The 55812-nt window shown below is 73.6% G+C and carries 52 protein-coding genes and 1 pseudogene (1 of these 53 only partly in view); 21 read left to right on the forward strand and 32 right to left on the reverse strand.

What is annotated here, in order from left to right; genetic code table 11:
- From ABZ719_RS27340 to ABZ719_RS27350, 3 genes and pseudogenes are all read right to left on the reverse strand, one after another.
- Positions 1-116: pseudogene (locus ABZ719_RS27340) on the reverse strand (MarR family transcriptional regulator); the annotation flags it as partial.
- 573 nt (positions 117-689) lie between these two features.
- Positions 690-1067, reverse strand: coding sequence for a hypothetical protein (locus ABZ719_RS27345; RefSeq protein WP_366727820.1), 378 nt, complete (start codon positions 1065-1067; stop codon positions 690-692).
- Positions 1068-1100: 33 nt separating this feature from the next.
- The gene (locus ABZ719_RS27350; RefSeq protein WP_366727821.1) at positions 1101-1994 is read right to left on the reverse strand and encodes an NAD(P)-binding domain-containing protein; all 894 of its coding nucleotides are present in this window, start codon (positions 1992-1994) and stop codon (positions 1101-1103) included.
- A 96-nt stretch (positions 1995-2090) separates the two neighbouring features.
- Between ABZ719_RS27350 and ABZ719_RS27355 the strand changes: the two genes are divergently transcribed.
- A complete protein-coding gene (locus tag ABZ719_RS27355; protein ID WP_366727822.1) occupies positions 2091-2498 on the forward strand; it encodes a helix-turn-helix domain-containing protein in 408 nt (135 codons plus the stop codon).
- On the opposite strand, the gene ABZ719_RS27360 is transcribed toward ABZ719_RS27355, so the two are convergent.
- Positions 2473-2883 carry an SRPBCC family protein gene (locus ABZ719_RS27360; protein WP_366727823.1) on the reverse strand — a complete coding sequence of 137 codons (411 nt, stop codon included), beginning with the start codon at positions 2881-2883 and terminating at the stop codon, positions 2473-2475. The two genes, ABZ719_RS27355 and ABZ719_RS27360, sit on opposite strands and share 26 nt — an antisense overlap.
- Before the next feature lie 468 nt (positions 2884-3351).
- Between ABZ719_RS27360 and ABZ719_RS27365 the strand changes: the two genes are divergently transcribed.
- The 4 genes from ABZ719_RS27365 to ABZ719_RS27380 all read left to right on the forward strand — a co-directional run bounded on the left by ABZ719_RS27365 (position 3352) and on the right by ABZ719_RS27380 (position 8100).
- The gene (locus tag ABZ719_RS27365) at positions 3352-4050 is read left to right on the forward strand and encodes a tectonin domain-containing protein (RefSeq protein WP_366727824.1); all 699 of its coding nucleotides are present in this window, start codon (positions 3352-3354) and stop codon (positions 4048-4050) included.
- A 440-nt stretch (positions 4051-4490) separates the two neighbouring features.
- Complete coding sequence (locus ABZ719_RS27370; protein WP_366727825.1) at positions 4491-5957, forward strand: alpha/beta hydrolase; 1467 nt, start codon at positions 4491-4493, stop codon at positions 5955-5957.
- A gap of 185 nt (positions 5958-6142) precedes the next feature.
- Complete coding sequence (locus tag ABZ719_RS27375) at positions 6143-7042, forward strand: patatin-like phospholipase family protein (RefSeq protein ID WP_366727826.1); 900 nt, start codon at positions 6143-6145, stop codon at positions 7040-7042.
- Complete coding sequence (locus ABZ719_RS27380) at positions 7039-8100, forward strand: 1-acyl-sn-glycerol-3-phosphate acyltransferase (protein ID WP_366727827.1); 1062 nt, start codon at positions 7039-7041, stop codon at positions 8098-8100. Before ABZ719_RS27375 ends, ABZ719_RS27380 begins: the two co-directional genes overlap by 4 nt.
- Before the next feature lie 251 nt (positions 8101-8351).
- Here ABZ719_RS27380 and ABZ719_RS27385 read toward each other — a convergent pair whose 3' ends face one another.
- On the reverse strand, positions 8352-9344 hold the full coding sequence (locus tag ABZ719_RS27385) for a L,D-transpeptidase (RefSeq protein ID WP_366727828.1): 993 nt from the start codon (positions 9342-9344) through the stop codon (positions 8352-8354).
- Positions 9345-9702: 358 nt separating this feature from the next.
- On the opposite strand from ABZ719_RS27385, the gene ABZ719_RS27390 reads away from it, so the two are divergent.
- On the forward strand, positions 9703-11382 hold the full coding sequence (locus tag ABZ719_RS27390; protein ID WP_366727829.1) for a beta-1,3-glucanase family protein: 1680 nt from the start codon (positions 9703-9705) through the stop codon (positions 11380-11382).
- A gap of 87 nt (positions 11383-11469) precedes the next feature.
- Here ABZ719_RS27390 and ABZ719_RS27395 read toward each other — a convergent pair whose 3' ends face one another.
- Positions 11470-11859, reverse strand: coding sequence for a helix-turn-helix domain-containing protein (locus ABZ719_RS27395; RefSeq protein ID WP_366727830.1), 390 nt, complete (start codon positions 11857-11859; stop codon positions 11470-11472).
- 156 nt (positions 11860-12015) lie between these two features.
- Here ABZ719_RS27395 and ABZ719_RS27400 point away from each other — a divergent pair, with 156 nt between their 5' ends.
- The 3 genes from ABZ719_RS27400 (at position 12016) to ABZ719_RS27410 (ending at position 17096) form a co-directional block, all read left to right on the forward strand.
- Entirely contained in the window at positions 12016-12744 is a 729-nt protein-coding gene (locus ABZ719_RS27400) for an alpha/beta fold hydrolase (protein WP_366727831.1), read from the forward strand.
- A gap of 365 nt (positions 12745-13109) precedes the next feature.
- The gene (locus ABZ719_RS27405; RefSeq protein ID WP_366727832.1) at positions 13110-16394 is read left to right on the forward strand and encodes a tetratricopeptide repeat protein; all 3285 of its coding nucleotides are present in this window, start codon (positions 13110-13112) and stop codon (positions 16392-16394) included.
- Between the two features lie 165 nt (positions 16395-16559).
- Complete coding sequence (locus tag ABZ719_RS27410; protein ID WP_366727833.1) at positions 16560-17096, forward strand: hypothetical protein; 537 nt, start codon at positions 16560-16562, stop codon at positions 17094-17096.
- Here the strand turns inward: ABZ719_RS27410 and ABZ719_RS27415 are convergent.
- Together ABZ719_RS27415 and ABZ719_RS27420 are read right to left on the reverse strand one after the other, a co-directional pair.
- Complete coding sequence (locus ABZ719_RS27415) at positions 17053-17940, reverse strand: NAD(P)H-binding protein (RefSeq protein WP_366727834.1); 888 nt, start codon at positions 17938-17940, stop codon at positions 17053-17055. The genes ABZ719_RS27410 and ABZ719_RS27415 overlap by 44 nt on opposite strands.
- A complete protein-coding gene (locus ABZ719_RS27420) occupies positions 17937-18362 on the reverse strand; it encodes a nuclear transport factor 2 family protein (RefSeq protein ID WP_366727835.1) in 426 nt (141 codons plus the stop codon). The genes ABZ719_RS27415 and ABZ719_RS27420 overlap by 4 nt, the downstream gene beginning before the upstream one ends.
- A gap of 95 nt (positions 18363-18457) precedes the next feature.
- Here ABZ719_RS27420 and ABZ719_RS27425 point away from each other — a divergent pair, with 95 nt between their 5' ends.
- Together ABZ719_RS27425 and ABZ719_RS27430 are read left to right on the forward strand one after the other, a co-directional pair.
- Positions 18458-19048, forward strand: a complete 591-nt coding sequence (locus ABZ719_RS27425; RefSeq protein WP_366727836.1) for a TetR/AcrR family transcriptional regulator — start codon at positions 18458-18460, stop codon at positions 19046-19048.
- A gap of 209 nt (positions 19049-19257) precedes the next feature.
- Positions 19258-20175 carry a LysR family transcriptional regulator gene (locus ABZ719_RS27430; RefSeq protein WP_366727837.1) on the forward strand — a complete coding sequence of 306 codons (918 nt, stop codon included), beginning with the start codon at positions 19258-19260 and terminating at the stop codon, positions 20173-20175.
- Between the two features lie 190 nt (positions 20176-20365).
- Here the strand turns inward: ABZ719_RS27430 and ABZ719_RS27435 are convergent, their stop codons facing one another.
- The 10 genes from ABZ719_RS27435 to ABZ719_RS27480 form a co-directional block, all read right to left on the reverse strand.
- Positions 20366-20959 carry a TIGR03086 family metal-binding protein gene (locus ABZ719_RS27435; protein ID WP_366727838.1) on the reverse strand — a complete coding sequence of 198 codons (594 nt, stop codon included), beginning with the start codon at positions 20957-20959 and terminating at the stop codon, positions 20366-20368.
- A gap of 5 nt (positions 20960-20964) precedes the next feature.
- Entirely contained in the window at positions 20965-21351 is a 387-nt protein-coding gene (gene paaI / locus ABZ719_RS27440) for a hydroxyphenylacetyl-CoA thioesterase PaaI (RefSeq protein ID WP_366727887.1), read from the reverse strand.
- A 64-nt stretch (positions 21352-21415) separates the two neighbouring features.
- The gene (locus ABZ719_RS27445) at positions 21416-22741 is read right to left on the reverse strand and encodes an FAD-dependent oxidoreductase (protein ID WP_366727839.1); all 1326 of its coding nucleotides are present in this window, start codon (positions 22739-22741) and stop codon (positions 21416-21418) included.
- The gene (locus ABZ719_RS27450) at positions 22738-22977 is read right to left on the reverse strand and encodes an acyl carrier protein (protein WP_366727840.1); all 240 of its coding nucleotides are present in this window, start codon (positions 22975-22977) and stop codon (positions 22738-22740) included. The genes ABZ719_RS27445 and ABZ719_RS27450 overlap by 4 nt, the downstream gene beginning before the upstream one ends.
- Before the next feature lie 25 nt (positions 22978-23002).
- Positions 23003-24484: an amino acid adenylation domain-containing protein gene (locus ABZ719_RS27455; protein WP_366727841.1), complete on the reverse strand. Its 1482-nt coding sequence runs from the start codon at positions 24482-24484 to the stop codon at positions 23003-23005.
- 15 nt (positions 24485-24499) lie between these two features.
- On the reverse strand, positions 24500-25777 hold the full coding sequence (locus ABZ719_RS27460) for an MFS transporter (RefSeq protein ID WP_366727842.1): 1278 nt from the start codon (positions 25775-25777) through the stop codon (positions 24500-24502).
- A gap of 254 nt (positions 25778-26031) precedes the next feature.
- Positions 26032-27744: a class I adenylate-forming enzyme family protein gene (locus ABZ719_RS27465; protein ID WP_366727843.1), complete on the reverse strand. Its 1713-nt coding sequence runs from the start codon at positions 27742-27744 to the stop codon at positions 26032-26034.
- Entirely contained in the window at positions 27741-29144 is a 1404-nt protein-coding gene (locus ABZ719_RS27470) for a lysine 2,3-aminomutase (RefSeq protein WP_366727844.1), read from the reverse strand. The genes ABZ719_RS27465 and ABZ719_RS27470 overlap by 4 nt, the downstream gene beginning before the upstream one ends.
- Positions 29145-29554: 410 nt before the next feature.
- On the reverse strand, positions 29555-30265 hold the full coding sequence (locus tag ABZ719_RS27475; protein WP_366727845.1) for a response regulator: 711 nt from the start codon (positions 30263-30265) through the stop codon (positions 29555-29557).
- Entirely contained in the window at positions 30262-31911 is a 1650-nt protein-coding gene (locus tag ABZ719_RS27480; protein WP_366727846.1) for an ATP-binding protein, read from the reverse strand. The genes ABZ719_RS27475 and ABZ719_RS27480 overlap by 4 nt, the downstream gene beginning before the upstream one ends.
- A gap of 97 nt (positions 31912-32008) precedes the next feature.
- Between ABZ719_RS27480 and ABZ719_RS27485 the strand changes: the two genes are divergently transcribed.
- The 4 genes from ABZ719_RS27485 (at position 32009) to ABZ719_RS27500 (ending at position 37045) form a co-directional block, all read left to right on the forward strand.
- The gene (locus ABZ719_RS27485) at positions 32009-33001 is read left to right on the forward strand and encodes a tripartite tricarboxylate transporter substrate binding protein (RefSeq protein ID WP_366727847.1); all 993 of its coding nucleotides are present in this window, start codon (positions 32009-32011) and stop codon (positions 32999-33001) included.
- A gap of 349 nt (positions 33002-33350) precedes the next feature.
- Positions 33351-34793 carry an SLC13 family permease gene (locus ABZ719_RS27490; RefSeq protein ID WP_366727848.1) on the forward strand — a complete coding sequence of 481 codons (1443 nt, stop codon included), beginning with the start codon at positions 33351-33353 and terminating at the stop codon, positions 34791-34793.
- Positions 34794-35160: 367 nt separating this feature from the next.
- Positions 35161-36024, forward strand: coding sequence for a helix-turn-helix transcriptional regulator (locus ABZ719_RS27495; protein ID WP_366727849.1), 864 nt, complete (start codon positions 35161-35163; stop codon positions 36022-36024).
- Positions 36025-36244: 220 nt separating this feature from the next.
- Entirely contained in the window at positions 36245-37045 is an 801-nt protein-coding gene (locus ABZ719_RS27500; RefSeq protein ID WP_366727850.1) for an alpha/beta hydrolase, read from the forward strand.
- A gap of 403 nt (positions 37046-37448) precedes the next feature.
- Here ABZ719_RS27500 and ABZ719_RS27505 read toward each other — a convergent pair whose 3' ends face one another.
- The gene (locus ABZ719_RS27505; protein WP_366727851.1) at positions 37449-37907 is read right to left on the reverse strand and encodes a PPOX class F420-dependent oxidoreductase; all 459 of its coding nucleotides are present in this window, start codon (positions 37905-37907) and stop codon (positions 37449-37451) included.
- 207 nt (positions 37908-38114) lie between these two features.
- Here ABZ719_RS27505 and ABZ719_RS27510 point away from each other — a divergent pair, with 207 nt between their 5' ends.
- On the forward strand, positions 38115-38783 hold the full coding sequence (locus ABZ719_RS27510) for a class I SAM-dependent methyltransferase (RefSeq protein ID WP_366727852.1): 669 nt from the start codon (positions 38115-38117) through the stop codon (positions 38781-38783).
- A 28-nt stretch (positions 38784-38811) separates the two neighbouring features.
- Positions 38812-39150 carry a hypothetical protein gene (locus ABZ719_RS27515; protein WP_366727853.1) on the forward strand — a complete coding sequence of 113 codons (339 nt, stop codon included), beginning with the start codon at positions 38812-38814 and terminating at the stop codon, positions 39148-39150.
- A 70-nt stretch (positions 39151-39220) separates the two neighbouring features.
- On the opposite strand, the gene ABZ719_RS27520 is transcribed toward ABZ719_RS27515, so the two are convergent.
- Entirely contained in the window at positions 39221-40300 is a 1080-nt protein-coding gene (locus ABZ719_RS27520) for an alkene reductase (protein WP_366727854.1), read from the reverse strand.
- Between the two features lie 384 nt (positions 40301-40684).
- On the opposite strand from ABZ719_RS27520, the gene ABZ719_RS27525 reads away from it, so the two are divergent.
- Both ABZ719_RS27525 and ABZ719_RS27530 read left to right on the forward strand, forming a co-directional pair.
- Positions 40685-42130 carry an MFS transporter gene (locus ABZ719_RS27525; protein ID WP_366727855.1) on the forward strand — a complete coding sequence of 482 codons (1446 nt, stop codon included), beginning with the start codon at positions 40685-40687 and terminating at the stop codon, positions 42128-42130.
- A gap of 115 nt (positions 42131-42245) precedes the next feature.
- Positions 42246-43106, forward strand: coding sequence for a helix-turn-helix transcriptional regulator (locus ABZ719_RS27530; protein ID WP_366727856.1), 861 nt, complete (start codon positions 42246-42248; stop codon positions 43104-43106).
- A 130-nt stretch (positions 43107-43236) separates the two neighbouring features.
- Here the strand turns inward: ABZ719_RS27530 and ABZ719_RS27535 are convergent, their stop codons facing one another.
- The 10 genes from ABZ719_RS27535 to ABZ719_RS27580 form a co-directional block, all read right to left on the reverse strand.
- A complete protein-coding gene (locus ABZ719_RS27535) occupies positions 43237-44193 on the reverse strand; it encodes a 3-oxoacyl-[acyl-carrier-protein] synthase III C-terminal domain-containing protein (RefSeq protein WP_366727857.1) in 957 nt (318 codons plus the stop codon).
- Positions 44194-44217: 24 nt separating this feature from the next.
- A complete protein-coding gene (locus ABZ719_RS27540) occupies positions 44218-45198 on the reverse strand; it encodes an aldo/keto reductase (RefSeq protein WP_366727858.1) in 981 nt (326 codons plus the stop codon).
- A gap of 34 nt (positions 45199-45232) precedes the next feature.
- Positions 45233-45787, reverse strand: a complete 555-nt coding sequence (locus tag ABZ719_RS27545; protein WP_366727859.1) for a carboxymuconolactone decarboxylase family protein — start codon at positions 45785-45787, stop codon at positions 45233-45235.
- A gap of 212 nt (positions 45788-45999) precedes the next feature.
- A complete protein-coding gene (locus ABZ719_RS27550) occupies positions 46000-47559 on the reverse strand; it encodes an FAD-dependent monooxygenase (protein WP_366727860.1) in 1560 nt (519 codons plus the stop codon).
- A 15-nt stretch (positions 47560-47574) separates the two neighbouring features.
- Entirely contained in the window at positions 47575-47868 is a 294-nt protein-coding gene (locus ABZ719_RS27555) for a putative quinol monooxygenase (protein ID WP_366727861.1), read from the reverse strand.
- Positions 47865-48557: a histidine phosphatase family protein gene (locus tag ABZ719_RS27560; RefSeq protein WP_366727862.1), complete on the reverse strand. Its 693-nt coding sequence runs from the start codon at positions 48555-48557 to the stop codon at positions 47865-47867. Before ABZ719_RS27560 ends, ABZ719_RS27555 begins: the two co-directional genes overlap by 4 nt.
- 4 nt (positions 48558-48561) lie before the next feature.
- Positions 48562-48825, reverse strand: coding sequence for an acyl carrier protein (locus ABZ719_RS27565; protein ID WP_366727863.1), 264 nt, complete (start codon positions 48823-48825; stop codon positions 48562-48564).
- Between the two features lie 134 nt (positions 48826-48959).
- On the reverse strand, positions 48960-49961 hold the full coding sequence (locus ABZ719_RS27570; protein ID WP_366727864.1) for a beta-ketoacyl-ACP synthase III: 1002 nt from the start codon (positions 49959-49961) through the stop codon (positions 48960-48962).
- Positions 49958-50989, reverse strand: a complete 1032-nt coding sequence (locus ABZ719_RS27575) for an AvrD family protein (RefSeq protein ID WP_366727865.1) — start codon at positions 50987-50989, stop codon at positions 49958-49960. The genes ABZ719_RS27570 and ABZ719_RS27575 overlap by 4 nt, the downstream gene beginning before the upstream one ends.
- Positions 50986-51468 carry a hotdog fold thioesterase gene (locus ABZ719_RS27580; protein ID WP_366727888.1) on the reverse strand — a complete coding sequence of 161 codons (483 nt, stop codon included), beginning with the start codon at positions 51466-51468 and terminating at the stop codon, positions 50986-50988. The genes ABZ719_RS27575 and ABZ719_RS27580 overlap by 4 nt, the downstream gene beginning before the upstream one ends.
- A gap of 241 nt (positions 51469-51709) precedes the next feature.
- Between ABZ719_RS27580 and ABZ719_RS27585 the strand changes: the two genes are divergently transcribed.
- Positions 51710-52687, forward strand: coding sequence for an aldo/keto reductase (locus ABZ719_RS27585; RefSeq protein WP_366727866.1), 978 nt, complete (start codon positions 51710-51712; stop codon positions 52685-52687).
- 293 nt (positions 52688-52980) lie between these two features.
- On the opposite strand, the gene ABZ719_RS27590 is transcribed toward ABZ719_RS27585, so the two are convergent.
- Both ABZ719_RS27590 and ABZ719_RS27595 read right to left on the reverse strand, forming a co-directional pair.
- Positions 52981-53679: a LuxR C-terminal-related transcriptional regulator gene (locus tag ABZ719_RS27590; protein ID WP_366727867.1), complete on the reverse strand. Its 699-nt coding sequence runs from the start codon at positions 53677-53679 to the stop codon at positions 52981-52983.
- A 235-nt stretch (positions 53680-53914) separates the two neighbouring features.
- Positions 53915-54736, reverse strand: a complete 822-nt coding sequence (locus ABZ719_RS27595; protein WP_366727868.1) for a helix-turn-helix transcriptional regulator — start codon at positions 54734-54736, stop codon at positions 53915-53917.
- Between the two features lie 182 nt (positions 54737-54918).
- Between ABZ719_RS27595 and ABZ719_RS27600 the strand changes: the two genes are divergently transcribed.
- A protein-coding gene (locus ABZ719_RS27600) for a beta-ketoacyl-[acyl-carrier-protein] synthase family protein (RefSeq protein ID WP_366727869.1) crosses the window boundary here: on the forward strand, positions 54919-55812 show its 5' portion. Its footprint extends 408 nt past the window's final position; only the first 894 of its 1302 coding nucleotides appear in the window; it begins with the start codon at positions 54919-54921; its stop codon lies off the right edge, out of view.

The raw sequence follows: 55812 nt of genomic DNA on the forward strand, positions 1-55812 counted from the left end.
ACGGCGGCGGAGCCGGCCGGGCAGTCGGACGGCAGGATCCGCCCCAGGTCCCGTTTCACGGCGCCGACGGCGCTGAGCTGACGCGCAAGCTCCTCGTACTGCGCCCGCTCGGCCATCGCACCTCCGTAATCGTTCGTTGCTTGTAACAACCATAGAGGTGGTTAATTGCCTCGGGCACCTAAATCGGCCCGCGCGGCGCAAAACCTTGGCAAAGGCAAGCATTGCAAAGGTAAACACTGGTGATGGCCTCGGTCGGGGGGCCGTTCCGAGGCTTGTCGGCCCGTGGGGCGGCGGGCTGCCGCGCGCCCCACGGTGCCGCGCCCTCGACACCCGGCCGCCTGGCGGTCGCCGGGCCGAGGGATCCATACGGGCCGGTCGCCTCCGCGGTCGAGATCCGTACCGGCCGGCCGCGCGGCCCTGCCCGCCGAAGCGGCGACGGTGCGGTGGAAGCGGACCGCAGGGAGCGAAGCGGACCAACGGAAGCGACACGGACCGCAGGGAGTGACGCGCACCAGCGGAAGCGACATGGACAGCAGGGAGCGACGCGGACCGCAGGGAGCGACGCGGACCGTCGGAAGCGGAACAGACCGCGAAAGCGACATGGACCGGCTGGAGCGAGGCGGACCGCAGGGAGCGACTGCGCTCGGGGACCGGCGGGAGCGACTGCGCTCCGGAAACCGGCGGCGCCCTCAGTCTCCGGACCAGCCCCAGAAGTAGATCTCCCGCGGTGTCCCCCGGTCGTCGTGCAGGACCGCGCAGCGGCCGTACCAGCGCTCGCGCGCGAGGTCCTGGATCGCCGGCAGGTGGGCGTGGGTCAGCCGGTCGGTGCCGGCGGCCCTGCGGGCCTCCTCGGCGGTCACCGGCCGCACCGCACAGATCTCGGGCGCCTCGTCCTCCCGCTGGACGTGGAAGACATCGAGGATCGAGCGGGTTCCGGAGTGCTGCGCCCACTCGTCGGCCCACAGTTCGTCCAGGGTCGACGGCCGCGGGCGGCGCTCCTCCTCGGACAGCCAGTCGCCGCCGCGCACCCAGTGGTAGTCACCGGCGAGGAACACACGCTGCCGCAATTCCTCCAGCGCGGCACCGAGACAGGCGGCCGGTCAGCGCACCAGCAGGTCGACCACCCCCGTCAGGTCCTCCTCACCGCTGCCCTCGGCCAGGCGGCGGCGCATCAACCGGAAGTAGGGGGCGAGCAGTTCTGGGCTAACCCCCTGCTGCTCGGCGGTGCTCAGGAAGGTCGGCGTGCCGGCCACCTGCATGGCGAGGTGGGAGACGACGCCGTCGGTGTAGTCACCGCTGCGCAACTGGGCGGCGGTCCGGTGGACCGCCGGGGCCATCGCCGCGAGCCAGTCGGCCAGCAGCGGGGCGAACGCCACGGGGTCGATGTCCTCCTTGCGGATCAGGGCGAAGGCGTGCGCGGCACCGGCGAACATCCCGTACATCGCGCTGAGCAGGGCCACGTCGTGCAGGGCCGCGAATCCAGCGTCCTCGCCGACGTAGGTCGTGCCGGCCGGGACGCCCAGGGTCTCCTGGTGCCGCTCGATCAGTTCCCGCGAGCCGCTGTAGAAGACGTAGCCGCCGGCCTCGGGGACACCGATCATCGGAGGGACGGCCATGATCCCGCCGTCCAGGTAGCGGGCGCCGCGCTCGCGGGCCCAGCCGGCGCGGGCGCGGGCCTGGGCGGGGGTGCCGGTGGTCAGGTTGACCACGTCCCGGCCGGTCAGGTCGGTGCCGGCCAGCACCTCCCCGACCGAGGGGTCGTCCAGCAGGCAGACGACGACCAGGGTGTTCGCCGCGACCGCCTCGGCGGCGGTGTCCGCGACCCTCGCCCCCTCGGCGGCGAGTGCCGCGGCGCGGCCCGGTGTGCGGTTCCAGACGGTGAGGGGGTGGCCCGCGGCGAGCCAGGCACGGGCGAGCGCGGTGCCCATGGCACCGAGACCCAGCAGGGTGAGGGGGGTCTTCTCGACAGTCTTCTCAAGAGGGGTCTGTGTCATGCCGGTTAGGCTGGTCTCCCGCCCGGAGGTGATCAAGTACGCACTTGGGAGTGGGTGGTTACCCCGGGGTGAGCGAGCACGTCGGAGGGGTGGGGCATGACGACGCTGAACCGGCCCGGCACGGCAGACGGACACGTCTGCGGCATCGACACCGCGATGGAGGTGATCGGCGGCAAGTGGAAGGTACTGATCCTGTGGGCGCTGCACGAGCACCCCTGCCGTCGCTTCGGCGAGCTGCGCCGGCTGCTGCCGGGGATCACCGAGAAGGTGCTCGCCTCCCACCTGCGCGAGCTGGAGGCGGACGGGGTGGTGCGCCGCGTCTCCTACGACGAGGTGCCGCCCCGGGTCGAGTACTCGCTGACCGAGGACGGCACGCGCCTCAACGACGCTCTCGGGCCGCTGGCCGCCTGGGGCCGGGAGCGGCCGGCCCCTTCCGTCCGGGACGAGGAGGCCGGCCGGGGTGTGCCGCGGCAGGAGGTCAGGCGGACTCCATCAGCTTCTTGAGCCGGGCGAGGTCGGCGGCGACCATGCCGGCGTCCCGCTCGAAGTCGTCGTCGCTCGTCCCCGGCTGCCGGCGCAGGGTGAACACCACCTCGCTGCCCGTGCCGTCGGCGATCACCCGGACCGGGTTGTGGACGGTCTCCCCCGAGGGCAGGGTGACGTCGTGGTCGAGCACGCCCAGTTCGTTGCGTGGCGTGAAGGCGACCTCCACCCGCCCCATGGGAGAGGACGGCGCGACCCATCGGCCGTCGGTCTCCTCGATGGAATCTCCCAGCCCCTCGGCCCACGCGGGCAGGTTGGCCGGGTTCGAAGCGTACGCGTAGACGTCCTCGGCACTGCGGTCGATGCGGACGCCGAGGTGGCGTGATGCGTTGCCGGTGCTGTTCATGGCCGTCACGGTAGCGGGCCGCCGGCACCGTCCTCTTGAACGGATCGGACAGGGCCCGTGCCGCCCCCGGCGCTCCGAGCCGCCGTGGCGCGGGGCTGCGGGTATTGTTCTTCATCGTCCCCCTTCGGCGCCGGTCATGCTCCGATGGGGTCCGCACGGCCCTCCGCCGCCAGTCATGAGACGTCGTCTCGCGCAAGGGGCCCCCGTCCACCGTTGCCCACCGTCGTCCGGCGGGACCGGGAGCGTCAACAGATCACCCGGCAGTGCCCCACACGAGCGAGCACGATTCGCGTCACCTTGACAGGTGGGCGATGTGTACGGCGGCCTTGCCGCACACGGCGACCACCTGCGCAAACACATCGTTCCAGACAACAAGGACGACCGGCCATTAGATTCGCTTATCAGGAGAATCGTTCCGCTGGGGGAACCTCCGGGTGCATCGTCCCTGAGCGGAAAGGAGTCGTCCGCATGGCCGACTGGAAGCAGATCAGCGGTGGCCTGGTCCGGATCGCGGTGGGGTCCCGGACCAGCGTCTGGGGAGTGAACTCGGCGGGGAACATCTACCGTTACACGAACAACGACGCCAGCCCGTGGCAGCAGATCCCCGGCGCGCTCACCGACATCGGCGCGGGCGCCGACGGCACCGTCTGGGGCGTCAACTCCGCCGGGAACATCTACCGCTACACCGGCGACCAGGACAGCAACCACTGGAAACAGATCAGCGGCGCTCTCGTACGGATCGCGGTGGGGTCCCGGACCAACGTCTGGGGAGTCAACAGCGCCGGGAACATCTACCGTTACACGAACAACGACGCCAGCCCGTGGCAGCAGATCCCCGGCGCGCTCACCGACATCGGCGCGGGCGCCGACGGCACCGTCTGGGGCGTCAACTCCGCCGGGAACATCTACCGCTACACCGGCGACCAGGACACCAACCACTGGAAGCAGATCAGCGGCGGCCTGAAGGCGGTCTCCGCGGGATCGCGCACCACGGTGTGGGGCGTGAACGCGGGCGGGAACATCTACCACTACACCAACAACGACGCGAACCCGTGGGTGCAGATCCCCGGCGCGCTCACCGACATCGGCACGGGCGCGGACGGCACCGTCTGGGGCGTCAACTCCGCCGGGAACATCTACCGCTACACCGGCGACCTGCCCGGCTGACCCTGACCCCCGCCGCGCCCCGGCGGTGCCACCGGGGCGCGGCCGCGTCCGCTGACCGTGCGCTGCCGCTACGGGGGTCCGGCCTCAACCTCCGGCGCGCAACGGTGACTTGAGTGTCCCGTCGCGCCATAGTGACCGGCATGACCACTTCACCACGTGTCACTGGCGCGCCAGGAAGGGCCGGCGCGACGCAGCGCCCGGCGCCCGGGGGACGGCCACCGGCCCGGGGGTGGGCGCTGCGGGGAGCCGGGCTCGCCACGGCGGCGGCCGTCGTGACGGCGCTGCTCGCGGCGCCGGACGCGACGGCCACGACCGCCCGGGCGGCCGGAACTGCTGCTGCCGGGGCGGCCGCGACGGCCACGGGTGTGGCTGACGGAACGACGGCGACGGCCGCCACGACCGCGGCGGCCGGGTCGGCCACCACGGCCACGACTGCGGCCATGGCTGCGACTGCGGCTACCGCTGCCGGGACGGCCACGGCGGCCGGGCCCGCCGGCTCCCGTCCCGGGACGGCGGCCCTCCACTGGCGGGCGTGCCCGTTCCCCGGTGCGCCACAGGAACTGCGGTGCGCCTCGATCCAGGTGCCGGTGGACTACGCCCACCCCGAGGGCCCGACCACGACGGTGACCGTGGACCGTCTCCCGGCGACCGGTGCGCACCCGGTGGGCAGCCTTTTCTTCGATCCGGGCGGACCCGGCGGTTCGGGGACGCGGGTCGTCTACGCCGAGTCCCTCGGCACCAAGGTGTTCTCCGCCGCCACCCGGGAGCACTTCGACGTGATCGGCCTGGACCCGCGCGGCATCGGGCTCAGCACCCCGGTGCGCTGCGATCCGGCGCTGCTCAACCGCCGCGTCTCCCTCTTCCCGCAGGACGAGGCCGCCTTCGAGCGCCTGGTCACCCGCAACCGGGAACTGGGCGAGAGCTGCCGCCGGCTCACCGGGCCGCTCGTGGACCACGTCGACACGGTCAGCGCCGCACGCGACCTGGAGGCGCTGCGCCGGGCGCTCGGCCAGGGCAGGCTCAACTACCTGGGACTGTCCTACGGTTCGCAGCTCGGTGCCACGTACGCCGCGCTGTTCCCGCAGCACATCCGGACACTCGCGCTGGACGGCGCGCTCGACCACTCGCTGCGGACGACGAGCCTGTTCCGCGACGAGGCGCACGCCTACGAGGACGCCTTCGACCGGTTCGCCGACTGGTGTGCGCACACCCCGTCCTGCGCCCTGCACGGCACCGACGTGCGGCGGCTGGTCGGCACCCTGGTCGCGGCCGCGGACCGTACGCCGCTGCCGGCCCCGCAGTGCGCCGAGGCGGGTGACTGCCGTGCGACCGTGACCGGGGAGGACATCCGGTTCAACCTGCAGAACCTGCTGCTCTTCCCGGCCCGGCGCGACAACGCGGCCCTCGCCCTGCGGCAGGCCGCGGACGGTGACGCCTCGGCGTTCTCGCCCGCGCTCGCCGCCGGGCCGAGCGACGCCGTCATGAACGGCAGCGGCATCGCGGTGGAGTGTCTCGACTGGCCGACGCCGGTCCGGACCCTGGCGGACCTGCGCCGGCTGCGGCGGCTCGGCGAGGCGTCCGCGCCCCGGCTCGGCGGCGCGTCCCAGTCGTGGACCATTCTGACCGGATGTGCGGGCTGGCCGGCACCCGTGGTGAACCCGCCGCGTCCGCTCCGGGTCCGCGACGCGCCACCCATCCTGATCACCAACGCCACCCACGACCCGTCGACGGCGTACCCGTGGGCGCTGCGGCTGCACCGCCGGCTGGCGTCGAGCGTGCTGGTGACCCGCGAGGGCGACGGCCACACCAGTTACCTCGCCCACGGCACCAGTCACACCCGGGACGCCATCGACACGTACCTGCTGACCGGCCGGACCCCGGCGCCCGGCACGGTCTACGACGACTGAGAGCCGCGAACAAAAGGGGTGCCCGGCTCGCGGCATCCCCTTTTGTCCGCAGCTCTGAGCGGGTCCTTCGCGGAACTGCCGCGCCGCGGCCTCGCCTTGACCCGCGGCGGCACCGGCGGGGGGAGGCACGGACCGTTCGGGGGCCGCCTCCGGTTTGCGAGGCCGTTCGGGGGCACTCTTCGGTCATGGAGGACAGCCGATCCGCCCGCCCGCCGGCCCGTGCTTTCGTGCTGGGCGGCGGCGGTGCGCTGGGCGCCTACGAGGTCGGCATGCTGAAGGCCCTCTTCGCCGCCGGTGTGTACCCGGACCTGGTCGTCGGCACGTCCGTCGGCGCGATCAACGGTGCCGCCGTCGCGGCCGACCCGTCGCGCGCGTCGGTGGCCCGGCTCGCCGAACTGTGGACCGGTCTGGGGCGGGCAGGCGTGTTCTCCGGATCGCTGCTCGGGCGGCTGGGCACCGCCGTGCGCAGCGGCACCCACCTGTACCACCCCACGCCGCTGCGCGACCTCCTCACCTGCCACCTCCCGGTGACGCGGGTCGAGGAGCTGGCCCTGCCGTTCCAGTGCGTCGCGGCGAACATCGAACGGGCCGCCGAGCACTGGTTCGCCGCCGGTCCGCTGGTGGACGCCGTACTCGCCTCCTGCGCGGTGCCCGGGCTGCTGCCGCCCGTCCGGCTCGACGGCGAGCACTACGTCGACGGCGGCCTGGTCAACAGCATCCCCGTCGGCCGCGCGGTGGCGCTCGGCGCGCGGGAGGTCTACGTCCTTCAGGTCGGCCGCGTCGAACGCCCGCTCTCACCGCCGCGCGCCCCTTGGGAGGTGGCGCTGGTGGCGTTCGAGATCGCCCGCCGGCACCGGTTCGCCCGCGACATGGCGGACCTGCCGCCCGGCGTCACGGTCCGCGTGCTGCCGTCGGGCTCGGCCCCGGAGGAGGGCACCGGCACCCTGCGGCAGTTGCGGCACCGCAGCTTCGGGCGGACCGCCGAGCGCATCGAGCGCGCCTACGCGGCCTCCTCTCAGTACCTCGACGCCGCCCTCGGCCACGCCCACGGCGCGGCCGACGGCACGTCCGACGGCCCGCCATGACCGCCCCGGGTGCGCGTGCGGGCGGCCCGGCACGGCTCACCGGCCCGCTGGTGACCGGGCTGCGCCGGACCCTCACCACGGCGCTGCTGCTCGCCCTCCTGCCCGTGGTGGCCGCGCTGGCCGTGGCCGCGGCCCTGCTGGGCGCGCCGGTCTCGCTCGCCACCCGGGGCCCCTGGAGGCCGGTGCGGATCGCGTGCTTCGCCCTGCTGTACCTCCTGGTGGACCTGGCCGGGCTGGTGGCCGCCGCCTGGCTGTGGGCGCGTCGGCCGGCCGGGGGGCGGGAGGGCGGGCAGCAGCGCGCCGCGGACGCGTTCGCCGTGCTGGAGAGGCTGCTGAGCGTGCTGCGGCGGGCGGGCGAGCGGCTCTTCCGGCTCCGGGTGGAGGTGACGCCCCCGCTGCCGGACGGGAACGGGGGTGCGGCGGGGCCCGTCCTGGTCCTCGCGCGGCACGCCGGGACCGGTGACTCCTTCCTGCTGCTGCAGACGCTGCTCAGCCGGGCCGGGCTGCGGCCCCACACCGTCCTCAAGCGGGTCCTGCGCGCCGATCCCGCTCTCGACGTCCTCGTCGGGCGGGTCCCCCACTGCTTCCTGCCCTCCTCCGGCGGCCGGGACCAGGACGCCATCGGGGACCTGGCGGCGGGGCTGGGCCCGGGCGACGCCCTCGTACTGTTTCCGGAGGGCGGCAATTTCACCCCGCGCCGCCGCAGGCGCGCCATCGCCTCGCTGCGCCGCCGGGGGGCGGCGGCGCGGGCCCGGCGGGCGGAGCGGATGCACCACGTCCTGCCGCCGCGGGACGCCGGTGCTCTCGCCGCCATCGCCGCCGCGCCCACGGCCGACGTGGTCTTCGTGGCGCACACCGGCCTCGATGCCGTCCACTCGGTCCGCACCGTCTGGAGCCGGCTGCCACTGCGCGAGAGCGTGCGCGCGCACTGGTGGCGCGTACCGGCGAGCCACGTGCCCGCCGGGGACGACGCCCGCAGCGAGTGGCTGCTCACGCAGTGGGCTCGCGTCGACCGCTGGACGGCCGGCCACGCCGGCCCGGACGCGACCCACGCGTGAGGGCCCGCCGCGCGGGCACGGACGCACGCATCGGGGCCCGCGCCCGGGCACGGACGCACGCGCGAGCCGCGCCGCCGGGGCACCGACCCCCTGGGAGACCCTCACGCACGGGCACACACCCACGCGTGCGGCCCCGCCCGTCCGGGCGCGAGCGCGAGACAGACTGCGGCCCGCCGTCCGGACGCGAGACGGAGGTGAGGCCCGCCGTCCGGGGACCTGCGGACGGTCGCGCGGTCCCCGGGCGCGACGCGTCACAGCGAGGCGGTCGTGCTCTCCCCCGACGCGCTGCCCGCCAGCCACTTGTCCCAGCCGAGGTTGAAGTCGGCGTAGCCGTTGTCGGGGTCCGCCTCGGCGCGGGGCGAGCCGGTGATGGTGACGGGATCGCCCTGCTTGACCTGGTCGTAGAACCACTTGGCGTCCGACAGGGAGAGGTGGACGCAGCCGTGCGAGCCGCGGGCGCTGCCGCTGCCCGGCTGGGGGTCGCCGGTCGAGTAGTGCACGTAGGTGCCGGACTGGGTGAGGTGGACGTCCCACGGCAGCGTCAGGTCGTAGAAGTTGGGGCTGCCCTTGTCACAGCTTATGCCGACGCTGCAGGAGGTCATGTGGACCTTCTTCTGCTTGTCGATGACGGCCATCGTGCCGTTCCACGTCGGGTACTGGGCGCTGCCCGCGTTGATGGACAGGGTGCGGACCGCCCTGCCGTTGCGGGTCACCTTCATGGTGTGGCCGCGCACCGAGACGGCCGCGCGCACGTCGTCACCGATCTTGAAGGTGTGCGTGTAACCGTGCACGCCGTAGCGGCCGTTGCCGTTGGCGACGCCGGTCAGGTCGGCGTCGATCTTCACCGTCGTACCGGAAGGCCAGTACTTCTCGGGCCGCCAGTCGGCGCGCTTGTCGCCGAACCAGTGCCAGGCACCCGCCACCGGCCGCGAGGCGCTGACCTTCATGTGCTTCTCGACCGTGGCCCGGGCCTTGGGCGCCACCGGGTTGCTGAAGACCACCGAGATCGGCATGGCCACCCCGACGGTGGTGCCCGTCTGCGGGGTGATCGTCTCGAGCAGCATCGGCGGCCCCGCGGGCTTCGTCGGTGACGGGGAGGCACTGGCACCGGCGCCCGGCTTCTGCGAACCCTTCGCGTCGGCACCGGTCGCCCGGTCACCGCCGTCGTGCCCACAGGCGCTCGCGCCCACCAGCACCGCGCCCATCACGAGTGCGATCCCTATGCCGCCCCTGCGCCGTCCCATTCCCTGCCTCGCTCTCTCGACTCCGATCCCGACGGGCCCACTCCCCTGCCAGGCTCACTCCCCTGTCAGACGGTGAAGGCATGGGGACGGGTTCCCCGGTACTTCGCAAAGCGTCTCTCAAGATTCGCTCCGTGAGCAGGTCCATCGGGGTGGTGTCGGCGAACGGCGGCGGACGGCCCCCGACTGCCCCCTGCCGCACGCCTCTTGACCCGCCAATTGGTGCAGTCCAATAGTGGTAGCGCTCCCACCCCCACCCCCGGCTCCCCCTGCTCCCCACCCCCCTCCTCCTCTTCTGCCTTCCGGCTCCCCCTCCCCCTCCCCTCCAGGCGCCAGCCCCCACACCCACCCAGGAGGCCTCGTGCTCTCCCGTCGTGCCCTTCTCACCGCCGCGGCGGCCACCGCGACCGCTCTGCCCCTGACCGCCGCCGGTACCGCCACCGCCGCCCGCGCGAAAGCGGGCGCCTCCGCCGCCGCCCTGCCGATCACGCTCGCCGACAACTCGGGCGGCTCCGCACCGGTCTACGCCTACATATCCGGTGCCGACACCTCCGGATGGCCCGGTTTCGTCACCGCGGACGGCGTCTTCCACCGGCTGCCGAGTCCGTCCTCGGTCCTGACACCGGTGCCCGACTACTCCATCGCGCTCGGCGGAACGGGTTCCGCGCCCACCCGGCTGACGCTCGGCGACTACGTGATCGGCGGCCGCGTCTGGTTCTCGACCGGGCGGAAGATCCAGTTCTTCGTCAACCCGCCGGGCGGCAACGGCGGCGTGCCCGGTCTGGTGCAGCCCGGATTCACCAGCACCGACCCCAACTGGACGACCGGTTGGACGTTCTGCGAGTTCACCTACAACGCGGCGAACCTGTACGCCAACGTCAGTTACGTCGACATGGTCGCCCTGCCCGTCTCGATGGCCACCACCGGCGCCGCCGGGAACCAGTCGGTGCCCGCGCTGCCCTCGGGGGCCCTGGCCTCGATCGCCTCGGGGCTGCGGGCCCAGCACGCGGCGGACGGGGCACCCTGGGACCAGCTGGTGGCGACCGACTCCGCGGGCACGGTGCTGCGCGTGCTGGCGCCCTCCCACGCGCCCACGGACTTCGGCGCGTACTGGCGGCCGTACCTGGACCGCGTGTGGGACTACTACCGCACCCACACCCTCACCGTGGACGGCCAGGGGTCCATCGGCGCGTACTCCGGGACCGTCAGCGGCGACGTGCTCACCTTCGCCGGGCTCGACACCCACGGGGTGCCCTTCACCAAGCCCTCCGCCGCCGACATCTTCGGCTGCGCGAGCGGGCCGCTGTACAACTCCGGGCCCGACGCCCGCGCCGCCGTCGCCGCGCGCCTCGCCGCCGCTCTCAACCGCTCCAGCCTCCTGGTCCCCGGAGGCGCGTCGCAGCCGAACGGAGTCACCCCCGCCCAGTACTACACGGAGTCGGTCACCAACCACTACGCCCGCCTGGTGCATCAGTACGCGGCCATCGGCTACGCCTTCCCCTACGACGACGTCGGCCCCACCGGCAGCGCGCCGGTCGACGGCCACCTCCAGGACCCCGCCCCCACCTCCTGGACCATCACCCTGGGCCCCGGCGGCTCAGGAACGGTGCCGCCGCCCGGGGGTGGCGGCACGAGCGCCTACTCGACCATCCAGGCGGAGCAGTACACCGCCCAGAACGGCACGCAGACCGAGACCTGCACCGACACCGGCGGCGGCCGCGACGTGGGCTACCTCGCGGCCGGGGACTGGCTGAAGTACGCCTCGGTGGACTTCGGGACCGCGTCCCCGGCGCAGTTCCTGGCCCGGGTCGCCTCCGGAGTCGGCGCCGGCGTCAGCGGCGCGATCCGTGTCCGGGTGGACAGCGCCACCGGACCGCAGATCGCCGAGATCGACCTCGGCTCCACGGGCGGCTGGCAGAGCTGGCGCACCGTGCCCGCCAACGTCACCCGCGCGGTCACCGGTGTCCACGACCTCTACCTGACGTTCGCGGAGAGCAGCGTCGAGTTCGTGAACGTCAACTGGTTCACCTTCACCCACTGACCTGGCCCCCTCACCGGCACACGCCCGCGCGCGGCCGCGTCCGGCCCCCGTCGGCGCCGCGCCGACGGGGGCCGGACACCCGAAGCCCTAGGCGGACGGGGCCGGAGGGCGGGCGTCGTACTCGGCGCGGGCGGTGTCGATGTGGGCCAGGTGCGCGGTGCTCCACTCCAGCAGGGGCAGGGTGGCTTCGCGGAGCGTCCGGCCCATCGGGGTCAGGGCGTAGGTGACGTGCGGCGGCATGACGTTGCGGACGGTGCGGGTCAGGATGCCGTCACGTTCCAGGCCGCGCAGGGTGACGGTGAGCATCCGCTGGCTGATCCCGTCGATGGCACGCTTCAGTTCGGTGAAGCGGCGCGGTCCCTCGCTGAGGTTGCGCACGACCAGCAGTGACCACTTGTTGCCGACGATGTCGAGCACTTCGCGGGTCCGGCAGGGGTCCTCCCCCGCCGGCCACGGCTCGCCGTCCGCTGCGCTCATGGTTACCTCCTGGGAACCGGGGCACCGAAAAGTGCCTGATTGTCGGAACGTGACGGGCGCGCCACGATGATTGCGGTTCTCGAAGAGTACCGAGGCACCAGAAGGAACCACCATGTCCGCGTGCCTCCTCGCCCCGAAGAGGGAGACCGTCTTCCCATGACGTCGACATACCTGCTGGTCCATGGCGCCTGGCACAGCGGCCGGTGCTGGGAGCGGGTGGTCCCGCTGCTGGAGTCGGCGGGACACCGTGTGCTCGCCCCCTCGCTGACCGGCTACGGCGGCAAGGCGCACCTGCTCGGTCCCGGCGTGGGTCTCGACACCCATGTCGAGGACGTCCTGCGGCTGATCGACGAGGAGGACCTGACCGACGTGGTCCTCGTGGGGCACAGCTACGCGGGGCTGGTCATCTCCTCCGCGGCCAACGAGGTCCCGGACAGGATCGCGCACCTCGTGTACCTCGACGCGATGGTCCCGGAGCACGGCGAGACCGCCGCCGACGTCCAGCCCGTGACCCGCGACCTGATCGACCGGGCCATGACGTCGGGCAGCGGGTGGCGCGTTCCGCCGCTGCCCGAACTGCCCGCTCCCTTCGGCCTGTTCGGGGTCACCGATCCGGTGGACGTGGCCTGGCTGCGCTCGATGCTCTCCGACCAGCCCGTGCGCTGCCTGCAGCAACCGGTCCGGCTGGACAACCCGGCCCTGCGCGCGGTCCCGCGTACGCACATCCACTGCGTCGGCGGGCGGCCGGACGGCATCGTACGGCGGCCCGTTCCCGCGATTCAGCCCAACGGTTCTCCGGCGCGCGTCCGGGAACTGCCCACCGGGCACGACTGCATGATCACCATGCCCGCCGAACTGAGCGAACTCCTGCTCGAGCTCGACTGATCCCGCCGCACGGCCGGACGGCGAGCCCGGCGACACGGCGGCGCTGCGGCGCTGCGACGCTGCGACGCTGAGGAAGGCGGCGCGGAGGGGGCGGGGCGGCGGCCGGGGCGACCGGGCGGGGGCCGCCCCCTCCCGCCGGCCGCCGGCCGGGGTCCGAGCCGGCCGCACGCTCGGACGCCGTAGGCCTTGACCGGTTGTTCAGCGGCTGTTCCTGATCCCACGTCACCTTCCGCGCCACACAACGGCGTTGCGGTCGAGGCAGTGCGCCCGCGGCGCCTGCCCACCGTCCCGCCCCAGGGCCGGACCCACCTGGGGAGCCGGGCGTAGGCTGCTTGGTCAACCGGTCAAGGGGAGGAACAGCGGCGATGAACGACTCGGGCGGACGCGGAGGCTGGCTGCGCGGGAGGCGGCAGCGACGCGTGCGGCAGAACCTCGACGCCCTCCAGGGCACGCTGGCGACGATGGGCATGACCTACCGGAGCCTGACGGAGCGGCTGGACGGCCTGATCAACGACGGGCAGGTCGAGGAGGCGCTGCGGCTGGCCGAGGCCGCGCGGGCCGGCGGGCAGCCCGACCTGCGGGCGGCGGCCGAGATCGTCACATGCCTGTGGGAGACGGTGAACGATCGCCACGCCGAGGCCCTGGCGGCACTGGACCGCGCGCTGGCGCTCGCCGGAGCGCAGGCGGAGCCGGACGTCGCCTACCACCGGGGCGTGATCCACGTCCGCACGGGCGACCTCGCGCGGGCGTACGAGCAACTCGCCCTGGCCGCCGCCTGTGACGTGGAGCGGGTCGCGGTGAACGCGTCGCTCTCCCTGGGCCACCTGTACGCGGAGGCGGGGGAGGACGAGCGGGCGCTGCCGTTGCTGCGCCGGGCGCACGAGTCCGGGCAGGCGTCCGTCGTGCCGCGCGCGGCCTTCGATCTCGCCCTGCTGATGCGGCGCGCCGGTGACCTCGCGGCAGCCCGCGCGCTGTACGAGGAGGCGACGGCCGTCGACAGCACGGCGATGGCGGCGCGGGCGCGGATACAGCTGAGCGACGTGCTGGCCGAACTCGGCGCGTACGACGAGGCGAGGGCCTGCCTGGAGGCGGTGGCCGAGGAGGATCCCGACCCGCATCTCGCCGCGGCGGTGGCGATCGACGTGGCCCGGATGTACCACGCGGAGGGCGACCTGCGGGAGGCCGAACGGCGGCTGCGGGCGGTGGCCGCGGCCGGGGACCACCGGCACGTGCAGCGCGCCCGGCTCGTGCTCGGCACACTCCTCGCCCAGTCCGGCGACACGGAGCGGGCGGTCGGTGAACTGCGGGCCGCCGCCGAGGGAGCCGATCCGGGCCTGAGCCAGGAGGCCGCCTTCGGCCTGGCCGGCGCGCTGCGCGAGGACGCCCGGTTCCTGGTCACCGCCGACCCGGCCACCGTGCTGCCCCTGCTCGACCTGGCGCCGGGCCCGGTCGCGGACGTCTACCGCACCTCGGCCGAACTGCACGGCCCCGCCTCACCCGCCGTACGCCGCCAGGTGCTGGCCCTGGACGCCGCGCGGCGCGGGGATCCCGCGCTGTCGGCGCGGATCAGCGCGGTGGCGCTGCCGGAGGCGCCCGCACCGCGGTGGGGGCGTGTCGCATGGTCCACCGGCACTCAGCTCGGCGGGTTCCGCTTCACCGCCGCGGCCCACGAGGGTCCGGTGACCTGCGTGGCCACGGCCACGGTCGACGGCCGGCCGGTCGCGGTCACGGGCGGCGCGGACGGCGCGGTACGGGTGTGGGACCTGACCACCGGCCAGGAGAGCGGTGCGGCCCTGCGCGGCCACGAGGGCGAGGTGGCCTCGGTGGCGGTGACCGCGGTGGACGGCCGTACGCTGCTGGTCAGCGGGGGCCGCGACCGGACCGTACGCCTCTGGGACCTGGCGGCCCGCCAGGCCGTGTGCCCGCCCCTGACCGGCCACTCCGGCTGGGTGACCGCGGTGGCCACGGCCGTGGTCCGCGGCCGTGCGGTGGCGGTCACGGGCGACGAGGAGGGAGTCGTACGGGTCTGGGACGCGGCCACCGGCAGGCCGGCCGGCGCTCCCCTGGCCGACGGCGCCGCGGTGCGGGCGGTGGCCACGGCGGTGATCGGCCGCCGCACGGTGGCGGTCACGGGCGACAAGGAGGGGACCGTACGGATCTGGGACCTCGCCAAGGGCAAGCAGGTCCAGCAGCCGCTGCGGCTGCACGACACCGGGGTGGAGTGCCTGAGCACGGCGGTCCTGGACGGCCGCCCGGTCGGCGTCGCCGGCAGCCTGGGCGGTCAGGTCGTCGTATGGGACCTGGCGGGCAATGAGCAGGTGGGCGCGATGCTCACGAGCGAGGCCGGCGAGTTCGGCGGCACGCGGGGCGCGGTGCTCGCACGGCCGGGCGGCCGCCCCCACGTGGTGACCGGCGGCTCCGCGCGCGTGGCCCGGGTCCGGGACCTGGCCACCGGCGAGGAACGGGGATCCGTCTTCACCGGTTCCGCCGGCCACATCGGCGCGGTGGCCGTCGCCGAGGCCGAGGGGCGGGTCCTGGCCGTCCTCGCCTGCGCGGACGGGAAGATCCGGGTGTGGGAACCGTCCCCCGGCCCGGCGCGCCCCGTCCCGTCCTCCGGTCATCGCGACTTCGTGGCCGCTCTCACGACGACGGAGCTGGACGGCCGGGCGCTCCTGGTCAGTGCCGACGAGGGCGGCACGGGCCGGATATGGGACCTCGCCACGGGCGAGCCGGTCTGCGAGCTGACCGGCCACGCGAACATGCTGACGGCGGTGGCGACGGCGGAGATCGAGGGCCGCCCCACCGTGGTCACCGGCGCCCGCCACGAGACCGTCCGGCTGTGGGACCCGGCCACCGGCGCCCAGGCGGGAGAACCGCTAGGGCCCGACGGCGGCATCACGTCCCTCGCGACGGCACGGCTCGACGGCCGGCCCGTCCTGGTCACCGGCGACGGCGGAGGGGAGGTCGCCATATGGGACCTGGCGAGCCGTCAATTGCTGCACGGCCCGCTGCCGGGCCACGACGACGACGTGGAGGGCACGGCGTTCGCGCGGCTGGACGGCCGGACCGTCGTGGTCACCGTCGACGCCGCCGGTGCGGTCCTGGTGCGGGATCCGGCGACGGGCACCCGGGTCGGCACGCCCTTCTCCGTCCTCGCGCTGCCGGACGGTGACGGGGACGAGGAGGAACCCGACGAGTACGTGGAAGCGGTGGCGACCGCGGTCCTCGACGGCAGGTCCGTCCTGGTCACCCTCTGCGACGTGAGCGACAAGGCGGTCCTGCGGCTGTGGGACCTGGCGACCGGCACGGCCCTCGCCGGGGACCTGGCGGTGCACGACGTCCATGCCTCCGCGCTGACGACGGCCGTCCTGGACGGCCGCGCCGTCGCCCTCACCGGTGGCGGTGACGGCCGGGTCCGGGTGTGGGACCTGGCCGGCCGGGAACAGGTCGGCCCCGACGTGGTGGTGACCGCCCCGGTCGGCGCCGTGGCACTGGCACCCGACGGCCGGCTGGCCGTGGCCTACGACTCGGAGGTGACGGTCCTGGCGGCAGGGGCCGCGGGCGCCGGAGGGCCCGCAGGGGGCGCAGGGACCCGAGGGGGCGAGGAGAGTGACCGGACCGCAGGGAGCGAAGGGGCCCGCGAGGAGTGAGGAGGCCGTGAAGGGCGAGGACGCCGGCCCCTGCCGACGCCCTCTCACACTGCGCCGTCCAGGGGACGCCCCGGCTTCAGGCCGGCCGCTCGGTGGTAGGTCTGGCCGGTGTCCGGGCGCGTCCGCGCGGGTCCCCGGTCACTCGGGCGACGATCAGGAGCGAGCATGGCCTCAGCGCGCACGTCCCGGCACTCGGGCCCCCGCCGGCGCCTGCCCCTGCGGGAACGCTGGCGCCGGGCGCTGCACCAGCACACCGTGCCCACCCAGCGCTCGCTCATGGCGGCCTGGCTCGGCTTCGGCTGCACCTTCGGCACGGCACGGCTGATCACCCACGGCATCCGGGGCGGCTGGCTGCCCTGGGGGAACGTCTCCGCCGACCGGACACACCTGCACCACTACAACTTCGGTATCGCCACGCTCGCGGGGGTCGGGCTGGTGGCCGTCCGCGGTGACGACGCGTATGTCGGCCACCCGGGGATCGGCGCCCTGTACGGCGCGGGTACGGCGCTGATCGCCGACGAGTTCGCCCTGCTGCTCGACCTCAAGGACGTCTACTGGGCCCGGCAGGGACGCGTCAGCGTGGACGTCTCCCTGGGGATCCTCAGCGCCCTGGGCCTCTACCTGACCGCGGTGCCGTTCTGGCACGAGATCACCAGGGTCACCCGCGACCACCTCCGCGCACGCCCGGCGGGCGCTGCCTGACGCCCGTCCTCGCGGTCCTGTGCAGCAGCGCGCGGAAGGTGCCCGGGGGCCGGCCGGTGAGGCGCTGGACGGTGTCCGTGACGCGGTCCTCCGCGCCTCGCGCGATGGCCAGGTCCAGGCCTGCCAGCAGCGCGGCGAACTCTACGGGGACCTCCCCCGCGAGGTGGTCGCGCAGCTGCTCGGGGGACAGGCGGCGGTGGACCACGGGCCGGCCGGTGACCTCGGTGACGATCGCGGCGATGTCGTCGTGGCTCAGGGCCTCGGGGCCGGTGAGGACGAGGTCGGTGCAGGGGGCCCGCTCGTCGGTCAGGGCGCGGACGGCGACGGCCGCGATGTCCTCGGCGTCGACGAAGCCCACCCGGCCGCTTCCGGTGGCGGTCCGGACGACGCCCTCGTCACGGATGCTGCGGGCGTGCGCGTGCGTGCCGGTGAAATTCTGCATGAACCACGAGGGCCGCAGGACCGCCCACTGTTCGAACAGCTCGGGCAGGACCTGGTGCACCTTTCCCACCGCCGGGCCGCCCTCGGGAATGGCCGAGGCGCTGAGCAGCACCGCGCGGTGCACGCCGGCGGAGCGGGCCCGGTGCAGGAACGGCACCATGACCGAAGCGGGATCGGGGTCGCCCACGGGAGGGACGAGGTAGACGCGGTCGGCGCCGTCGAGGGCGGCGGCGTGGGTGGCGGGGTCGTACCAGTCGAAGACGACCGGCTCGGCGCCGGCGGCCGGGCGGGGCCGCCGGCCGGCGGCCCGGACGCGGTGGCCGGCCGCCGTCAGCTGCGCGGTGGTGCGGCTGCCGGTGGTGCCGGTGGCGCCGATGACCAGCGTGGTGCCGGTGGTGGTCATCGGCCGCTCCCGGTGAAGTCGGCGCCGTTCTCCAGGACGGCGAGGGGGTTCCAGTAGTCGCGGTAGGAGATGATGCGCCCGTCCCGGACGGTCACGACGGCGATGTACGTCATGTCGAAGGGAGCGCCGGTCCGCACCAGGCGGCCGACGCCGCGCATCTCGGCCACGACGGTTCGCGGGTCCGTCGTGTGGTGGATCCGCAGGTCGGGGAAGTCGTGCAGGTCGATGTGGTCGGGGTAGGGGCGCATGTAGGCGGCGACGGCCTCCTTGCCCTCCAGCCGGCGGGGCCAGCCGTCGGGGGCGAAGGGGAACTCCGCCACGCCGTCGTCGGCCCACAGCTCGGTCCACGCGGGGATGTTCTTGTCGAGCAGCAGTCGCAGGCTGTGGCGGAACAGTTCCGCCGGGGACGTCGGTGCGGACATGGGTGTCCTCCAGCTCATAGAATCCGGACCATGGGTCCGTTTCGACGTCACCGACGATACGGACCGCCGGTCCGCTTTGCAAACGGAGGAGCACCATGTCCGAGCCCAGGTCCCGCAAGGACGCCGCCCGCAACCGGGAGGCCGTCCTCGCCGCCGCCGACACCCTCTTCGCCCGCTGCGAGAGCCCCGAGGACGTCACCATGGCCGACATCGCCACGGCGGCGGGCGTCGGCAAGGGCACGCTCTTCCGGGCCTTCGGGGATCGCGCCGGGCTGCTCCGCGCGCTGTACGAGGCACGGCTCGAACCGGTCAGGGAAGCGGTCGAGACCGGCCCGCCGCCCCTGGGGCCCGGGACCGAGCCGCGGGAACGGGTGACCGCCCTGCTCGACGCCGTCCTGTGCTTCAAACTCGACAACCGGCGCCTCGCGCTGGCCCTGGAGGAGAGCGGGAACGGCAGCCCGTACCGGGCCGGGCACTACGAGCGGTGGCACGGTGTGCTCCGGGCCGTGCTGGAGGAGATCCCGGGCCTGCCCGACAGCGGCTTCACCGCCCACGCCCTGCTCGCCGCCACGCGCGCCGACCTCGTCGAGCACCTCGCCGGCGAGGAGCGGGTGCCGCGCGAGCGGATGCGGGCGCGGCTCGCGGAGTTCGCCGGCCGGGTCCTGGCGGACGGCCCGCCGCGGTGAGTCCGTCGGACGGGGGCGTCGGACGGCGTACGGCCGGCCCGGCGGCGACGCGCTCCCGTTCCGGGTCCGGGAGCCGTACCCGGCGGGGACGGTGATCCACCGAACTCCGGTGTCCCCGCCGGTCCCCGGCCTTCAGTGAAAGAATGGCTTTCCGTTCATATGACCAGGTATCCATGAACAGTGGCATCGAGAACTAGGGGGAGCAGGGAGTGCTCGAACTGCGTGAGATCGAATGCCTCATCACCCTCAGCGAGCAGCTTCACTTCGGCCGCACGGCCCACGAACTCCACATCTCGCAGTCCCGGGTCAGCCGCCTGTTACGGGACGCCGAGCAGAAGGTGGGCGGGCAGCTCTTCGACCGGTCCAGCCGGCACGTGCGGGTGACCGCTCTGGGACAGGTGCTGATCGACCGGCTGCGGCCGCTGTACGAGCAGTTGAACGACGCGTACAGCGAGGCCGTCGCCCAGTCGCGCGGCACGGCGGGCACCACCCGGCTGGGCTTCACCGGCGCCGCCGGCGGCGGGTACGCGGCCAAGCTGATCCGGGCGGCGCGCACCTACGCCCCCGAGTGCCGGATCGTCCTGCGCGAGGTGCCCTGCGTCGACCTGCTCGGGCCGCTGCGGCGCGGCGAGGTGGACATGCTGGTGGCCCGGCTGCCCATCCGCGAGCCGGATCTGACGGTCGGTCCGGTCCTCGGCCACGAACCCCGGGTGCTGGCCGTGCCGCTGGACCACCCGCTGGCCGGCCGCGTCTCCGTGCGCATCGAGGACATCGCGGGGGAAACGGTCTTCCGCCTCGCCAACACGGCGCCCAGCTACTGGCGTGACCACCAGGTGCCGCTGGTGACCCCGGCGGGCCGTACGCTGCGGCTCGGGCAGGAGGTGCGGACCTGCCAGGAGATCCTGTCGCTGACGGCGGCGGGCCAGGGCGTCGCGCCGCTCGCCGAGTCGGTGGCGCGCTACTACGCCCAGCCCGACGTCGCCTTCGTCCCGATCCGGGACCTGCCGACGACGTCGGTGGCCCTCGTGTGGCGCACCACCGAGGAGAACGCGCGCATCCGCGCCCTGGCCTACTGCGGCCGGCAGCTCGGCGCGGAGAAGGAGGTCCTGCTCGACCGGTCGGCGTGACCCGGCGACGCCGGGCGGCACACGGGCAACGGTGCCGGACACGGCGGCCGGCCTCCGGCGGGCGACGGTCCCGGGGCGGGGCTGAGGCGGGGGGCCGGGCCGGCGGAGGACCGCTGCCGGACCGTCGCGGCCGCCGGGCCGGTGGACGGCGGTCGTGGCGCCGTCCGCCGGTCCGGCCGGTGTCACGCGGCTACGCGGGCCACTTCGGTGAGCGGCCCAGCAGCGCGAGGACGCGGTCCAGCAGCGGGCCGCCGTCCCGGACCGGCAGGGCGGGCCGGAAGGACGCGTCCGGTGCCCGCCGGTTCGGTCCGTCCGGCACCTCCTCCACGTAGGGCAGTACGGCCGTGAGCGTCTCCTCGTCGAAGGGGGCGGGGATGCTGAGCGTGGCGGCGACGTCCCAGCCGTGCACGACGTAGTCGACGAAGTGGAACCCGATCGCGGTGCGCGCGGGGAACATCTGGCCGCCGCGCACCTGCGGCAGCCAGAACTCGCCGTCGAGCACGCCCTCACGGGCGAACGCGGCGGTGACCCGCCGGCTGGAGGCGCGGAAGACCCCCGCCGGGTCGTCGTCCACCGGCCGGTCCGCCCAGACGGAGTCGTCGGACACCTCGCCGTCGGCGGCGGCCGCGAATCCGTGGTTCTGGCCGGCCATGTGGGCCAGCAGCTGCCGCAGGGACCACTGCGCGCAGGGCGTGGGCAGGCCCAGCTGGTCCGGCTTGACCTGGTCGACGATGGCCTCGGTGACCTCGAGTGCCCGGCGGTCGAAGGGACGGATGTCAGTCATCGCACTCATCTCTGTTCGGCTCGCTTGGGCAGGGAGCGGCTCTGACCGCGGAACTCGGCGATCACCGTGCCGTCGTCGCGGCGGACGGTGACGTCGTAGATGCCGTTGGCGCCGGACCGGGAGCGTTCGACGGCTTCCGCGACGAGGTCGTCGCCGGCCCCGGCCGGGCGCAGGAACGTCACCTGGGCGGCCTGCGCGACCGTGGTCGCGCCCCGGGTGTTGCAGGCGTAGGCGAAGGCCACGTCGGCGAGGAGGAAGAGGTAGCCGCCGTGGGCGGTGCCGTGGCCGTTGACCATCGTGGGGGCGAGACGCAGGCGGGCGGTGGCCCTGCCCTCCGCGATGCCGTCGACCGTGATGCCGAGGTCCTGGCAGGTGCGGTCCTCGCGGTACATGGCCTCCGCGCGGCCCAGCGGGGTTTCGTCCACCTGTGTGCCCCCAGTGGTCTGTGACGACTCCTCAGTCATCGTAGGCCTTGAGGACCTCGGTCGCCGCCCGCCTGCCGGAACGGACGGCGCCCTCCATGAGTCCGAAGAACTCGGTGCTGGTCTCGGTGCCCGCCCAGTGGACACGGCCGTGCGGGGTGGTGAGGTGGGGGCCGAGGGCGGCCCAGTCGCCGAGGCCGAACAGCGCGGCGTAACAGCCCCTGCTGTACTCCTCGTTGATCCAGTCCGTGACGTGGTGGGCGATGGGGTCGGGCAGTTCCGGGAAGAGCCGCCGGGCCTGGGAGACGGCCGCCTCCCGCTGCTCGCGCGGGTCGAGGGCGGCGTACTCGCGGGCCTCCCGTCCCGTGACGAAGCCGGTGAGGACGCCGACGCCGTCGGCGGACGGGGAGTCGTCCACCGTGGACAGCAGCGGCCCGTCGGCGCTGACCGACCAGCCCGACAGCCCGTACTCGCGCCACAGCGGCCGCTCGTAGACCAGGTGCACCTTGACGGCGCAGCCGGGCACGGTGGTGGAGCCCGCGCGGCGGAAGGGCAGTCCCGGGCGGTACTCGATGGCGTCGGCGAGCAGCGGCGGTACGGCGACGATCAGCGAGTCGGCCTCGTGGACGCCGCGGTCGGTGTGCACGCGCACCCCGGATCCGGTCTCCTCGACCGCCCGGGCGGGTTGGCCGAGCAGCACCCGTTCGCCCAGTTCGGCGGCGAGCAGTTCGCTCAGCCGGTGGGCGCCGCCGTCGACCCGGTCCTCCTGGGCGCCGCCGGCGAAGGCGTTGAGGAAGCGGATGCCGCCGCCGGACTTGAGGTAGAAGGCCATGTGCAGGACGGACACGTCGGCCGGGTCGGCGGCCATCATCTCGCCCAGGAACAGCGGGAAGAACAGCCGGGCGTCGGGGTGGTCGACGCGCTGCCCGATCCATTCCGCGGCGCTGATCCGGTCCAGGTGTCCGGCGTCGGGGGTGAGCCAGGGCGCGTCGGCGCGCACGGTGCGGGTCACCTCGTCCAGGGCGTCGAAGAGCTGCCCGAGGGCGACGGCGCTCAGCGGCGGGAACCGGCCGTCGCGGCCCTGCGGGCCGCCGCCGACGGAGAACCGGCTCTGTCCGTCGGTGGTGGTGGGCACGGTGGCCAGGCCGAGCCCGGTGATGAGGGCCTTCAGTTCGGTGTGCCGGTCGCCGAGGTAGGCGGCTCCGGCGTCCGCCCACTGGCCGGGGGTCACCTCGATGCCGTGGGTGCGGCCGCCCACCCGGTCCCGGGCCTCCAGTACCGTCACCTGCCGTCCGTGGGCGGCGAGTTCGGCGGCGGCGGTGAGTCCGGCGAGTCCCGCTCCGACGATGAGGGTGCTCATGCGCTCACGCTCGCGATCAGCTCGGCCACGGCCCGGGGCGTGGGGGCGTCGAGGAATGTGTCGATGGTCAGTTCGGGGCCGAGGTCACGGGCGATGGCGCTGATCACCCGGGTGGCGAGCAGGGAGTCCCCGCCCACGTCGAAGAAGTCGGAGTCGGCGGTGACGTCGTCCGTCTCCAGGACCCGGCGGTAGATCCCGATCACCTGGTCGACGGTGCTGGCCTGTGGGGCGGACATGTGTGTTCTCCTCGGGTTCGCCGGCTCAGGCGCCGGTGGTGTAGCGGTGGTGGGTGCGGCGGCGGTCGACCTTGCCGCTCGCGGTGTGGACGAGTTCCGGCACCACGGTGATGCGGTGCGGCCGCAGGTGGCCGGGGGCGTGCCGGCGCAGGTGGGCGCGGAGTTCGGCGGCGAGGTCGGTGCCGTCGTCCGGGCGGCCGGCCGTCACGTAGGCGACCACCACGGTGTGGTCGCCGGCGGCGACACCGGTGGCGGCGGCGGAGGCGACGCCGGGGTGGGCGCACAGCTGGGCCTCCACCTCGGCCGGGTCGACGCGGATGCCGCGGACCTTGATCTGGTCGTCGAGCCGTCCCTCGTGGTGCAGTTCGCCGCTCTCGCCGCGCCTGACCCGGTCCCCGGTGCGGAAGTGGCGGACGCCGTCGAGGACGGGGAAGCGTTCGGCGGTGGTCTCCGGCAGGCCCGGGTAGCCGAGGGCGAGCGCGGGTCCGCCGACGAGGAGTTCGCCGTCCTCGCCGATCCGCTCCCGTACGTGCGGCAGGGCGCGGCCGATCGGGGCGGAGCCGTCCTCGGGCGCCCGGGAGTGCGGGCCGTGCAGGTCGCCGGCGTGGGTGACCAGGGTGGTCTCGGTGCACCCGTAGGTGTTGACGAGCCGGATCCGGCCGGTGCCGGGCAGGGTGCGCCAGTCGCCGAGCCGGGCCCTGCTGGTCGCCTCGCCGCCGATGACGACCGTGCGGACGCTCTCGGGCAGAGCGGTGGCGCCGTCCTGCGTGAGGTGGTGGACCAGTTCGTGCCAGAAGGCGGTGGGCAGGTCGAGGACGCTGACGCGCAGGCGGTCGAGCATGCGCAGGAACCGGGGCAGGGAGCCGCTGTGGGCGTCGGCGTCGAAGACCAGGGTCGCGCCGCGGGTCAGGGTGGGCAGGATCTCCTCGAAGGAGGTGTCCCAGTTCAGCGAGGCGAACTGGAGCACCCGGTCGCCGGGTCCCACGTCGAGCAGTTCGGCGAGGGAGTCGACGGCGGCGGCGATGGCCGCGCGGGGGGTCACCACCGGTTTGGGCCGTCCGGTCGATCCGGAGGTGAACAGCACGTAGGCCGGGTCGTCCGGGGCGGGCGGCAGGGGTTCGAACGCGTCGTCCGCCGCCGGGAGTCCGGGGCCGAGGACGGGCGGGCCGAAGGGTTCCGGGTCCGGGTGCGCGGTGAGCACGGTCCGTACCGCCGCCGTCTCGGCCAGCTCCTTCTTGCGCTCGGCGGTGAAGGCCGGGTCGATGGGGCAGTAGGTGCCGCCGGCGGCGAGGACGCCGAGGAGTGCGGCGACGGTGCCCGCGCCGCGGTCGGTGAGCACGCCGACCGTGCCGGGCCGGGGGCCGAGGGCGGTGGCCACCTGGACGGCGCGCTCGCGCAGGGCGGCGTAGGTCGTGGATCCGGCGGCGTCGACGACGGCGACGGACTCCGGGTGCAGGGAGGCGGTCCGCCAGAAGCGCCGCAGGACGTCCGGGAAGGTCTCGGGCATGAGGGTCTCCGGTGGTCAGAGGTGGTCGGCGTCGGCGGCGCGGGCGGGCCGCGGCGCGGGCGGCAGGCCGCCGTGGGGTGCGCCGGCCGTCCGCTTCTCGCCGCGTCCCTGGACGAGGAGTCCCGCGCAGGCCACGACGGCCAGGGCCATCACCGCGACGCTGTACACGGTGGTGGTCGGGCCGAGGCCGTACCGCTGCACGGCGAGCCCCGCGATCACGGCGGGCACGCTGAAGCCGAGGTAGCACACGACGTACATGCCGGCCATGAGCCCGGCGCGTTCGTCGGGCTCGGCCAGCGGCGCGATCGTCTGGAAGGCGCCGAGGAAGCCGGTGCCGAAGCCGTAGCCGGCGATCACGATGCCGGCGAAGAACAGCGCCGGGGAGGGCACCGCCAGGGCGCCGAGGGTGGTGCCGATGCCGACGAGGAAGGCCGCGAAGCCGAGGGTCATGGTGGTGCGCGGCGGTTTGCCGCGGCGCAGCAGCGCGCCGACGGCGCCCGATCCGGTCTGGGCGAAGATGACGAGTCCGCCGACCAGATGGCCGCCGAGGCGGAGGGTGTGGGCCGCGATGGACGGGCCGAGTGACATGTACAGTCCGCCCACCGCCCAGACCGCGACGAGGGAGGGTGCCACGGTGAGGAACAGCGGCCGGATCCGGCGCGGCACCGCGAGGCGCGGCACCAGCGACGCGACCGCGCCGGGCCGCCCGGGGGAGGTCTCCGGCAGCAGCGGGGTGACGAGTGCGGCGAGCGCGAACGCCGCCAGCAGCAGCGCGTAGACCAGGACCTTCGGGGCGGGCGCGTACTCCACGAGGAGTCCGGAGCCCAGGGCGCCGAGCGCCAGGCCGGCGATCGGCGCCAGGCTGTTGACCAGCGGGCCCAGCCGCGGCCGGTGCGGTGGCTGCAGGTCGAGCAGCGCGGAGCTGGTCGCGCCGGTCGCCGCGCCGGTGGCGAGGCCCTGGGCGGCACGCGCGGCGAGCAGCGGCCCGACGCCGTCGGCGGTGATGAACAGCAGCATGCTCACCACCTCCACGACGAGGGCGGCACCCAGGACCTTGCGGCGGCCGATGTGGTCGGACAGCTTGCCCACCACCAGCAGCGCCACGAGGAGCGTGAGCGCGTACATCGCGAAGATCGCGGTGAGCATGCCCGCGGAGAAGTGCCACTGGCCCTGGTAGACGGCGTACAGCGGCGAGGGCGCGCTCGACGCGAACAGCAGCAGGCACTGGACGGTGGCGATCAGCCAGAAGGCGAACGGCCGGGAGAGCCCGGCCCTGCGGTGGGTCCCGCTCATGGGGCGGCCACCACCCGTGCCCGGCGCGGGCGCCCCGCCGGTGCGACCGGCGCGACCCGTGCCCGGGGCGGGCGCCCCGCCCGCACGCCGGCCACCTCACGCACCCGGTGCGCGCGCGGCGCAGGTGCACCGGCCGCCCCGTGTGCCCGAGGCGTGCGCCCCGTCCGTACGGCCGCCGCCGGCCCGGGCCCCTCGTCGTGTGTCACTGCTGTCCCTCCGCCTGCTGCCGCGTCCACTGCGTGCACCCGTCTCCTTCAGCCGGCCGTCCCGGCGACCAGGGCCGAGGCGTGGCGCGTACGCAGCTCGCGCTTGAGGACCTTGCCGGTCGGGCCTGTGGGGTAGTCGTCGCCGCCGCGGGCCACGGACACCGCCGCCAGCGGGTGCAGCCCGGCGGCCGTCAGCTCCCGGTTGGCGGCCTCGCGTATCCCCGCCGGGTCGCCGAGCGGGCTGTCCGCCTGCAACCGGACCACCGCCAGGGGCAGTTGGCCCTCACTGGAGGGCGCGGGCACGCCGATCACCGCGCAGTCCTGGACGATGTCGGCCAGGTCGGCGATCAGCACCTCCTCCAGCGGCAGGCTGTGCACCGGGCCGCCGGCCGTGTGGATCACGTCCGCGGTGCGGTCCAGGTGGTAGAAGCGGCCGTCGGGACTGCGTACCGCCACGTCACCGGTGAGCCAGTAGCCGTTCAGCTCACTGCTCGCGGTCAGTGCGGGGTCGTTCCAGTAGCCCGGGGTGCGGGTCGGTGTCTTCACGCCAAGGAGGCCCACGGTGCCGTCCGGCACCTCGTTGCCGTCGTCGTCCAGCACCGCCGCCTTCTCCACCACCTCGACGGGCACCCCGACGCAGCGGTCGTCGCGTTCCGACTCCGGCGTGGTGACCTGGCCGAAGAGCGCCATGCCCATCTCGGAGGAGCCGAGCCCGTCGATGTAGCGGGACCCGGGCAGGGGCGTGGCCCCGGCGTCCCCCTTCGGCAGCAGCCACGGCTGGATCAGGCCCACCGGCCGCTCACCGAGGCTCACCAGCCGCCGGATGTGCCCGTGGTGCGCGCTGTCCCCGGTGTTGAACCAGGTGTGCACCTTGGCGGCGGCCTTCACCGGCAGCTCGCCGGTGGCCAGTTCCACGAACGTGCGCGGGAAGGAGGCGACCATGGTCGGCTGGAAGACCTCCATCACCGGTTCCACCGCGCTGCGCCGCCAGTCGGCCATGGTCAGCGTCGGCAGCCCGAGCAGGATGGTGGTCAGCAGATAGCTGAGACCGCCCGCGTGCGTGTGCGGCATCAGTGACAGCAGCCGGTCGTACGGCTCGGCCGGGAAGCGCACCATCCGGGCCTCCTTGCCGACCCAGAACTGGTGGTGCGCCACCTGCGTCGACTTCGGGGTGCCGGTGGTGCCCGAGGAGTGGATGAGCGCGACCACCTCGTCGGCCGTGTGCCGGTACGGGTACGGGTCGGGCAGCGAGCCGGAGCCGGGGTCATGGGCGCGTATCTCGGCGCTGGGCACGATGAACCGGGGGCGCGGCCGGCCCGGCCGGTAGGTCGCGCCGATCGGGCGCGGGTCGTCCGCCACCACCCCGGCCACCCCCACATGGTCGAGATAGCGCCGGGCCGTGGTGACCGGCATCGCGTCGTTGACGAGCGCGGGGATCGCGCCGATCGAGGTCAGCGCCAGGAAGTGCAGGATCGGCTGGAGCCCCTCGGCGATGTACAGCGCCACCGGTTCGCCCGGCCGGACGCCGTTGGTCCAGTACCAGCGGGCGTACTGGTCGCGGATCCCGGCCAGCTCCCGCAGGCTGTACCCGCGCAGCACGACATGGCCGCGCGCGTCCAGGCGGTGGTCGTAGACCAGCGGCGCGTCCAGGTGGGGGTTGTGCCGCAGCGCGTGCTCCAGGAAGTTGCCGGCGCCCAGGTCGGGGTCGGTCATGAACTTCTCGCGCACGGACAGGGGGGCGACGGGGCTGTTGCCGGTCACTGGGCCTCCCCCTGGGCGACGGCGACGGAAGGCCGGCCGGCGGCCGCGGACCGAGCCGGGGACCGGCCGTGCCGGCGCCACCACTGCTGTCCTTCGGGCCTGAGCGTCTGGATCGGGTCGTAGTACTCGTGCGTCCTCGCGAGGGCGTACGGGTCGTCCTGCTCGATCGAGGTCAGGTAGTTCTTGGTCCAGTACGAGATGCCGCGCTCGCGGTCGTAGTGGTCGACCTGGTGCACCCAGCGCTTGCCGACGAACGGCACGTCGCACACCAGCCGCGGCGTCGCGAACCCGGGCAGGTACCCCATGATCGCCTGCTGCAACTGCTGGGCCTCGCCCAGCGACACCCGCCAGTGCTCGGCGTTGGGGATCATGTCGCAGAGGTAGAAGTAGTACGGCATCACTCCCGCGCCGTCGAGCAGCGCGAAGCACAGGTCGAGCAGCCGCTGCGAGGTGTCGTTCACCCCGCGCATCAGCACGCCCTGGTTGCGCACGTCGCGCACTCCGAGGTCGAACAGCGTGCGGGCCGCCTCGGCGTTGAGCTGGGTGACCTGCTGGGCGCTGTTGACGTGCGTGTGCACGGCCAGGCTCACTCCGCGCTTGCGGGCCGTCTCGGCGAGGGTGCTCACGGTGCGGCGGGCCTCGTCGGAGAGCCAGTGCTGCGGAAGGTCCATCAGCGCCTTCGACGCCAGCCGTATGTCGCGTATGTGGTCCAGTTCCAGGAGCGCCGAGACGAAGGACTCCAGACGCGGCCAGGGGACGTTGGCCACATCCCCGCCGGAAACCACCACGTCGCGCACGGTGGGCGTACGGCGGAGATAGTCCAGCATCGCCGCGTAACGGTCCGGCTGTCTGGCCGAGAACCGCATTTTGGAGATCTGCGGGGTGGAATTCCCCACCAGGTCCATGCGCGTGCAATGGCCGCAGTACTGGGGGCAGGTGGACACCAGTTCCGCCAGAACCTTGGTGGGGTAGCGGTGGGTCAGGCCCTCCGCCGTCCACATCTCGGCCTCGTGCAGCGAGTCCCGGGACGCGTACGGGTGGGACGGCCACTCGGGATCACGGTCGGAGAACACCGGCATCATGTGCCGGCGCACGGGGTCCGCGTACATCGCCTCGGTGCCCGGGACGTCGTCCGGCACCATCATGCTCAGCACGTAGGGGGGCAGGAGCAGCGACATCGTGGCCCGCTCCGCCTGGTCGCGCTCCAGATCACGGTAGAAGTCGTCGGAGAGCAGATCGCCGTAGACCGCTTCCAGTTGCCGCACGTTCTTGACGCAGTGCACACGCTGCCACTGCGGGTCGCGCCATTGCTCCGCGGTGACCTCGCGCCATCCGGGAATCCGGCGCCAGTCCGGTTCGGTCAGTTCTCTGCGTCGATAGGCATAGGGCTGGTGAGGCATGCTTCCCCCAGGGGAATAAGGGTGGAGAGCCCAATCAGGGAGCCGTGGATTCGCCCGTGTGCCGTGAAGTCGCCCATGCAAGGCGGAACGCCCCCCGTTGAATCAGGCATATGTCCTGCCGCTGACAAGATCCTCACCCAGGCTCAAGGGCCGATCAAGCGCGGAATCCGCATCGGTCGATGCCTCGCGCAACTCGATGCAGGTGAGAGGGGACGGCAGCCGCCGGGGGGTTCACGGCGTGTTCATCTTCCCCGCGGGAGCGGACGCCTGTCGTATACCGGCCCTTCCCGCGACGGGTCAAGACGCCCGGCAGGACAGGGCGGTTTCACGTGAAACAGGGCGTTGTGTCCGGTGGGCGGCCGTGCGGTCCGGGCGTCTCGGGGAGGCGTACGGAGCCGGCTCCCCGGCCCTCACCCGCGCCAGCCGTAACGGCGTTCGGGGCGGCCGGCGGCGCCGTAGCGCAGCGACACCTCGGCGCTGCCGGTGTTGTGGAAGTGCTCCAGGTAGCGGCGGGCGCTCACCCGGGAGATGCCGGTCAGGGCGGCGCACTCGGCGGAGGACAGGGTGCCGTCGGCCTGGCGGAGGGTCCGTTCGACCAGTTCGGCGGTCTCGACGCTCATGCCCTTGGGCAGCACGCCTGCCGGGGCGGTGGCCGTCCCTCCCGCCAGGAGGCGGTCCACGTCGGCCTGGCCGCGCACGACCGTGCCCAGCAGACGGTCGCGCCGCGCGGCATACCGCTCCAGGCGGGGGCGCAGATCCTCGAAGTCGAACGGTTTGAGCAGGTAGTCGACCACTCCCCGGCGCGCGGCGCTGCGCACCGTATCGGCTTCCTGGGCGGCGCTGATCACCATGACGTCGCAGTCGTGGCCCGCGGAGCGCAGCCGGGGGATGACGTCGAGGCCGAAGACGTCGGGCAGATACAGGTCGAGCAGGACGAGGTCCGGGCGCAGGTCGTCCACGGCGTCGACGGCCTGCAGGCCGGTGTGGGCCGTGCCGACCACCCGGAAGGGCTCGACCTGTTCGACGAACCCGCGGTGCACCCGGGCGACCATGAAGTCGTCGTCGACGACGAGGACGCCGATCGTCCCGCCCGCTGCGGGCGTGCTGTGCGCGGCCGTCATCGGGACACTCCTTCCGCCACCGCGCCGGCGGGGTGGCTGACTGTCATACGCGCGGTGAACACCGCACCGCCTTCAGGGCTGCTGGTCACGGAGATCTCCCCACCGTGGCGTTCGCACACCAGCTTGGTCAGCGCCAGGCCGATGCCCCGCCGGCCCTCCGGATCGGCCTTGGTGGTGAATCCGTGGGCGAAGACCTCTCGGGCGAGTTCCGGAGCCAGGCCCGGCCCGGAGTCCCGGACGACGATCTCGACGCTGGAGGCGTCCTGCCGCAGCTCCACCTCGACCCACGCCTCGTCCTCGGCCCGGTGCACGGCGGCGGCGTCCACGGCGTTGTCGACGAGGTTCCCGATCACCGTGGCGACGTCGGCCGCGTCCTCGGCCGCGAGCCGGTCGAGCGCGGTGCCGGCGGAGATGCGCAGCGCCACTCTGCGCTCGGCCGCCAGGGAGGACTTCGCCATCAGCAACGCGGCGATCGCGGTGTCGCGTACGCGCCGCGCGAGGGTCATGTCCAACGACTGACGGCGCTGGTTCAGGGCGCGGATGTGCCGCACCACTTCGTCGTGCTCGCCGATCTGGATCAGTCCCGAGATGGTGTGCAGTTGATTGGCGAACTCGTGGGCCTGCGCGCGCAGCAGTTCGGAGGAGCTGCGGAAGGAGCCGATCTCGCGCTCCAGTTCGGCCAGTTCGGTGCGGTCGCGCAGGGTGGTGACGGAGCCGAGGGTGCGGCCGTCCTTGACGACGGTCATCCGGTTCATGACCAGCATGCGGGCGTGACGGATGACGACCTGGTCCGGCCGGCCGGCGCCGCCGCCCTCGGCTCCGACGAGCACGTCCCGCAGCCGTCCGTCGATGCCGAGCGCCTCCAGGCTCTGCCCCACGCAGTCCTCGGGCAGGTCCAGCAGCCGGCGGCCCACGTCGTTGACGAGGGTGAGGCGGTGCTGCGGGTCGAGTGCGACGACGCCCTCGGCGATCCCGTACAGCATGGCCTCGCGGTGCTCGGCCAGCCCGGTGATCTCGACCGGCTCCAGACCGTGGGTCTGGCGCTTGACCCGCCGGGCGAGGAGCCACGACCCCGTCGCGCCCAGTGCGCTGGCGATGCCCAGGTACGCGAGCAGGTACGAGGAGGCGCCGCTGAGCCGCTGCCACGGGGTCGGGAACGACTCACCGATCATCACGGTGCCGAGGATGCGGCCGAGGTCGCTGCGCTCCGCCCCGAGCACCGACACCTGGGCCACCAGTTCGCGGTTGCCGTCCAGCGTCAGCTGTCCCGACCAGCCGCGTCCCGCGCCCGCGCCCGGTCCCAGGGGCAGCGGCTCGCCGACGGCGGTGGGGTCGGTGGAGGAGACGACGCGGCCCTGGGCGTCGGCCACCGTCACGGAGGTGACACCGGACTGCGCCAGGGTGGAGTGCACCAGCGGGGCCAGTGTCTCTTCCGGGGCGGGGCGCACGAGCTGGCTGCGGACCAGGGGGTTCGCGGCCAGCTGCTCCGCCAGCGCGTCGACCCGGCGGCCCTCGACGCGTTTGAAGGTGGCCTCGGACTGGGCGAGGGAGAAGCCGGCGACCGCCAGCAGCACGACCACGATGATGGCCAGCTGGAGGGCGAGCATCTCTCCCGCCAGCGTATGGCGGCGGAAGACAGCGACCACAATGAACTCAATCTTTCATGCTGACACAACATGGGCAGCACATGTGCCGGATCGCATAATCATGACGTCCGCCAGATGAAATCGGAAGTGAGGTGCCATGAGAGGTCCCGCACGCGCCTTTCTCGGCACCCTCGCCGTACTGGCGCTGCTGCCGGCGGCCAGCGGCTGCGCGGGGTGGCCGGCCGGCGGCCGCGACCCGGTGCAGGGCCTGCGGATCGTCGTGCCCAACACCCCGGGCGGCGGCTACGACACCACGGCGCGGACCGCGGCGCGGGTCATGGACGAGACCGGCATCGCAGCGGACGTGCAGGTCTTCAACCTGCCGGGCGCGGGCGGCACGGTGGGGCTGCAGCGGATCGTCGACGAGCGCGGCAACGGTGACCTCGCCCTGCAGATGGGGCTCGGTGTGGTGGGAGCCGCGCACGTGGCGAAGGCGAAGGTGAGCGTCGCCCGGACCACCCCGATCGCGCGTCTGATCGAGGAGCCGGGCGCGGTGGTGGTCCGCAAGGACTCGCCGTACCGGACGGTCCGGCAGCTCGTCGACGCCTGGCGCGCGGCCCCGGGCCGGCTGCGGGTGGGTGGCGGCTCCTCCCCCGGCGGGCCCGATCACCTGCTGACCATGGAGCTGGCCGAGGCGGTCGGCATCGACCCGAGGAGGGCCGGCTACGTGGCCTACGACGGGGGTGGCGGCAATCTCCTGCCGGCCCTCCTGGACGGGAAGGTCGACTTCGCCGTCAGCGGGTTCGGCGAGTTCCTGGACCAGATCGGCGGGGGCCAGCTCCGTGTCCTGGCCACCACCGGCGACCGGCCGGTCGCTCCTCTCCCGGGGGTTCCGACGCTCAAGTCGTCCGGCATCGACCTGGTGTTCGACAACTGGCGTGGCGTCGTCGCGCCGCCCGGCATCAGCGAGGCCGACAGGAAACGCTGGACCGCCGTCCTGACCGCGCTGCATGACTCCCGGCGCTGGAAAGCCGAACTCGTCCGGCACGGCTGGACGGACGTGTTCGCCACCGGCGACACATTCCGCTCGTACCTGGTCCAACAGGACAAGCGGGTCGCCGGTCTGGTCGCGCGGCTCGGTCTGGAGTGAGGGCCGGGCGGCCGCCTCGCCGCGGCGACCGGACCCCTGCCGGCCGCGGCCGGTCCGCGACCGCACCCCGATCACGCGGTGATCGTCGTCGCCCCGGGAGCCCGCGGGCCTGACCGGCGGCCCGGCCCGGCCCGGAAGCCCCGGACACCTTCACCGTGCCCACCGGCAGGCGGCCCCCGCCCGCCGGGGCCCCGGCCTGACCTGCGCCCGGCCTGACCGGGCGGCCTCCCCAGGCCACGAGCCCCGAAGAGATCCGCAGAAGCCGGCCGGCAGCAGCCGGTGACGGGCTCTGTCCGCCGTACCCGATCCACCGGCCCCCTCGCGGCCGGCCGTCGAAAGGTGTCTCCGCATGACCTCACACGCGTGGTTCCTGCTGCTCGTCCTCACCGTGGCGATCGCGCTGCTGATCTACCTGATCAACTCGCGGCTGCGGGTCCATCCCTTCGTCGCGCTCATCCTCGTGAGCGTGGGCACCGGGCTGGCGGCCGGCGAACCGGTCGGCAAACTGACCGATTCCCTGGAAGAGGGTGCGGGCGGGACACTGGGCGATGTCGGCCTCACCCTCGCCCTGGGGGCCATGCTCGGCCGCCTGCTGTCCGACTCCGGCGCCACCGACGCCATCGCCCACGCCGTCGTCGACCGGTCCAGCACCCGCCGGCTGCCCTGGCTCGTGGCAGCCGCCGCGTTCGTCATAGGCATCCCGATGTTCTTCGAGGTCGGCCTCATCGTGCTGCTGCCCCTCATCTTCAGCGTGGCACGCCGCCTGGAGGCCGACGGCGGCGCCAAGGGCTCCCCCTACGTGCTGCTCGGCGTCCCGGCGATCGCGGCGCTGTCCACCCTGCACGGCATGCTTCCCCCGCACCCGGGGCCGCTGACCGCCGTGACCGGGCTCCACGCCGACCTCGGGCTCACCCTCGGTGTCGGTCTCGTCTGCGCGATCCCCACCGTCGTCCTGGCCGGTCCCGTCTACGCCCGCTGGATCGCGCCCCGCATGGCCGACGTCCGCCCCGACGCCGCCCTCGTCGCACAGTTCACCGGCTCCGGCCCGCGCACCGGGGCAGCGCCTGAAGCCGCCTCACCCTCCGGTGCCGCGGTGCGGGAGCCCGCCGCACCGCGGTCCCGCGGCGGTGTTCCCACGAGCCTGGCCGTCGCCTCCGTACTCGTCCCCGTCGCCCTGATGCTGCTGCGCACCCTGGCCGAGACGGTGCTGGACGAGTCCAGCGCCCTGCGGTCCGCGCTCACCTTCGCCGGAGAGCCCCTGGTGGCGATGCTGGCGGGCTTCCTGTTCGCCCTGGGGGTGACCCTGGTGCGCGGCGACCGCTCCGGTGAGCGGACCCGCGACTCCCTGACCGACAGCCTCAAGTCCATCGCCGCCATCCTGCTCATCATCGGCGGCGGCGGCGCGTTCAAGCAGGTGCTCCAGGACTCCGGCATCGGGGACGCCATCGCCTCCGCCGCCGAGGGGGCGCACCTCAACGTGATCCTGCTCGGCTGGCTGATCGCGCTGCTGCTGTCGCTGACCACGGGTTCGGCCACCGTCGGCATCGTCTCCGCCACCGGCATCGTCGCCCCGCTGACCGGAACCGGCGGCGGTCTGGAGGCGTCCCTCCTCGTGGTCGCCATCGGCGCCGGCTCCATCGGCCTCAACTACGTCAACCACGCGGGCTTCTGGCTGGTCAAGGAGTCCTTCGGCATGGACCTCGGCCAGGCCGCCCGGACCCAGACGGTCGTGCAGACCCTGGTCAGCGTGCTCGGCCTCGGCATGGCCCTGCTCCTGTCCGTCTTCGCCTGACAGGAGCAGGGGCGGGGCCTCACACGTCCGCGTACGCCGCCGGCGGCTCGTACCCGTCCGGGACACGGGCCGGTGTGACGGTGGCGATCCGTGTGCCGCTCTGCTCGTGATGCGCGTGCCGCTCTGCTCGTGAGGGGTGACGCAGCGCGTGGCCGTCTCCCGCACCGGGGGCACGGTCCGGCACAGGGTCTCCGGGCGCATCCCGGCGGCCTGGCGGCCCGCCCGCGCACAAGCCCACGAGGCCGGCGGCCACCGGGCTCCGGCGGAGGACCGGTACCGGCAGCGCCGTGATGCGGGACGGCCGCGGGCCCGGGTGGGTGCACCGCACCCACGCCCGGGCCCCTGGGATGGTTCTAACGTGGCGGACATGGAAAGCGACCACCAGCTCGGTGACTACCTGCGTGCCCGCCGCGCGATGACCACGCCGCGGGACGTCGGACTGCTCGACGGCGGCGACCGGCGGGTGCCGGGGCTGCGGCGGGACGAGGTGGCGCTGCTCGCCGGGGTGAGCACGGACTACTACATCCGCCTGGAGCAGGGCCGTGAGCGCAACCCGTCCGAGCAGGTGCTCCGGGCGATCGCCGCGGCACTGCGGCTGGACGGTGCCGCCGCCGCGCACCTGTTCCGGCTCGGCCTGCCCGTCTTCGCCACGGCGGCCGCGGCGCCGGCCGTCGCCCCGGAGCTGGTGCGGCTGATGGACGGTCTGCGCGACGTGCCGGCCTTCGTGGTCGGCGCGGCGCAGGACGTGCTGGCGGCCAACGCGATGGCGCGCGAGCTGTACCGCGGGTTCGCCCGGTACGACAACCTGCTGCGGATGATCTTCCTCGATCCGTTCGCGCGGGAGTTCTACGTCGACTGGGACAAGGCGGCGCGCACCGCGGTGGGCAACCTGCGGGCGTCCTTGGCGCAGTTCCCCGACGACGAGCGGATCGAGCGGACCGTCGGCGAGCTGAGCGTGCGCAGCCCCGCCTTCACCGGCCTGTGGGCACGCTACGAGGTCCGGCCCCGCACGCAGGAGGACAAGCACTTCCGCCACTCCCGCGTGGGTGAACTGCGCCTGCACTTCGAGGCGCTGGCCGTCACCAGCGCCCCGGGCCAGCACCTGTCCGTCTACAGCGCGGAACCCGGCAGCCCCAGTGCCGACGCCCTGCTCCTGCTGCGCCGGCCGGCCGAGCAGGGCTCGGCTCCCACCGTCCAGGACGCCCCCGCGGAGGACGGGGACGCCCGGTAACCGGATCACGACCGCCCACGGCGTCCGGCCGGCCGGGGCGGCGCCGCGCCCCTCGGACTCGCCGGCGCCGCGTGACCCGCTCCCCCGCGGCGCCGGCCGCCACCCTCCCCGCCGGCCGGCTCGCCCGCCCTCCCCCCACACACTCACGCACGCATCACTCACTCAACTCACTCAACTCAGCCACTCACTCACCCACTCACCGAAGAAGGCACCTCGCACCATGCTGCTTCCCTCCACCGAGGCAGGCCGGGGACGGCCCGTCGTCCTGCTGCACGCCCGGCCCACCGACCGCACCATGTGGGACGCCCACCTCCCGCTGCTCGCCGGGGCGGGCGTGCGGACCATCGCCCTGGACCTGCCCGGCCACGGCGACGCGACCGTGCCCGACCGCCGCGAGGTGGCCCCCTGGACGGACGTGCTCGACACGCTCGGCCACCTCGGGGCCGACCGCTTCGTGCTCGCCGGGAACTCACTGGGCGCCCTGGTGGCGCTCCAGACCGCCGTCACGGCGCCCGAGCGGGTGGAGGGCCTGGTCCTGGTCGGGTACCGGCCCCACGACCAGCCCGCCTCGCCGCGTCTGGACGCCGCCTGGGAGGCCGAACGGACGGCGCTGGCCGCCGGTGACCTGGACGCCGCGGTGAAGGCCGGCGTCGAGGCATGGACCTCGGCCGGGGCGACCGAGGAGGTACGCGCCCACGCCGCCCGTATGCTCCGCCGCCGGCTGACCGACCAGCTCACCCACGGCGAACCGCCCCAGGCGGCGGATCCCCTCGGCGCGGGCCCGGCGGCGCTGCGCACGCTCAGGGGCGTGCCCGCCCTGGTCGGCGTCGGCGAGCACGACATGCCCGACTTCCACGAGGGCGGCGAGGATCTGGCCCGCGACCTCGGTGCGGGCCGGACCGCCGTCGTCCCCGGCGCGGGGCATCTCGCGCCGCTGGAACAGCCCGCGGCGTTCTGCGCCCTGCTGCTGGACTTCGTCCGCCGCCTCCCGCAGCAGTCGTCGCCGCCCGCACGCAAGTAGGGACCACCCCTGCCCGGCCCCGCTCGGTCAGGGGCGGGTCGCAGGGTGGCCGCAGCGGTGGGGACCGCGCCGATGCAGGCGCGCCGGCCGGCGCCCCGGGAGGAGGGCGCGAAGGTCACGGCTCAGCGGTTGCGCGGCACCCTCCCACGTCTCACCTGAGCCGGGGAGTCAGGGCCGGGAGGTCCGGGCGGACTCGTGGTCGCGGACGCCGGACAGGTCGTGCCCCGGCAGGGCCTGGGCGGACGCCGGACAGGTCATGCCCCGCCAGGGCCGGGGCGGACGCCGGACAGGCCATGCCCCGCCAGGGTCTGGAGTCGCGGACGCCGGACACGTCGTGCTCCGCGGGGGCCTGGGGACGCGGACGCCGGACACGTCATGCCCCGCCAGGGCCTGCGGACATCTGCTAGCCGTCGATGTCCAGGGCCGTCCCGTAGAGCCGCTCGACCGCCAGCCGGATGACGACCCTGCGCTCGGCGACCTGTTGCGCCAAGAACGCGTCCTCGTCCTCGGGCTTCGCGGCCGCCGGGATCATCGCGAGCAGTTCCCGCCCGACCGCGTCCCCGGGGACCGTCGTGGCCTCGGACGTCTCCGCCGTTCCCTCGGCGACGGCGAACGACCAGACGTCGCCGCCCTGCACGTGCAGCGCCGCGCGCGGGTCGCGCCGGAGGTGCTTGACCTTGACGCGGTCGGCCGTGGTGGACAGCCGGACGACGCGGGCCTCGGGGTCCCAGCTGTAGAGCATGGTGGTCAGGTGCGGGTGGCCGCTTCGCTTGACGGTGGCGAGGGTCCCGAACCGCTGCTTCGCGAGCAGGTCGGAGAGGGCTTGATCGGACAGGGGGCGCGGCGCGGGTCCTTGAGTCATGCTGCGATCAACTTCCGCCACGGGCAGGGCATTCCACAGACCCACCGGCGTTCGACGCGGCGCCGGGTGCGGGTGTGCCCCCGGCGCCCCCAGGCAGGCGCCGGCACCGGTACAGCCGGGCCCTGACCGAGCATGACCGACCGGAGCCGACGGTCACGTCGCCGCGCTGGGGACCCCAAGTGCTCCACGCCGGACTATCGTTGGCTGATGCGCACGCACCCCATCGACCGACCGGCCGATCTCGACACGGTCCGTGAGTCCTACGACCGCGTGGCCGACAACTACGCCCACATGGTGCAGACGACGGGAATGGGCGACATCCGCCGCTACCCGTGGCTCAAGGCGTCCATCGACGCCTTCGCCGACACCGTGGGCGGCCTGGGCCCCGTCCTCGACGTCGGCTGCGGCCCCGGCACGGTGACCGCCTACCTCGCCGAACGCGGACTCGACGTGTCGGGGGTGGACCTCTCTCCCCGTATGATCGAGAACGCGCGCCGTCTCCATCCGCAGTGCCGCTTCAGCGTCTCCTCCGCCACCGACCTCGACCTCGCGGAAGCGTCCCTGGGCGGCGTGCTCGGATGGTGGTCGCTGTTCAACCTGCCGCGTGACGTCCTGCCGCAGGTTCTCGGCATGTTCGCCCGCGCGTTGAAGCCGGGCGGCCACTTCATCACCGGCACCCACGTCGGCGAGGAAGACCTCGTGCGCACCGAGGCCTACGGCGGTGTCCCCGTCCGCTGGACGACGCACAAGTGGCGGCCGGAGCAGTTCGTGGAGCTGATCGAGCAGGCCGGCCTGAGTCCGGTCGCCGAACTGCGGCTCCCCCCGGACGAGCACAGCGGACCGAGTGTGGTGGTCATGGCCGAGCGCCGCGGCTGAACGCTCTTCCGGCGACGCGGGAGACGCCGTGAACCCCGGGGACGCCGTGAACCCCGGAGAGGCCGGGGAGGCCTGGGACGCCGTGAACCCCGGGGGACGCCTGGGGCGCCGGGGAATCGTCGCGTCGGCCGGACACGTCGTCGAGAAGCAGGCGTCCGGCGTCCAGTTCGGCGATGTGCGTCCTCGGGGGCTGCCGCACTTCGAGTTCGTGCACAAGGCGGTGGGGGGCGACCGGATCATCTGGTCCGTCGACCACCCTTACCTGGCGCCGGACGGCACGCGCGCCCGCATCGAGGAGCCGCCCGTCAGCCACGAGGACAGGGAGAGGACGACCCGCCTGAACGCCGAGAAGCTGTTCGGCCTCTGAGGTTCTCCGTGCGGATCAGGACGGAACGGGTGGCGCGGCGGGCACCCGGCGCGCCGCGCCACCGGCCCGCTCAGACCGCCTGGAGGAAGGGGTAGTCGGTGTAGCCCTCGGCGCCCGGGGAGTAGAACAGCTCCGGACGCGGTGCGTTCTCGGCGTGGCCGCCCCGCCAGCGCTCGACCAGGTCGGGGTTGGCGATGACCGCGCGGCCCACGGCCACCGCGTCGGCGTGCGCCGCCTCGATCAGCTCCGCGGCCTCCTCGCGCGTGGTGGGCGCGGAGAAGCCGCTGTTGGCGATCAGCTTGCCGCCGAAGCGGCGGCGCAGTTCCTGGACCAGGTCGCCTGCGGGCTCGCGGTGCAGGACGGAGAGGTAGGCCAGGCCCAGCGGACGCAGGCGGTCCATCAGGTGCCCGTAGGTGGCCAGTACGTCGTCCCGGTCGGTCTCGACGGCGTCCTGGATGTTGTGCTCCGGCGAGACGCGCAGCCCGACCCGGCCGGGACCGACGGCCCCGGCCACCGCCGTCACCACCTCGGCGACGAAGCGGGCCCGGTTCTGCGGTGAGCCGCCGTACTCGTCGGTGCGCCGGTTGGCGGCCGGGGAGAGGAACTCGTGCAGGAGGTAGCCGTTGGCGCCGTGGATCTCCACGCCGTCCAGGCCCGCCTCCAGGACCGCCCGGCGGGAGGCGGTGACGAAGTCGTCGAGGGCCGCCCGTGCCTCCTCGGCGGTCAGCGCGTGCGGCACCGGGTAGGGCTGCCTGCCCTTCTCCGTGTGCCCTTCGCCCTCGATGGCGACGGCGCTGGGGGCGACGACCCGGCGGCCGCCGTTGACGTCGGGGTGGGTGACCCGGCCGCCGTGCATGACCTGCATCACGATGCGGCCGCCGCGGGCGTGCACCGCCTCGGCCACCCGCCGCCAGCCGGCCACCTGCTCGTCGGTGACGATGCCGGGCTGGCCGACGAAGGCCTGCCCCTCGTGGCTGGGGTACGTGCCCTCGGTGATGATCAGGCCGAGGCTCGCCCGCTGCCGGTAGTGCTCCACCACCAGGTCTCCGGGGACGCCCAGGGCGCCGGACCGCATCCGGGTCAGCGGGGCCATGACGACCCGGTTGGCGAGTTCGAGGTCTCCCAGGGAGACGGGCGTGAAGATGTCCATGTGCGTGGGCAACGGAATGCGCGCGATCAGGATTTCCGGATCCGGCCGACTGCGACGGACATCACTTCCCGGTCATGTTCTTCCCTTGCCGTACGCTCCCGGTGGACGCCGTCGGGCCCGGTGCCGTGGCGCCTGCCGCCGGGCCCCGTGTTCGCCGGTCCACGGTGGCGACGGGGGCACCGGCCGCCGCCAGGACGGTCCTGACCCGGCCCGCCGTCCCCGGCGGACGGGCCGGTCGGCCCGTCGCCCCCCGCGGCCGGGCCGGTCGCGGCCGGGGGCAGGGCGTCCGGTCCCCGCGAGGGTGGCACTGGCAGTGACAGTCTCCGCAGGAGTGCCGTCGAGGGGGATCTGGCTGGTGCGGGCCGCGCGTCCGAGGCTTGAGGCATGACAACCGCTGAAACCTCGCCGACCGTCGCGCCGGAGCGCCCCGGCTCCGCGTCCGCCCGCATGACGGGCCGTCAAGTCGCCGCTCTGGTGGTGCTCCTGGCGTCGCAGTTCATGATGGCCGCCGACTTCTCCGTGCTGAACGTGGCACTGCCCGAGGTGGGCACGGCGCTCGGCTTCTCCACCGGCTCCCTGCAGTGGATCACCACGACCTTCGCCCTGTGCGCCGCGGGCTGCACCCTGGTCTTCGGCCGGGTGGGCGACTTCGTGGGACGCCGGCGCATCTTCACCGTCGGCATGCTCGTGCTGACCGTGTCCTCCCTGATCGGCGGCCTGGCCGACTCGCCCGCGATGCTGCTGGCCGCCCGTACCCTGCAGGGGCTGTCGACCGCCGCCGTCACGCCCGCCGCGCTCGCCCTGCTCACCACCGCCTTCACCGAGCCCGCCCTGCGCACGCGGGCGCTCGGCCTGAACAGCGTGATGATGAGTTCCGGCTTCAGCGTCGGCGCGATCCTCGGCGGTGTCCTCACGGACGTGTTCTCCTGGCGCTGGGCGTTCTTCATCAACATCCCCGTCGCCCTCGCCGCGATCCTCGTCGTGCCCCTCGTCGTCGACGAGAGCCGCGCCGAGCAGCGCAGCCGGATCGACCTGCCCGGCGCCGTACTGATCACCCTCGGCCTGTTCGCCGGGATCTACGGTGTCACCCGCGTCGGTGAGAACGGGCTCGACGCGGCGGCCGGTGCCGCCCTGATCGCCGCCGCCGTCCTGCTGGGCGCCTTCTGGGCCGTCGAGAGCCGCACGGCCGACGCGCTGGTCCCGGTGCGGGTCCTGAAGCGGCCCGACATCGCCTTCGGCAACCTGGCGGCCCTGTTCATCTTCGGCGGCGAGACCGCGTTGATCTTCTTCACGGGTCTGTACGTGCAGAACGTGCTGGGCCTGTCGTCCCTGGTGGCCGGTCTGGTCCTGCTCGGCATCGGGGTGGGCCAGATCATCGCGGGCACGGTCGGCCCGCGTCTTCTCCAGCGGGTCCCGCCGCGCACGATGCTCGGCGTGTCCCTGGCCCTCCAGGGCGCGTTCATGCTGCCGGCGCTGTGGGCGAGCGCGGACTCGCGCTGGCTGATCCCGCTGATCGCCACCCAGTTCGTCAACGCCTTCTTCTCCATGACGGCGGCCCTGTCCTTCATGGTCATCGCCACCTCCTCCGTCGACACCGACATGCAGGGCATGGCGACCGGTATGGCCACCCAGTCCCAGCAGGTCGGCATCGCCATCGGCATCCCGCTCATCAGCGCGGTGTTCGCGGCCACCATCGGCCAGGGCACGGTGACCGCCGCCGAGCAGCTGTCCGGCATCCACGTGGCCGTCGGCGTCGACGCGGCGTGCCAGATCGCCGTCGGCCTGCTGCTGTGGGCGGTGCTGCGGCGCAAGGCGGCCGCGCGCGGCTGACGCACCGTCCGCAGGGCGCCACGGCGGATCGTGGCGCCCTGCGGACCGCTCCGGCGGGACCCGGTCCCGGCCGGACGCCGTTGCGTTCACCGCGTGGGACTTCATAATCGGAAGGGTGGAAGACATCGTGAACACGGACCTCGGCAGCTACCTGCGGCAGATGCGCGAGCGCGTCCGGCCCGAGCAGCGGGGGCTGCGCAGCGGCGGCGCCCGGCGCGTCCCGGGTCTGCGGCGTGAGGAAGTGGCGGCGCTCGCCGGTGTCAGCCAGACCTACTACACCCGGCTAGAACAGTCGCAGACCGCGCACGCCTCCCCGCAGGTCCTGCTGTCCATCGCCCGCGCGCTGGACCTGGGCCCGGACGAGCGGGACTACCTGCTCAAGATCGGTACGCCGGTGCAGGACCCGCAGGCGCCGGCGCCCTGCGGCGACCAGGTCAGCCCGTCCACGCGGATGCTGGTGGAGTCGCTCGGCACCGTGGCGGCGGCGGTGCTGAACTACCGCTGCGACATCCTCACCTGGAACCCGCTGTTCCACAAACTGTTCGCGCCGCACCTCGGCTTCGACGCGCCCGACCGTCCGGGGCAGCGCCCCAACATCATCAAGATGAACTTCCTCGACGAGGACGTCCGCGCGCTGTACACGGACTGGGCCACGGAGTCCGAGTCGAACGTGACGTATCTGCGCTACATCTCCGGAAACCACCGGCACGACCCGCAGCTCGCCGAGCTGATCGGCGAACTGACGATACAGAGCGAGGAGTTCGCCGCGCTGTGGTGCCGTCAGCGGGTGGCCAACTGCATCGAGGGCACGAAGCTCTTCGACCATCCGGTGGTGGGCGAGCTGGAGTTGATGTACCAGTCCGCCGATCTCCAGGACGGCAACATCCTGAAGTTCTACCACGCGGAACCCGACTCCCCGCACGAGGCGGCCCTGCGGCTGCTCACCGTGGACCTGGACCGGGTGCACCACCGCTGAGCCGCGGGCGGGCCTGCGGGCGCCGGGCGGACCGACGCCGGCCGGCACGGGTGCGCCGGCGGATGTGGGAGGGGGCGGGGCCCCGGCCGTGGAAGGCCGGGGCCCCGCCCCCTCGCGTGCCACGGGCCGGCTACGTCCGCCGCAGGGCCGTCACGCCCCAGGTGAAGCCCGAGCCCGCCGTCGCCACGATCACCAGGTCTCCCGGTCCGATCCGGCCGTCCCGTTCCAGCTCCTCCAGGGCGGCCAGCGGGTCCGCGCCGCCGAGGTGGCCGTCGAGGCCGTACTGGAACACGCTCCGCGAGGCGTCCACACCGAGTGCGGCCAGGTAGTCGCGGTGGGTCTCCTGGTTGCCGTGGGTGACCAGGAAGTACGCCACGTCGGCGACCTGGCGCCCGATGTCCTTCAGGACCCGGTGCGTCAGGGTGGTGAAGTTGTCGAGGAACGCCTCGCCGAGCCCGTCGAGCTTGTCGCCCCGCTCGACCTTGACCTCGCCGTCCTTGAGCTGCCCGTAGTACGCGTCCACCCAGCGCGGGTCGGTGTGGTGGGCGGCGCCGAGCACGTCGTACGCGCTCTGCGCGGGGTCGGCGGTCAGCAGGACGGCGGCGGCCCCGTCGGCGAAGTTGAACAGCTCCACGTAGCCGGTGCCGTACTCGACCAGCTCACTGAGCCGGTCCGCGACGACGACCAGGGCGTACTGGTGGGTGCCCGCCCGCACCTGGTCGTCGGCGAGTTTGACGGCCACCATGCCCGCGTTGCAGAAGTTGGAGACCTCGTAGCAGTGCGCGTCGGTGATCCCCAGCTCCTGCGCGATCTTCGCCGCGGGCGACCAGAAGGGGGTGCCCCACTCGCTGGAGCCCGCGTACAGGACCAGGCCGATCTCCTCGGGCCGCACCGGATTGCGCTCCAGGAGCCTGGCCGCGGCCGCACGGCCCAGGCCCCAGGAGGTCTCGCCCTCGGCCAGCACCGAGAACTTCCCCGACGGCAGGACCCGTTCCAGTTTCCCGGGGTCCACCCCGGAGGCCCGGGCGACCTCGTCGACGCTTCGTTTCCCACCGGGCATGGCCAGCGCGTAGTCGGCTATTCCCACGGTCTTCTCCCACCTGCGGTTCGGTCAGACGTATTCGACGACGGCGTGCGGCACATAGGGCGCCTCCAGCCGCTGCGTCTCGGTGCCGTCGAGCACCAGGTCGAGTGCCGCGACCGCGTCCCGCAGGTGATGCGGGGCGGTCGCGCCGACGACGGGGGCGGTGACCGCCGGCCGGCTCAGCAGCCAGGCCAGGGCCACCTGCGCCATGGGCACGCCCCGTTCGGCGGCGATGTCCGCGACCACGCGCGCGACCGCGCGGTCCGCCTGCTCCGTGGGCCCGTAGAACCGCTCCTGGACCGGGTCGCCGGCGGTACGGGCCGATACGGTGTCCCAGTCCCGGGCGAGCCGTCCGCGGGCCAGCGGACTCCACGGGGTGACGCCGACGCCCTCGGCCAGGCAGTACGGCAGCATCTCCCGTTCTTCCTCGCGGTTGATCAGGTTGTAGTGGTTCTGCATGCTCACGAACCGCGTCCAGCCGTGCAGTTCGGCCACGTACTGCGCCCTGACGAACTGCCAGGTGTGCATCGAGGAGGCGCCGAGGTAGCGGACCTTGCCCGCGCGCACCACGTCGTGCAGGGCCTCCATCGTCTCCTCGACGGGTGTCTCGGGGTCCCAGCGGTGCACGATGTACAGGTCGATGTAGTCGGTGCCCAGCCGGCGCAGGCTCGCGTCCACCTCGCGCATGATCGCCGAGCGGGACAGGCCGCCGGACAGCGGGCTGTCGGTGAGCTTCTCGTACACCTTGGTGGCGATGACGACGTCCTCGCGCCGGGTCAGTCTGCGCACCGCCCGGCCCAGGAACTCCTCGCTGGTGCCCAGGGAGTAGATGTTGGCGGTGTCGAAGAAGTTGATGCCGAGGTCGAGGGCCTGGGCGACGAAGGGCAGGCTCTCGGTCTCGGGCAGCGACCACGGGTGGGTGCCGAGCCCGGGTTCGCCGTAGCTCATGCAGCCCAGCGCCAGCCGGGACACCTTCAGGCCGGACGAGCCCAGCCGCACGTACTGCAACGTCGTTCCTCTCGGGTCGTTCCGTGCCGGGCGGTCAGTTCGTGACCTGCTCGCGCACCTCGGTCAGGCGTCCCCAGGAGGCGATGCCCTCGTCCAGCGGGATGTCCAGGCTGGCCAGGTACATGGCGGTCATGGCGCTGTGGCCGGCCAGGTGGGTGACCTCGGCGATCTCGTTCTGCGAGTAGTGCTCCCGCAGGGCGCGGAACGCCTCCTCGCTCGCCCTGTGGTCGACCATGCAGTCGGTGACGTAGCGGACGAGCGCCGCGCGGGAGGCCGGCATCTCGTCGTAGCGGCCCTCCTCGATCGCCCGGATCTCGTCGTCGTCCAGGCCGGCCTTCTTCGCGAGCGGGTAGTGCAGCAGCCGTTCGAACTCGCTGTCGCGCAGCTTCGCCACGCGCAGCACGATCACCTCGCGGTCCAGCAGGCCGAGCAGGCCGACGGTGAAGGTGGCGCCGAGCGCGAGGTGCGCGGCGGCCGAGTCCTTGGTCAGCAGCAGCGCCCGGGTCAGGTTGGACTGGAACTTCTCGTACACCGCGCGCTGTTCGGGGGTCATGTCGGCGACTTCGGTGAGGGTGACGCGGGGGGCCATGGTGATCTCCTCGGAAGATGGTGCGGATGGTGCGGATGCTCGGGGATGGGACTCAGGTGGTCGCGGCGGCACCGGTTGGGGACTGCCGGACTCAGGTGTCGTGGCGGCGGTCCGTCGGGGACTGCCGGTCTCAAGTGGTCGCGGCGGGCGGCCCGCTGAGGGTTGCCGGACTCAGGTGGTCGTGGCAGGCGACCCGCTGAGGGCCGCCGGGTTCATGCCGGTACGGCGGTCAGGGGTGCGGTGGCGGTGGTGCGCGTGTGGCGGGCCAGTGCCCGGGTCAGCGCGTGCGCGTCGGAGACGGGGTCCTCGCCCAGGGCCACGACGGTGTCGAGGTGGCCGTCGGGGCGTACCACCAGGGCCTGGGCGGCGCGACCGAGCTTGCCCAGGAGCAGGCCGGGCGGGCGGCCGCCCAGGTCGGTGAGGAGGACGCCGTCCACCTCGGCGCGCAGGGCGTCCACGGTCCGCGTCCACTGCTCGTGGCGGTACTGGAGTCCGGGCCACAGCAGGACCGTGAAGCGGTCCACGGCGAGGACGGGTTCGGTGCTGGTGGCCCGCCAGCCCAGCGGCAGCCGCTCCCCCGGCACCAGGGTGCCGCGCCGGGGCCGGGGACCGTAGTGGGTGTCGAGCTGGGCCAGCCGGGGCGCCAGGACCCTCTCCAGGGCGCCGGTCGCGGTGCCGAGGCGGTACAGGGCGTCGCGGGCCAGGATGCGGCGCCGGGTCGAGTACAGGCCGATGCGGGCGAGCCGGGTGGACAGGCCGGCCACCTCCTCGACCGCGGGGCGGCGCTCGGTGTCGTAGCTGTCCAGCAGCTCGGGACGGTAGTCGCCGCGCACCACGCCGGCCAGCTTCCAGCCCAGGTTGACGGCGTCCTGGATGCCGGTGTTCAGGCCCTGCGCCCCGGACGGGCTCATGGCGTGCGCGGAGTCCCCGGCGAGGAAGACCCGGCCGCGCCGGTAGCTGCTCGCGGAGCGGACGTGTGCGGTGAACACGCCGCTGAACCGCATGTCGCCGAGCCGGCGCGCGCCGGGCACCCGCTCGGCCAGCAGCCGTTCGAAGAAGGCGCGGTCGGGGGTGTCGCCCGTGTAGTCGTCGGGGACGCTGGCGCCGACCCGGAACACCCCGTCGCCCAGCGGCGCCAGCACCATGTTGCCGGACCGGGTCAGGTAGTACGCGGCCTCGCTGCTGGTGGTCTCGCCCAGGATCTCCGCGTCGGTGATGGCCAGCCGGGTGCGCAGGGTGCGGCCCGCGAACCGGAAGCCGAAGGCGTCGCGGACGGTGCTGCCGTAGCCGTCGACGCCGACGACCCAGTCGTAGCCGCGGGTCTCGGTGCGGCCGTCGGGCAGGCGCAGCCGGCAGGTGACGCCGTGCGCGTCCTGGGTGCCGTCGAGGAAGGTGGTGTCGTAGGCGATGGTTCCGCCCAGTGCGGTCAGGTGCTCTTCGAGGATCGCCTCGGTGCGCCACTGCGGGATGGTGATGGCGAACGGATAGCCGACGCCCCGCAGCCGGTCGAACCGGACCAGGCCGATCATCTTCTTCTCGGAGTAGTAGTTCATCTGGTCGAAGTAGTGACCGTTGTCGACCAGTTTCCGGCCCACTCCGACGCGGTCCAGGAGTTCCAGGACCCGGGGCCACAGGATGGTGGCGCGGGAGTGCGGGCTCTGCCTGCGGAGCTTGGAGACGACGTCGGCGCCGATCCCGTGCGCCAGCAGCTCACTGGCGAGCACCATCCCGACCGGGCCCGCCCCCACGACGAGGACGCGCGGCCGCTGCATGTCAGCCACCCCCGCTCAGGCGCCGAGCGGGCGGAGCCGGTGCACGGACGGCGGACGGACGAAGGCGCCGTCGGTGGCCGCGAGGAAGGCGGCGACGTACTCCTGCTTCATGTGCAGGTCGATGGCGTCCTGGTCGGCCCACTCCTCGACCAGCACGATCACATGGTCGTGCTCGGCGGAACGGAAGGCGTCGAACCGCAGCGCGCCCTCCTCCTCGCGGGTCTCGGCGCACAGCCGCGCGAAGGCGTCCGCGGTCTGCTCCGTCCGGTCCGGTACGACGTCGAAGAGGACGGTGATCTCGATGCTCATGCGGGGGTCACTTCCTGTGCGGTGAGGTCGTCGAGGGCGACGGGGGTCAGGGGTTCGCGGGAGCGGCCGGGACCGGCGCACTCCTCGGGGGCGGCGTTCCAGTGGCGCAGGACGAGGCCGGGGCGGCCGGACGGGGTCCACCCGGCGTCCAGGCAGAGCGCGTGGCAGGTGCCGACCAGGGCGCGGGGGGCTTCGGCCCGGTCCGCCAGCAGGGCCCGGGTCAGCAGGTTCAGGACGCCGCCGTGGGCCACCACCAGCAGCCGTCCGGCTCCGCGGTGCGCGGTGAGGATGCCGGCCAGCGCGCCGCCGAAGCGGGCCAGGGCGGCGTGTCCGCTCTCGCCGCCCGGCGGCGCGTACCCCGGGTCGGTCAGCAGCCGCCGCATCGTGGCCGGGCGGCGCCGGGCGAACTCGGCGCGGTCCAGGCCGTCGAGTGCGCCGAGGTGGCGTTCGCGCAGGCCGTCGACGCGGTGGTGGGGTACGTCGAGCCGGCCGGCGGCGTACGCGGCGGTCTGCGCCGCCCGGGACAGCGGCGAGGAGTACACCGCCGCCCAGCCGTCCGGCGGCAGCGACCGCGCGGCCCGCTGCGCCTGCCGCACCCCCTCGTCGCTGAGCGGGGCGTCGGTCTGCGCCTGGAACCGGCCGGCCGCGTTGAGGCCGGTCTCCGCGTGCCGGAGCAGGACCACGCGCACGGGCTCAGGCGGCGGTCGGGCCGACGGCGGCGGGAGCGCCGAGGGCCTCGACCACGCGGGCGGCCTCGTCGACGCTCTGCCCGGAGGTGAGCACGCCCTCCGATATGGAGACGCCGAGCCGCTTCTCCAGGATCAGGGACATCTCCAGCAGGGCCAGCGAGTCCACGGCCAGGTCGTCGAAGACCGTGTCCGGGGAGACCTCTTCGGCCGGGATGTCGAACTTGCCGGTGAGGATGTCGATGATCATCGTGGTCACGGAGCCGGTCATGGTTCACCTTTCGCGGTGTGTGGGCGAAGTGCCGGTGTGCAGGAGGGTGTGCGGGGGGCTGCCGGAGAGGGGAAGGTGGGTTCGCCGGCAGGTGGGCCGTCAGGTGTGCCGGTGGGCGGTGGGCCGCGCCGGGTTCAGCCGGCCGGCAGGTCCGGCCAGGTCAGCGTGGCCGAGCCCCAGGTGGCGCCGCCGCCGAAGGCGGTCAGCAGGACCCGGTGTCCGGCGCGCAGGGTGCCGTCGGCCAGGCCGTCGGCGAGGGCGAGCGGGACGGAGGCGGCCGACGTGTTGCCGACGTGCTCGATGTTGGTCACCGCGCGGTCCGGCGGCAGCCCGAGCTGCTCGGCCACGGCGTGGATGATGCGCGTGTTGGCCTGGTGGGCCACGAGCCGGTCCACCTGCGCGACCTGCCAGCCCGTGCGCTCCAGCACGGTGCGCGAGGACTGGGCCATGCGGCGCACCGCGGCGAAGAAGACGGACTTTCCGTCCATGCGGAAGTACCGGTCCTCGGGCCGGGGCGTGCCGCCGCGGGAGCGCTCCTCGGCGCCCCCGCCCCTGACGGTGATCAGGTCGGCCAGTGAGCCGTCGCTGCCCAGGTCCACGTCGAGCACGGCGCCGGGCTCGTCGCGGGTCCCGGCCCGCAGCAGTACCGCGCCGGCCCCGTCCCCGAAGATGACGGAGGTGGTGCGGTCCCCGGGGTCCAGGATGGTGCTGAAGGACTCCGCGCCGATCACCAGGACCCGTCCGGCGAAACCGGCGGTCACGGCGGCGGCACCGGCCTGGAGCGCGTAGAGGAACCCGGAGCACACGGCGGCCACGTCGAAGGCCGGCACCCCGGTCAGGCCCAGGCGGTCGGCGACGGCCGGCGCGGTGGCCGGGCAGGGGCGGTCGGGCGTGGTGGTGGCGACGATCACCAGGTCGGCGCCGTCCGCACCGGCGTTCTTCAGGGCGCGCCGGCCGGCTTCGACGGCCAGGTCGCCGGTACTGGTGCCCGGGTCGACGACATGGCGCGTGGCGATGCCGGTGCGGGTCCGGATCCAGTGGTCGGAGGTGTCCAGGTGCCGGGCGAGGTCGTCGTTGGTCACGACCCTGGGCGGTACGTGTCCGCCGACCCCGGCGATCACCGCTGCTCGGGTCATGCCGCCGCACGCCCCTCGGGGAGCCGGTGGGCGACCGCCGACCGCACCTGGAGTCCGGCGAGTTCACCCGCCACGGTCAGGGTGCGCCAGGTGCCGTCCGCCTTCTCCAGCAGGCCGGCGTCGTCCAGGCGGGTGGTCACCGGGACCCGGTGGCCGGGGCGGTCCGGGCGGGAGGCGGTGAGCACGGTCTGCCGCATCCAGAGGGTGTCGCTGTCCTGCCGGCGCATGCCGTCCAGGTCGTACAGCATGATCTGGGCGAGCTGGAGGGCGGTGACGAAGGCGTCGATCATCGACACCGACGGCTGGTACGCGCCTTCGAGTCCGGCGGCCGGCACCGGTGCGCCGTCCTCGTGGACGACGGTCAGCGCGGCCTCGGCCCGCAGCGCGCGGTGGTCCACCCGCACGTCGTGGATCAGCTGGCGCCGCGTGGTGAACCCGGTGCCGAAGTAGCGGTCCGCGGCCGGTCCGAGCAGCTCGTCCAGGCCCGCGCGGGTGCCCGGGCGGGGCGCGGCCGCGACCGGCGCGTGCTCGATCTCGCAGCGCACCCGCATGGTGCCGATCGCGCAGTCCACCACCGACACCACGCGCGCGGGATCATCCGCGGCCGGTTCGGTGCCGCGCAGCGTCGCCCGGGCCGGCAGCCCGGCCAGGTCCTCCTGCGGGCTGCCGCCGGCCGCCATCCGCACCCTGCGCAGCCAGGCGCCGCGCAGGTCGGTGCCGGGGCCGCGCAGGCAGGCCTCGGCCAGCTGGGCGGCGACGACGAGGCCGTCGACGGTGCTGAAGTGGGGGCGCAGGTCGGTGCCGGCCGCCTTCTTCGACCAGTCGGACGGGTAGCGCACGCCCACCAAGGTGCGCGCCTGGAGCGTGCCGTCGGCGACGTCGAGGGCGACCTCGCCGATGTCGTAGCCGACCCGGCGGAAGCCGCGGCCGAAGAAGCGCCGCTCGGCGGGGCCGAGGTGGTCGTCGACGGACATCGGCACGGCCGGTGCCGAGGCCGCCGGCGCGAGGGGGGTCGGAGTCGGGGTCATCGGTGCTCCGTTCGTCGGGAGGGGGCGAGCCGGGGCGGCGGGGCGGTCGCCGGGCGGAACCCCGGCCGGCGGGCGCCGCCGCGCCGGACCGCACAGGTCAGACGTGCCGTGCAGGTGCGGTGGCCGAGGTCGTCGGTGAGGACGATCTCGTACGAGGCCGTGGTCTGCCGCTCGTCGAGGGGCCGGCACACCCCGGTGACGGTCCCCGAGGAGACCCACCGGTGGTGCGTGCAGGAGAGGTCGACGCCGACCGCGTTCCCGCCGGGGCCCGCGTGCAGGAACGCGGCGACGGAACCCAATGTCTCCGCGAACACCGCGTTCGCGCCGCCGTGCAGAATTCCCAGCGGTTGGCGATTTCCGGAAACCGGCATGGTGCCCACGACGAGTCCCGGTTCACATCGGATTATCTCTATGCCCATCTGCCGGGTGAGTTGTTCTCCCGCGTATGAGCCGTCGACCCTTATGGGCCCGAGCATCATGTTCGGCATTGGTCTCCGTCTTTTTCCGCGGCCCGCACCGGCGGACCGACAGGAGTCAAACACGGGGGCCCGACCGCCATAAGGGGCATGGCCTGTTGCTGCCATGCCGGTCGTAAGTGCGCGGTGTTCCACGAGACTTGTGGGCCGGCGGCAACCCGCCGTCCATGTACATGTGCTTCGGTACGCTCGGCCGTACGTCTGTGTACGGTGGATCGACCGATCTGGAAGGGAGCGCCGTCCGGTGCAGCGTGTTTCGCTCGGAGGGCTCGATGTCTCGCGCATCGGCCTGGGAGCCATGACGATGTCCGACTACTACACGGGCGCGGGCAGCGACGAGCAGGAGGCCGTCCGCACCGTGCGGCAGGCCCTGGATCTGGGGGTCGACTTCATCGACACCGCCGAGATCTACGGTCCGTTCGTCAACGAGGAACTGGTCGGCCGTGCCGTCGCCGGGCGGCGTGACGAGGTGGTCATCGCGACCAAGTTCGGGCTGGTCGCGCACGACGGCGCCGGTCCCGACGTCCTCGACAGCTCACCGGCCAATGTGCGCAAGGCGGTCGAGGGCTCGCTGCGGCGGCTGAGTACGGACCGCATCGACCTGTGCTACCAGCACCGCGTCGACCCGGGGACGCCGATCGAGGAGACGATGGGCGCGCTGGCCGAGCTGGTGCGGGAGGGGAAGGTCCGGTACGCCGGGCTCTCCGAGGCGGGTGAGGAGACCGTGCGGCGCGCGCACGCCGTGCACCCGGTGGCCGCGGTGCAGACCGAGTACTCGCTCTGGTCGCGCCGGCCCGCCGAGCCGCTGCTGCCGGTGCTGCGGGAACTCGGCATCGGGCTCGTCGCCTACTCGCCGCTGGGCCGCGGTTTCCTGACCGGGGCGATCCGTTCCACGGCGGAACTGGCCGCGGACGACTTCCGGTTGAGCACGCCGCGGTTCGCCGACGGCAACTTCGAGCGCAACCTGGCCATCGTCGACGAGGTGGAGGCCGTCGCCGCGGACGCCGGCGCCACGCCCGCCCAGGTCGCGCTGGCCTGGCTGCTGGCGCAGGGCGACGACGTGGTCCCGATCCCCGGCACCAAGCGCGTGGCCCGCGTCAAGGAGAACGCGGCGGCCGACGCCGTCGTCCTGACCGCGGACCAGCTCGCCCGGCTCGACGCGCTCACTCCGCCGAGCGGCGAGCGGTACTCGGAAGAGGACCTGGCGCGGACCGGGTTGTGAGCGGGCGCGTGCGCCGCCACGCCGGTCGGGACGGAACGACACGTCCCGACCAGGGCTGAAGGTCACGTCACGGTCAGGGCGCAAGGGCACGTCACCGTCACGCGGAACGGCACGTCACCGTCACGCGGAAGGTCATGTCACGGTCGGAGCGCAAGGCCACGTCGGGCGAGCCGGCCGGGGCGGCCGGGGCATCGCCTTCCGCCCCGGCCGGCCGGCGGTCGGCCGCCGCCCACCGGGCTGACGCAGGGCGTCAGCCCGGGGCGCGGGGCCCGGCTACTTCGCCCGACGGCCAGTCAGATCCACTGGCGCCGGGCCGCTTCCACCCCCGCCTGGAAGCGGCTCTGTGCGCCCATCCGGACCATCACGGCCGCGATGGTCCGGCGGACGGTGCGGACGGACAGGCCGGTGCGCCGGGAGATGCCCTCGTCGGTCAGGCCCTCGGACAGCAGGGCCAGCACCTCCCGGTCCCGGCCGGCCGGAACACCGTGTCCGGGGGCGTCCGCCGCGGCGGGCGACAGGGCCGAGCGCGCCCACACCTGGTCGAAGAGCGCCTGGTAGGCCCCGACCAGTACCCGGCCGCGCAGCAGCGTGGCCGGGGAGCCCGCCGGGCCCGGTTCCGACGGGACGACCGCGAGGTCCCGGTCGGCGACCGCCATCCACACCGGGAGCCGCGGCAGCGCCCGGACGGCCGCCCCCGTGGCGGCGATCCGCCGGATGTCGCCGGCGTAGGCGGGATCGCAGCCGACGTCCGCCAGGTGCAGGGCGCGGATCCGCGCGCCGCGGCGGACCAGTTCGGCGCTCAGCGACGTGAGCCGCTCGCGCACCCGTGGCTCGTAGGGGCGCCGCGGCAGCGCGAGCCGGAACTCGCGCACCGTACGGTGGCGCAGCGTGTCGAGGAGAGAGGCCAGGGCGTCGTAGTCGGGCAGTGCCTCCAGCGTGGTGCGGGGGATCGTCCGGCGGTCGTCGGGTCTCATCGACAACTGGTTTTCCATGCCCTCATTCCACTGTGGAAATCGATACGTGGATTTAACACGGCGTTTCCTTCTGCGTCAGGAATAGGCCCTTGAGGAAAGGGGTCCGCGGTGCGGCGAGAGCCCCCTTCGGGCGTGCCATGTCATCGTCGGCAGACCCAAGGGTGGAGCTGACTTGAAGTGGTGTCAAGCGGCAAAAATTTGCCGCTGTCGAGCATTCCGGTTCTGTGTAATAGTGACTCCGGGCCAGGAGCCACTACGCCGGCATGAGTGCCACGAAGCGGGCGCCTGGCCGGTACGCGGGGAGGAGGACCTGGGCGGTGACAACCAACTCGGTCTGTGAAACATGGGGGAGAGAGAGATGGAAGCGTCCGCCCTGGCGAAACGCGATGATGCGTGGCCCGGCGTCCCACAGTTCCCGGCAGTCGGAATCATTCAGGGCACTCTCCAGTAAAGCCTGGAGGGTCGCGTCTTCCGGATACCGGAAGAGCGCGAAGCGCAGTTGGGCGAGATACAGCGAAGCCTGTCGATGCCAGTCGACTATCTGTTCCCGTGACTCTGGATTCTGCAGGACCCAGCGCATGAGATTGGCCCGCGGTTCGCGGACCCAGGGGAACCACTGAACCATCAGCTCGTTGCAGGCGATGACGTTCCACGCGTGGTCGATGAGATAGGCAGGGAAATTCGACTGCGCATCGACGAACTGCTTCAGGCGGGTCATCCTGCCGTCGTCGCCGTGCGGGTGCTCCTCGTCCGACACCTCGGTCCGCCGGTACCAGTACAGCGCGGTCCGTTCGTCCGGTCCCAGGTCCAGCGCGTCCGCGAGGCTGGTCAGCGTGTCCGCGGTGAGCGGCACCTGCGCCCCGCTCTCCAGTGCCCGGTACCAGCGTTCGCTGACGCCCATCCGGTGGGCGACCTCCTTCTGCGGCAGCGCCTTGGCGCGGCCGAGCCGTGCGCCGGCCTCGGCGCGCCAGGCGCGCAGCAGTGCGGGCAGGTCACCGAATTCGAGCTGGAATTCCTCCGGTTCCCCGCCTGTCGAAGCGGGTCCGGATATGTCGGTTTCACTGGTTCCGGTCACGATTGCCCCCGATCGCTGCTTAATCCGAGAGTCAACTCTAACGGAGGCCTGATCGCCTCCGGCGGCTGAGCACCGCTCAGTCGGCGCCAGTGACAAGGGAGTTCGGCCGGTAAAGACCGGCCGGACGCCTGAAAACGCGCCTCAAACGTCAGAGAAGTCACACCGAAACCGAGGATCAAGCTGTGAAGCACATCACGAACGCGGAAACACCGAGCGGCGCCCGGCAGGGCCGACGCGTCGTGGTCACCGGAGTGGGCGCGATCAGCCCCCTGGGGCTGGGCGGGGAAGCCCTGTGGGAGGGACTGATGGAGGGCCGCTCGGGCATCCGCCCGCTGGCCGCCCCCGAGTTCGCCGGCCATCCCGTGCGCATCGCGGGAACGGTGCCCGTCGATCCGCTCGACCTGTTGCCCAAACCCCAGGCCCGGCGCATGAACCGGGCCGCCCTCTTCGCGGTGCTCGCGGCCCGCGAGGCCTGGCAGGACGCCGGGTTCGCCGCGGAGGGCACCACGGCGAGTGGCCTCGACCCGGAACGGGTCGGCGTGTGCGTCGGCACCATCATCGGCGGGGCGTCCGTGCTGGTCGACGGCGACCGGCGGCTGCGCGACCGGGGCGTGCGGGCGGTCCCGCCGCTCACCGCCCCCATGACGGTCCCCTCCCAGGCCGCCTCACAGATCTCGCTGGACCTGCGGGTGACCGGCGAGGCCCGGACCGTCGTCAGCGCCTGCGCGTCCGGCACCGAGGCCATCGGGCAGGCCATCGACCGGATCCGCTACGGCCATGTGGACGTCGCGCTCGCCGGCGGGGCGGAGGCCGCCGTCACCCCGGAGATCATGGCCGCCTTCGCCGCGATGCGCGCGCTGTCGGCGCGCAACGACGAACCCGAGGCCGCCTCCCGCCCGTTCGCCAAGGACCGCACGGGCTTCGTGAACGCCGAGGGCGCGGGCCTGCTGGTGCTGGAGGCGGAGGAGCACGCACTGGCCCGCGGGGCCCGGATCTACTGCGAGGCCGCCGGGTGGGGCCTGTCGGCCGACGCGCACCACATGGCCGCGCCGGACCCGACCGGAGGCGGTGTCGCG

The organism is Streptomyces sp. NPDC006743 (assembly GCF_040703815.1).
Lineage (GTDB): Bacteria > Actinomycetota > Actinomycetes > Streptomycetales > Streptomycetaceae > Streptomyces.

Bases quoted from the DNA above. Each gene is read 5' to 3' on its own strand.
- ABZ719_RS27350 (WP_366727821.1), bottom strand. From the start codon at position 1,994: ATGACACAGACCCCTCTTGAGAAGACTGTCGAGAAGACCCCCCTCACC.
- ABZ719_RS27355 (WP_366727822.1), top strand. From the start codon at position 2,091: ATGACGACGCTGAACCGGCCCGGCACGGCAGACGGACACGTCTGCGGC.
- ABZ719_RS27360 (WP_366727823.1), bottom strand. From the start codon at position 2,883: ATGAACAGCACCGGCAACGCATCACGCCACCTCGGCGTCCGCATCGAC.
- ABZ719_RS27365 (WP_366727824.1), top strand. From the start codon at position 3,352: ATGGCCGACTGGAAGCAGATCAGCGGTGGCCTGGTCCGGATCGCGGTG.
- ABZ719_RS27370 (WP_366727825.1), top strand. From the start codon at position 4,491: ATGGCTGCGACTGCGGCTACCGCTGCCGGGACGGCCACGGCGGCCGGG.
- ABZ719_RS27375 (WP_366727826.1), top strand. From the start codon at position 6,143: ATGGAGGACAGCCGATCCGCCCGCCCGCCGGCCCGTGCTTTCGTGCTG.
- ABZ719_RS27380 (WP_366727827.1), top strand. From the start codon at position 7,039: ATGACCGCCCCGGGTGCGCGTGCGGGCGGCCCGGCACGGCTCACCGGC.
- ABZ719_RS27385 (WP_366727828.1), bottom strand. From the start codon at position 9,344: ATGGGACGGCGCAGGGGCGGCATAGGGATCGCACTCGTGATGGGCGCG.
- ABZ719_RS27395 (WP_366727830.1), bottom strand. From the start codon at position 11,859: ATGAGCGCAGCGGACGGCGAGCCGTGGCCGGCGGGGGAGGACCCCTGC.
- ABZ719_RS27400 (WP_366727831.1), top strand. From the start codon at position 12,016: ATGACGTCGACATACCTGCTGGTCCATGGCGCCTGGCACAGCGGCCGG.
- ABZ719_RS27405 (WP_366727832.1), top strand. From the start codon at position 13,110: ATGAACGACTCGGGCGGACGCGGAGGCTGGCTGCGCGGGAGGCGGCAG.
- ABZ719_RS27410 (WP_366727833.1), top strand. From the start codon at position 16,560: ATGGCCTCAGCGCGCACGTCCCGGCACTCGGGCCCCCGCCGGCGCCTG.
- ABZ719_RS27415 (WP_366727834.1), bottom strand. From the start codon at position 17,940: ATGACCACCACCGGCACCACGCTGGTCATCGGCGCCACCGGCACCACC.
- ABZ719_RS27420 (WP_366727835.1), bottom strand. From the start codon at position 18,362: ATGTCCGCACCGACGTCCCCGGCGGAACTGTTCCGCCACAGCCTGCGA.
- ABZ719_RS27425 (WP_366727836.1), top strand. From the start codon at position 18,458: ATGTCCGAGCCCAGGTCCCGCAAGGACGCCGCCCGCAACCGGGAGGCC.
- ABZ719_RS27435 (WP_366727838.1), bottom strand. From the start codon at position 20,959: ATGACTGACATCCGTCCCTTCGACCGCCGGGCACTCGAGGTCACCGAG.
- paaI (WP_366727887.1), bottom strand. From the start codon at position 21,351: ATGTACCGCGAGGACCGCACCTGCCAGGACCTCGGCATCACGGTCGAC.
- ABZ719_RS27445 (WP_366727839.1), bottom strand. From the start codon at position 22,741: ATGAGCACCCTCATCGTCGGAGCGGGACTCGCCGGACTCACCGCCGCC.
- ABZ719_RS27450 (WP_366727840.1), bottom strand. From the start codon at position 22,977: ATGTCCGCCCCACAGGCCAGCACCGTCGACCAGGTGATCGGGATCTAC.
- ABZ719_RS27455 (WP_366727841.1), bottom strand. From the start codon at position 24,484: ATGCCCGAGACCTTCCCGGACGTCCTGCGGCGCTTCTGGCGGACCGCC.
- ABZ719_RS27460 (WP_366727842.1), bottom strand. From the start codon at position 25,777: ATGAGCGGGACCCACCGCAGGGCCGGGCTCTCCCGGCCGTTCGCCTTC.
- ABZ719_RS27470 (WP_366727844.1), bottom strand. From the start codon at position 29,144: ATGCCTCACCAGCCCTATGCCTATCGACGCAGAGAACTGACCGAACCG.
- ABZ719_RS27475 (WP_366727845.1), bottom strand. From the start codon at position 30,265: ATGACGGCCGCGCACAGCACGCCCGCAGCGGGCGGGACGATCGGCGTC.
- ABZ719_RS27485 (WP_366727847.1), top strand. From the start codon at position 32,009: ATGAGAGGTCCCGCACGCGCCTTTCTCGGCACCCTCGCCGTACTGGCG.
- ABZ719_RS27490 (WP_366727848.1), top strand. From the start codon at position 33,351: ATGACCTCACACGCGTGGTTCCTGCTGCTCGTCCTCACCGTGGCGATC.
- ABZ719_RS27495 (WP_366727849.1), top strand. From the start codon at position 35,161: ATGGAAAGCGACCACCAGCTCGGTGACTACCTGCGTGCCCGCCGCGCG.
- ABZ719_RS27500 (WP_366727850.1), top strand. From the start codon at position 36,245: ATGCTGCTTCCCTCCACCGAGGCAGGCCGGGGACGGCCCGTCGTCCTG.
- ABZ719_RS27505 (WP_366727851.1), bottom strand. From the start codon at position 37,907: ATGACTCAAGGACCCGCGCCGCGCCCCCTGTCCGATCAAGCCCTCTCC.
- ABZ719_RS27510 (WP_366727852.1), top strand. From the start codon at position 38,115: ATGCGCACGCACCCCATCGACCGACCGGCCGATCTCGACACGGTCCGT.
- ABZ719_RS27520 (WP_366727854.1), bottom strand. From the start codon at position 40,300: ATGGACATCTTCACGCCCGTCTCCCTGGGAGACCTCGAACTCGCCAAC.
- ABZ719_RS27525 (WP_366727855.1), top strand. From the start codon at position 40,685: ATGACAACCGCTGAAACCTCGCCGACCGTCGCGCCGGAGCGCCCCGGC.
- ABZ719_RS27545 (WP_366727859.1), bottom strand. From the start codon at position 45,787: ATGGCCCCCCGCGTCACCCTCACCGAAGTCGCCGACATGACCCCCGAA.
- ABZ719_RS27550 (WP_366727860.1), bottom strand. From the start codon at position 47,559: ATGCAGCGGCCGCGCGTCCTCGTCGTGGGGGCGGGCCCGGTCGGGATG.
- ABZ719_RS27555 (WP_366727861.1), bottom strand. From the start codon at position 47,868: ATGAGCATCGAGATCACCGTCCTCTTCGACGTCGTACCGGACCGGACG.
- ABZ719_RS27565 (WP_366727863.1), bottom strand. From the start codon at position 48,825: ATGACCGGCTCCGTGACCACGATGATCATCGACATCCTCACCGGCAAG.
- ABZ719_RS27570 (WP_366727864.1), bottom strand. From the start codon at position 49,961: ATGACCCGAGCAGCGGTGATCGCCGGGGTCGGCGGACACGTACCGCCC.
- ABZ719_RS27575 (WP_366727865.1), bottom strand. From the start codon at position 50,989: ATGACCCCGACTCCGACCCCCCTCGCGCCGGCGGCCTCGGCACCGGCC.
- ABZ719_RS27580 (WP_366727888.1), bottom strand. From the start codon at position 51,468: ATGATGCTCGGGCCCATAAGGGTCGACGGCTCATACGCGGGAGAACAA.
- ABZ719_RS27590 (WP_366727867.1), bottom strand. From the start codon at position 53,679: ATGGAAAACCAGTTGTCGATGAGACCCGACGACCGCCGGACGATCCCC.